Consider the following 55,602-nt stretch of genomic DNA (forward strand, 5'->3'; position numbering starts at 1 on the left):
TTAACGCCAACCGAAAATAGGGCCACTTCTGCCAACTGAAAACAGGGCCACTCTCGTGTGGTTCTAGTGTGCCGTAGTCGCGGTGGGTTGGTGTTGCTTGAGCCGGTAGCTGTTGCCTTTGAGGCTGATCACGTCGGCGTGGTGAACGATGCGGTCGATCATCGCGGAGGCGATGGTGAGGTCGCCGAACACGTCGCCCCAGCGGGCGAAGGGCAGGTTGCTCGTCATGATCAGTGAGGCGTGTTCGTAGCGAGATGACACGAGTTGGAAGAACAGGTTCGCGGCGTCCTGGTCGAAGGGGATGTAGCCGACCTCATCGACGATCAGCAGGCTGTAACGGCGCAGCCTGATGAGTTCGGCGGCGAGTTTGCCTCGTGAGTGGGCTTCTTGGAGTCGAGTCACCCAGCCCGTCGCGGTGTCGAAGAGGACCCGGTGGCCGGCTTTGGCGGCCTTGATTCCAATGCCGACGGCGAGGTGTGTTTTCCCGGTTCCGGGAGGCCCGAGGAGGACGACGTTCTTCGCTTCGGTGAGGAACACGCTCGTGCCCAGGTGCGCGATCAGGTTCCGGTCTGCGGAGGGCTGGTGGTCGAAGTTGAAGTCCTCGAGGGTTTTGTGACCCGGGAACCGGGCGGCCTTGATGCGGAGCGCTGCCCCGGAGGCTTCGCGTTCGGAGACCTCTTTGGAGAGCACTGCGGCGAGGTATTCCTCGTGGGACCAGCCCGCGTCGCGGGCCTGGTCGCCCAGGCGCCGGAAGGCTTCGCTGATCCGTGGGGCCCGCAGCGCGCGGGCGTAGTACTCGATCTGCGAGGCCGCTTCCGACCCGGTCATGACGCGACCGCCAACACGGTCGGGGTGGTGTCTAGGTCAACGCTGAAGAGTTCGTCGTAGCGGGCCAGTGAGGCCATCTCGACGACGGCAGTGACCGCGGGCCGGCGGGCGCGTTGGGCTTGGAACTGCGCGCGCAGCTCGGCCGCGCGGAGGACGTGCGCCGGATCGGTCACGGTCAGTTGCCGAGCCCATTTCCGGCGGTGCGCGGCGATGAGGACCCCGTCGTGGTGGACGGTGACGCGTTCCAGGCCCGCTGTCACGTCCACGACCCGGCCGATCATGGTCGGGTCGACGGAGTAGTCGTTGCTGAAAGCGCGAACGTAGTAATCCCGTGGGAGCCGGACGCTATTTCGGAACATCACTTCCGGCGCCAGCGGCGGCAGCCCGCGCATCGCCGCCCGGTCGATGCTGATCAGGTCCTGCGGGCGGCCTCTGCGTGACCGGGAGAGACGGTTGTTCGCGATGGGCAGCCACCCGGCCAACTGCTCATTGAAGTCGTCGGGCGAGGTGAACGCCCGGCCCGACATGAAGCGGCTGCGGAAGAACCGATTCATCCGCTCGACCATGCCCTTGGACTCGGGGTCACGGGCCTTGAGTAGCTTGATCTGGGTGCCGAGCGTACCGGCGAACGCGGCGGCGGGCTCGGTGAGTTTCCCGCGCCCGATGCCGGTCTCGTTGTCCCAGGTCAGCCGGGCGGGAACGGCCTCGGCCTCCTGCAGCAACGACCACATCCCGCCGAGCAGATCCGGCGTCGTCCGAGACGGCAACATGCGGGCCTGGATGAATCCGGAGAACGTCGAAGTCATCACCAGCACCGGCGGCGCAGCAGCCTGGTCATGGCCCAGCGGCAGGTCTTCGTGCGGGAACCAGAGATCACACTGGACCTGGAACCCGGGCGGGTGCACCAGCCGGTCCGCGGGGTCCGGCACCGCGTACTCCGGGCGCAGCTCGGCGATTTTGGCCCGGAACAGCGACGGAGACCCCGACCAGCCCACCCGTTCGGCCGCGGTCGCGGCCGGCATCGTCGGCGTTGCCGCAAGCAACACCCGCACCTGCGACGCAAACGCGTCGAAACTCGACCCGGTCGGCTCGCGCTTATACGTAGGCGACCTATCCACAGCCAACGCCCGATCCACCGTTCCCCGGGACACCCCGGCCAGCCGGGCTATCTCCCGTTTCGAATGCTTGCCCGTCGAATGCAGGTGGCGAATCTCTGCCCAATCATCCAATTTGATCACCTTCCATAATGGTTGGTGGCCCTATTTTCAGTTGGCGTTTCTGGCCCTGTTTTCGGTCGGCGTTAACACCACTGATCAGGGCTGGCCGGATAGCGGCGTGCGGGACTATGGCTGCGGTGATGGTTCCTGAAATCCGAGGCGTGGGGCGAGAACGTCGAACGCTTTCGTGAGTCCTCTGAGGAGCGCTCCGACGCTGTGGCCTTCGCCGGGAACTTCGTAGTATCTGGTCACCATGCCGGCATCCAAGGCCGCGGCACTCAACGCCTTCTGGGGTGGACCGATCACGGAGTCATCCGCCCCCACGGTGAACACGGCCTCGGTATCGGGGTAGTGCGTGGACGACATCACGGTCGCTGGTTTTGTCGCGTCGTAGGCGGCTTGGTCTCCGCCGAAGACGTCGGCGAGAACCGTGGGCTCAGATTCCGTGCCTGCGAAGGTCGTCCCGGACGCGCTGATCACGTTTCCCCAGACGTCCGGGAACTTGGTAGCAAGGGAAATGGCGCATTGGCCACCGTTTGAGAACCCCGCAATTGTCCAATCGACGCGATCAGTTTCAATGTGCAGGTTCGCGCGCGCCCAGTTGACGACATCCTGCTCAATGTAGGTCTGCACATTCCCGTGCGCCGGAGTGTCCAGGCAGAGTGAATCGACACTCGGATCGCCGAGTTGGTCCGCAACGACAACGATCGGCGCCTGACCGTCATGGGTGAGGGCGAACGTGTCGAGGACTGAAGCGATGTAGGACGCGTCCGGGTTCCCGGGTTGGCCCATCATCATCAGCACGAAGGGGAGTGCCGGAACGTCGACGGCCACGGCGGCCGGAGGAAGGTATACCTCGGCATCCCTGGCGGTGAAATTGGATGCGGTAGCCGGAATATGCACCGTCTCAATAGTGCCCGTGATGGCGAGGGCCGACGCCGGCCGGGGCGTGTCCGATGGGGACTGAGAGGTCTGACTGGCAGCGGAAGCCGGGTGGACGACAAGGAACCCGCCTGCGGCTCCCAGGACGAGGAGAGTGACACCCGCGATGAGGGTCTTGCTGCGCCCTGAATTCATTCTCACAGGTTGTGTCTCGGTTCTATCAGTTGACTACGGAACGCCCAGGCATCGACCGCTGGTCGATTCCAGTCGGAGGGCGATCGAGTCGGGGCCGAACGAGAATGCAGGGCTTCCGATGCGGGCGCTGCATCCGTAGAACGCGGAAGGGCAAGTTATTGTGAACCGGCAGCGCGACGGCAGAGAAGTGGCCGGCGCGCTGCCGGGCCGGTGCTATTTGAGTGCGGAGCGGATGGTCTTGGCGTCGGTCCGTGCCTGTTTGAGTGCTGCGCGCGCGGTGGTCGCAGATGCCTTGAAGGGTCTCATCACGTCGTGGTTACCATCGTACTGTTCGGGTGTGGCGGCGAGTGAACCGGCGGCCAGTCCGGCCACAGCGCTGCCGGCGTTACCGATCTGGGCAGTCATGGCTGTCAGGCTGGCCTGCAACGCCGCGGTGGACTTAGAGGAGTCCTTTCCTGATAGCAGGCCCGAGAGCCGGGTCTGTTCGGCGGTGAGCTTCGCTGCCGTCTTCGAGGTGACAGTGTCTGCAAATGCCGTATACGCGGCTTGGGGAAGCGAGACCGAGTAGACACGGTAGCTAGTGAAGATCGTGGCGTAGTCTATTTTGGCCTGTGCCAGGTCGGTGTCAGCAGCGATTTTCGTCGCAAGGGTGTTCATGCCGGCGAGGTCGTTATTGAGGTTCTCTAGGAGAGCAGTCTTGTCGGAGGTGGTGAGGACGGCGTTGGCGGTGACTTTTGTGATCGCGGTGTTCAAGGAGGTGATTCGTTTCGCGGTCGCGGTCGCGGCTGATTCCTGCACGTTGGTGAGCGTGCGTGGCGTTTTCGTGGGACCGGCCGTGGAGGTGGGCGCCGGTGCGGGTGTCGCGTCAGCAAATGCAGGTGCGCTGCCAAGGGCAGCGAATGCGGTGATGGCAACGACACCAAGGATGCTGGATCGCGTAATAGTTCGATTCACGGAAAGGACTCCCAATTCGGTCACGGATGTCGAAGAGAATCCGACGTGGTCCACACTGCCCGCGTCCTGTTCGAGAAGTGTGAGATCAATGTTCGGGTTCGGTAAGGCCGGCACATCGGGTCAGCCAGATCGGGCTCGGGAAGATCGACACCACCCTCGTCGCACACGTAGCGGAACAGGTCATGGCCAACCTCGAGACTGCCACCAAATAGGTCCAAAACCGGTCTCGCGACAGCCACGCCGGCATGGCACTGGCCAGAGGTGTGTCGTCGTCATTGGAATGATTTTCCGGCTTGTCCCCGCTTCAAGCGATAGGACTCTGTTTCAACCGGAGGTTTTGGTCGCGCAACGGCTATGTGTGTACTTCTGTGTGTACCTAGGAGATTTCGGGATTCTTATATCCCGATCAAAAGCATTTTTGTGCCTAAAGTAATGTCGCTTTCGATTGTGTCCTAAGGAAACGGTTGGGGGTTCGAATCCCTCCAGGGGCACATTTTTTCGGGTCGAAACGGGCTTAATCGGCGTTTTGGTTACCTAGACGGTCGATATTGACCGTTTCCCGTCGTGCCTATGTGTGTACCCATGTGTGTACCAAATAGGGAATGGTTTGCGCCTCCCCGATTCTTCGTACTACTGCGGCGGAGCGAGGCTCAGCCATCGTTCTTCGATGACGTATCCGAGGTGTTCGTTCATGCGGATGCTGCCGGCGTTGGACTGAGCGCCGCCTGTGCCGAAGATCCTGATTCCGTCGGCGGCCAGTGCATTGATCGACGCGGCGTTGACGGCAACGGCGAGCCCTATCCGTCTGAAGGAAGGGTCGTCGGACGGGAATTCCGTTTCCGCGCGCACCAGGGTCGCGCCGATGAGGCTGACGGCTACAAGCTGCCCGGCCTTGCTGGCACCAAAGAATCGGTGGCCGGACTTCCAGAGTTCGAGCATGTCGGATTCGTCCCGGTCCGGCACTGCTGTCGCTGGTGTGTCGGGGTAGTCGGCCTGGTTCAGGGCCTCGAGTGCCGTGACCTTTGGCGCCCAGCTGGCGTCGAGCTCCTGGATGATGAACGCTCGTTCCCGTGCCGCGACGATTGCCCCAGTGAATGCAGAGAGGTCGGGTGGGTCTCTCAGACACAGGCGGGCGCCCCACGATTAGCCGACTACTAAGTAGCCCGCCTGCATGAGCTGCTGCACCCGCGGATCTTTGAATTCGAGTATCAGGATGTCCCCGGCCATGAGGGCAGTGTGTCAGTCCGCCTCTGCGGCCTCGGGTAGGGAGTAGCTGAGGGGCAACAGGTCGCGTACGGTTCGCGCTGCCAATTCGCCATCCTTGAGGGGAACGATGACGGCCACGTCGGGATGAAGGTCCAGCAGGATTTGTCGGCAACGTCCGCAGGGGGAGATGACGCCGCGGTCACGGTCACCGACTGCGACGATCGTGACCAGTGGGCCGGCCAGTGCTTGCGCGGCGGCTGCGATCGTGACGACCTCCGCACAAGGGCCACCGGTGAAGTGGAAGACGTTCACACCCGTGTGTACGTTGCCCCGATTGTCCATGGCGGCGGCGGCCACCGTGTGCGTGTCACCGTGTGGCAGGGATCGCACGATTTCCTCGGCGATGGATACGAGGCGACGTTCCTTGTTTTCCAGCACTTGCTCAGTGTGGCCTCGACTCCCGCCCACCCGGTCCGTCGTGCATGGAATAGGGGGACGTGGACGCGCGTGGTGGCCGACTATCCAACGATCCAAAGCTGGAAGGGACAGCACCTGCAGCGACTGCCGTGTGCCGGATATCCGTGGCTGGGATAAATTGAGGCCGTGCCGTTGGGACGGCCCACGGGGGAGCCGCATGAAGGAAATCACCATCAGTGCAGCCAGTTTCGTTGCAGCCGAGCTAGTTCTCACCGTCCACCTCGGCAGCACCCGTTCAGGCCAGCGCGAAGCTGGATCGTCGGAAATTCGACAGCGTACTATTGAAGGCCGTATTAGGCATCTTGAAAAGGAGATTGCTACTTTCAGCCGCCAAATCCGACAACTCCTTGGAGAAGAATGGCAAAGCCGACCATCGTAAAATTAGACGAACTTGAGCGTGTCTTCACGCGCGTACTCGAAGTTCTTCGGCAATCCGGATTCGCTGAGGTTGAGCTCTCGAATGACTATTTCTGGTCGATCCCCGACGATCAGATATATCACGTGGAGTCGCCGCCTCACGACCTCACAATCGGTCAAGTAAGTGAGTCATTGCAGTGGCTGACTAACACGATGCTTGAAGACGGTGATGCAATTCCCTATTCGCTTCTTTGGATTTCCGATGTTCTCAAGGCGCTGGCTCTGCAACTGAGCGAGTAGCACGACGATCTCTGATCGCGTCGTCTCGAAAGATGGATAATGCGTATGCGCCTAACTCGGCCTAGGTTGGCGGCTTCCGGTCTTTCGGCCGCGACGTCAGCCCTGCTCGACTGGGCCGGTGCGGAGTTTCTGGATTTTTGTTGTGTGGTTTAGTCAGCCTCGATAGGAATGGTGTTCTTCTGATCCGTTTGGCCTTGGATCGAGGTGATGATCGGTAATGTGACGCATGCGAGGTCAGGTGAGGTGGAGAAGGAGGCGCTTGATGAGTGCGCAAGCGCGGATCTCCCTGTTTTCGTCGGATGCCGGTGGGATCGTCTCATCTCTCCCATCGGGGACGAGATCGTTGGTCCTCAAGTTTCCTCTGGCCAAAGAAGGTGGAGGTGAAGCACAAGTGGGCGCCACGATCGAATCAGAATCTGGCGAGGCGTTGCACCCGGGGGTTCCGCCAGTGAAAGTGCGCATAACGCCTTGGGCGCCTGAGGTTAACGCTCTTTTTGCCTCTGGCGTGCGATTCACGATTTGGTACGGTCGAGACGTCGGCTGGGGGGTGATCGACTGACAGCGCGAATGAGCTGCTCCGTCGGGACGAGGTGCGGGAGCCTCGCCGTGCCGAGCGCAATAATCATTCGGGTCGATCCGCACTACGGTGAATCGGGCGTCGTTTCAGAGGCTGCCGTCGTCGCTGCAGGTGATGTGCCTGGAGTTTCATTGAGGAGGGCTGGTCTGCGATGAGCGGGAAACGTAAATCTAGATATTTAGTCGCGTATGACTACGGCACGGGTGGACTCTGGGGATACTTGTGGGCGCGATCACGTGAGGAGATTGTCGAACGCTACCCGGAACTTATGATCGTTCAGACGACTCCGCCGTGGATGACCGCCAACAGAAGCGAACGGCTTGAAGAGCGGTCAACATACGATATCGACCAACCCCCGAGGGGATGATGCTTGCCGTAGTCGACGATCGGTCTCATTCGTAGTTCTGTCAAGGCATTGGGTAGTCTCTACCCCGGCGCCTCGCTTGAAGACGGTCGCCGTCAGAATTCCGATGAACTACAGCTGCGATCTGAGAGAGCAGCTTGTTCACCAGACCTAGCCGGGGCATGACCACGCGCTTGAAGAAGAGCTGCGGCCAATTCACTCTTCGGATATAGGAGCATGGCCATGGCGTTTCGAAAGATGTCACCCACTTCTGTCCGAGACGATTCAGGTTCATCTCTGGAGTTGCTCGGTCGAACCGGGTTGCAGGTGGCTGTTTATGATCAGATCTACACGATCGACTCGGAGATGCTCGTGTCGCCGATGACTATCGGGGTGTATCGGAACTCGATATCACCGGCATCCGACGCATCAGCCGGGGTCTTTGGGATTGCGTGTGCTGCGCTGCAGTGGTTCGGGTTCGCTGTCGAGACGATCTAAGTGCCCTTCCGCAGTATGCTATGACGCTCGCCTCAAGTTGCGACACGATGGAATCCATATTCGGCCGGGACTGACGGCGGTTGGTTGACTTGACATACCCCATAGCTTGGTCACCATCAGCGGTCAGCGGTCAGCGGTCAGCGGTCAGCGGTCAGCGGACCAAGCCGACGCCGATCCTCGGGCAGGTCGAGCCGCTCCTAAATCTTGGAGTGGTTGCTGCGGTCAGTGGGGTTGTCATGGGGCATCCACCGGATTGTCCGGCCATCCACTCAAGCGGACAGATGTGACCGCAGTCTTTGATCGAGTAACCGCTATGTGTGTACTTCTGTGTGCACCTGGACGAATTCGGGATTCTTATATCCTGATCAAATGACTATTTCTGTCGAAAGTCAAGCTACTTTCGGTTGTGTCCTAAGGAAACGGTTGGGGGTTCGAATCCCTCCAGGGGCACACTATTCCTCACCAGAACACGCCTAATCGGCATTTTCGGTCAGTTCTGTAGCCGATATCCGCCATTTCTTCTGCTGCCCATGTGTACACCGCTGTGTATACCAAAAAGCCCCGCGCCACGTAGCCCTGGCGAGTCCTCTGCCCGTTGATGCTTATTGCACAACGGATCGTGCGCAAACGCTACCTGCGTTCACTGCGCTGAACTGCCGGCCTTCCAGCGATATGCGCGGTGACGGCGATGGTTTCAACTAATGTCGGTGTGAAATCGCGGATACCCTCTCAGGGTGCCTTTTGACACGTTCGCTTGGCCAACGAGTGGATTCGCCGCGGGCCTGTAGCGCTGACCCATCGTTGAAGGGCTCGGGCGTCTTCGGCGCGGTGATCGATGTCAGCCTCGATGAAATCCGCTAGCGCCGTCATCTGATGCCTCAGCTCGGGTTTGGAAGCCTGATGCACGCGCTCCCAAGGGTTGGGACGCTGGTTGATGTGCATTGTGCCACCGTTGGTAGTCCGCCGTTGGCTCCTTCAGTAGTCGGGGCAGACATTCTGAAATTCCTGATCGTGACCATATCGGGTGGCGCTTAGACATTCAAGTCGGCATATCCGCCGACTTGCTGGCGCGGCGGTTGTGCGGTTCCATTGAACAGAAGTGATTCACGTTTTGGGGTGACGCGTGCTCGCGTCAGGTAGGCGTGGACACATGTAGATGGGGGAACCAGAGATGAAATTCAAGAACATTCTCGCCAGCGCTGTTATCGGCGCAGTCATTGTCGGGGGATCTCGGCGGCACCCGCGTCAGCGGCCCCGAACTCAGATGCCGTGACCGACGCCCTGAATAGTCTCGGACTACTGTCAAATACCCTCGGCTCGGGTGCTGCGCGTGCCACGGTAGCGGACCCCGGTACAACCGTTCTGACTGCCGAGCGTCTCCAGGTGCGATCGAAGACGGGCACGGTTGAAATCGCCCCGGTTTCGACCTTGTCAGGTGCACTATCCGCGGACTCGAAGGTAACAATTCTCGCTGGGCCTGATTCTTCGTATGCCCTTACGAGTCAGTCAGGAGGAGCACAAGCCAATGCTGGCTACATCGTCCTCCACAACAAGAACGCCCCAACGGACTACCGATTCCAGATCACTGCGAACGACAAGCCAGCAGTACTCTCCGAAATCGACGGCCGGATTCTGGTTTCGGATCAAAACGGAATTGCTGTGAACGTGATCGGCTCGGCATGGGCGAAGGACGCTCAAGGCAGCCCCGTCGAAACGTCGTACACGATCGATGGAAACACGCTCATCCAATCTGTCGCGCCATCCAGTTCCACGGCTTTTCCTGTCGTCGCTGATCCGAGAGTGCAGTGTGACTTCGTTTGGTGCACGCTTGAATTCACTAAGACCGAAACGCAAACGGCCAGTGAGACCGCCGTCGGGGCGGGCGCCGTGCTGTGCGGTGGCGCCGCCCTTCTCAACCCCATTATCGGCTTCGCATGCGGTGTGTATAGCGCTGCTTTCTGGGTCGCCGCAGTACAGGCCAAGAACACGGGACAGTGCGTGGGATTCCGGATGCTAGCCATTGGTGGCTCCGCCCATCCCGTGATCATCAACTGCTATGCATAGGAGGCAATAGTGAAAGACAGTGAAACACTGGGACGCCAAGCGCGGCGAGTCATCAGGACACCCGTGTACGCGGCAATTGGCATCGTCATCGGGGTCCTATCCGTAGTCGCACTTGTTCTCTACTGGATCGCACCCAGCCCGGCTCTGATGCCGATCGTCTCGACGGTGGTCCCCGTGGCTGTGATTGCCTACCTCGCCGTTGTCTTCACCATCGCGGCGAGAACGAAGGAAGAGCACTAATCGGCTTTGTCGTATGTGCTTGGACCGTCGGGGCTACTGCTGCGCGCGAGGCGTGCGTTGTCGATCAGTCTGTATGTGTACACCGCTGTGTACACCAGGACCACATCGCTACTTATTATCCCTGATCAAAACTGTAATCTTGGCGAAAAAGATAGCATTTTCGGTTGTGTCCTAAGGAAACGGTTGGGGGTTCGAATCCCTCCAGGGGCACACTTTTTCACGCCGAACCGGGCCTTATCGGCGTTTCCGGTGACTTGGACCGTTGGTATCCGCCGTTTCTGTCCAGGTCGATGCGTGTACCTACGTGTGTACCCAAAAGGAAATGGTTTGGGCCGGGTCGACAGCCTTGCACCGCAGTGAGTCTGCGCACTTCTGGGCAATGCCCGCGGGGGCTGCAATGATCAAACCCATGGGGAAGACGAAGAGCGCGATGCAACGATCCCTCTCTAACTCGGCCGTACTGAATTCTGGGCGTGTTGCGTGGCCGCGTGTCGAGATGAGTTCGAATAACAAAGTCAACGAGTTGGCAGCCGGCAGGACGCTTGACCACGGAATCGACGACGCCCGGTCAGTTCGCGAAATCTAATGCCGATATCGTCCAGAATGGATCGCGGTCACCCCCAGCGTTTGCTCCTGTGCTTCGTTGTAACGTTCGCAGGATTGGTGCTTTCCGGGTGCACCGCATTCGATGAGCCCACGATGTCCTTGCCCCCTGACGGATCGGCAAGAGAGCTTCGTCAGCAGGTGATCGCGGCCATTGACGCCGGGGACCAGCAGGCGCTCGAGGATCTCTTCGCGTCTGCACCGTCGGCATACACTGCCGAGAGTGCGGGTGTCGTTTTCGAACAGTGTTCCAAGATCTCTCCGGTTGGACGAGAAATGAGCAGTGACTCCGATATCTCCCCGAAGCTGATGACAGTTGATTTGGTGGGCAAGGCGAAGCAGGGCTCGACGCTGGGGCAGTCGTGCTCATTCAACTTGTTCTGGTCGGGTGCGGGCCCGTGGGAGCTCGGAATTGGCAGCCCTCCTTCAAACGCGTGACGTACGCCGCTCTAGATGCCGGGCAGTCGGCGTCACGCATGAGTGTCATGCTTGCATGGAATGGGAGTTCGCGTGCTAGCGTCTGGCCTGTGCTGCCGCCCGAGGAACACCGACCAAGGTCCCGTTGGCCGTTGTGGACGACCGTCCTCGGGCTTGTAGTTCTTTTCGCAGCCGGAATCGTCATCGCCCTTGATGGTGTAGTCCGTCTGCCCGGCCCGATTGTCGAGGTCGCGCTGCTCGTCGCATTGGTTGCCGCAGTGATGGTGGCCGGCGCCACTTGGGCAGAATCGAGACGTCGCGGTATCGGGTGGGTGCGCAGTCTTGGCCGATCTCTGCGGGCGCTTGGCCGCTTCGTTTTCGACTTCTTCTAGAAGCCGTTCGCATCTGCCGCAGCAGGACCGTGGCTACGCAGATTCTCTACGCTGATTGACCCCTGGCACGTTGACGTCGCGAATCCTCCGGGGCAGGTATCCGCATTGACCTCGACACGGGCGCGATCGTGATCCACCCTGAGAAAGAAGACGTCTACGTTGAGATCGCCGAGCTCAGGGGATTCCACGACGAAGCGTGGACGGTCTGGCGCCCCGGCGAGGACAGCTTCAAGGACTTGGCCTGACCGCAACAGCTCCGGGAAGGGGCCCCAAGAGACTCGCCACCTCGGAATGTAATCAAACTAGATTTGAAGGGTGAACTGGATAATCGTTGCAGGTGTCATCACCGTGATCACTGTTGTAGCCATTGTCGGGCAGCGCAAGGGGTGGGTCGACTTCTCCTGGAATCAGAGGCGTCGAGGCGGATCGATGACGATCGCCGATGAGGCATTCAATCCGACACGTTACGAAGCGCAGGTAGAGATGGACCGCCAGTCGATCTTGCCCGCGCCGGCCCCCTTGCCCGGCGACGATGACAAGGGCGCTTACCGGGGAACTATTCGCATCAAAATTTGGCTCTCCTGACGTTACCGTGGGTGGTTTCCGAGCGCCTTAACGAGTGCACGCCGCTCTCCGTCTAGGTTTCTAACTGACAAAGGCAAGAAACACAGGGACGAGAAAACGGCGTGCAAAACTCAACACTATGGCGGACTCTGCTCGGAGTCGACAAAACCATCGTCGAAGCGGTCGATCTCGACGCGGATACGGGCATGCTGGTCGCGTCGGTGCGCCCAACGGCATCGATGCGGAACCGGTGCGGGGCCTGCCGGAAGCGCTGCCCGCGCTACGACGCCGGTGACGGGCGGCGCCGCTGGCGATCCCTGGACGCCGGCTCGGTGCAAATCCACTTAGAAGCTGCGGCGCCGCGGGTGAGCTGCCGGGTGCATGGCGTGACGGTCGCCGCCGTGCCGTGGGCCCGGCATCAGAGCGGGCACACTTTGTTCTTCGATGACCAGGTCGCGTGGCTGGCCACGCAAACATCCAAGTCCGCCATCACCGTGCTGATGCGCATCGCGTGGCGCACCGTGGGCGCGATCATCACCCGGGTTTGGGCAGATACGGAGAAGCAGTTCGACCAGTTCGCGGGCCTCACCCGGATCGGGATTGACGAGATCAGTTACAAGCGCGGCCACAAGTACTTGACCTGCGTCGTGGACCACGATTCTGGCCGTCTCGTCTGGGCGGCACCAGGCCAGGACAAGGCCACCCTCGAGACGTTTTTTGATGCGTTGGGGCCGGAGCGTTCGGCACTGATCACGCATGTTTCCGCGGACGGTGCGGCCTGGATCGCCAGTGTTGTCGCGGAACGAGCGCCGAACGCTGTTCGCTGCGCTGATCCGTTCCACGTCGTGAAATGGGCCACCGAGGCCCTCGATGAAGTCCGCCGGGGCGCGTGGAACGAGGCCCGCAAAGCCGCCCGGCACAACGATGCCCGACGCACTCGCGGCCGGCCCCCAGCCGACGCCCCGGCACGCCCAGACAGCGCCCGGGCGACGGGCATCAAGAACTGCCGATACGCGCTTTGGAAGAACCCGGAAAACCTGACCGAGAAGCAACAAACGAAGCTCGCCTGGATCGTGCAGACCGACCCCCGGCTGGCTCGGGCGTACTACCTGAAGGAAGGCCTCCGTGTGATCTTCAAACTGCCTCTCGAGGAAGCGACCGAAGCTCTCGACAAATGGGTTGGTTGGGCTCGCCGCTGCCGCATCCCGTCCTTCGTGAAACTGCAGAAGAGCATCGTGAAACACCGCACCGCGATCCTGGCCTCCATCGAGCACAGCCTCTCCAACGGCCGCGTCGAATCCATGAACACCAAGATCCGCCTCATGACCCGCATCGCGTTCGGCTTCAAATCACCCGAGGCCCTCATCGCCCTCGCAATGCTCAGCCTCGGCGGGCACAAACCCGTGCTTCCCGGCCGGGACTAACCCACGGAAGAGTCAGGAGAGCCCAAAATTTGACGATTTCACGATCTCGGCGCCGCACTTTCACAACTGCTACTGTCTGCAGAATGCTGCAACCGTTCTCGAGCTTGGCGAGTCGGCTCAGGAGGGACACGTGACCCTCGACGAGATCCGGCAGGCCATTGACACCGATCCCTCGAACGCTGCCTGGGCGAAGCGAGGCGTGGGGGCCCTGTTCGTCGCGGACCCTGCCGCTCGGATTGTGATCATCGGTCAGGCGCCCGGACAGAAGGCGGAAGCCTCCGGAATCCCCTGGGACGACGCGAGCGGCGCGAAGCTGATGCTGTGGCTGGGTGTGACGGAGGATCAATTCCGAGATCCCGCGCTGTTCGCGATCCTCCCGATGGACTTCTACTACCCGGGCAAAGGAACCAGCGGCGACTTGCCGCCACGAAAAGACTTTGCACCGCGGTGGCATCCGCTCATCGTCGGCCAGCTGTCTGGGATTCGTTTGACATTGCTCGTCGGCAAGTACGCGCAGGACCAGTATCTCGTCGGCCGTGGCAAGCGCAACCTCACCGAGACTGTCCGAGCGTTCCGAGAGTACCTGCCCGATGTGTTTCCCGTGGTGCACCCGTCACCGCTCAACTTCCGGTGGCAAGCGCGCAATCCCTGGTTCGAGACTGACCTAGTGCCCGCGCTGAGGACCTCCGTCGCTGACGCGATCGAGTAAGCGCCCAGCGTGTCATCGACAGAGTCCCCGCTGTTCGGGGTCTGCATCGGGAGTATCAACGTCAGGCTTGGTGCCAGATTCCGACTATCTGCCGGGTGTATCGGTGGCGAGTCAGCTCGGTGACGAGGAAACCGCTGATGCTGAGGTAGCGGGTCAGGTCGACTTGGGTTCATCAAGACGTGCCGACGGACTCCGTGCTGCGCCAGCCATCTCCACGATCGACTCCGCAGCAGGGTCGGTCCGAACGCGCGAACCGCAACCGTGCCATCATGGACGCGACCGGGTCAGTAACCGTCGCGTCAAACGTGGGACTAATGCCCTCTCGGCACTTCTCCTGCGGTAGCGGCGTGAGGCTTGCGGCGTGAGGAGAGGCATGGATACCCAGCAGGGTGCCCTTCGCGGGCGCGTGGCGGTCGTCACGGGTTCCACTCGCGGCCTTGGTTTCCCTGTGGCCCGGTTGCTGGGCCAACAGGGTGCAACCGTCGGACGCTGCCGAGTTTCGCAGCCTGACGAAGGTGGCCCTGGTGACCCGCGGCGTTCATAGCGTACTGACCGGACGACTACGCCGCCGCAATCGCATGCCCCTGGACGTCCGCGTCCTGGATGCGAACGGCCAAGAACGAACGATCGGGCCCGATGCAATCACGCGATGAGTCTGCGGTCAACCGCATCGCATCCTGACGGAAGGGTAGACGGTCCTGGCGTAAACATGGCTGCTCGGCCCCGCATTGGGGCAAGCGGCTGCTCGTCGCATGCGGGTAGCGTCAGGCCTCGGGGGTACGGGTGCCAATGTCTGACGATGTGGGTGGGCGCGTTGACTTTGCGGGCATTCAGGCGCTGTCCTCGCGCGGAGCTGGCTATTCGGTGGCGGCGAAATGCCTGCAGGTCCAGGCTGACGCTGAGGCTCTCGATCCTTCCCTGCGGTCCTCCGACGGAGTGACGCTTCACGCGGATGCCCGGTCCTGGTACGTGGGCGCTCTCGGCGAGATCGAGGTCGGCTTGCTTCTTGCTGCGCTAGGTCCGAAGTGGTTTGTGCGGCATGCGGTGCCGATCGGTGCCGGCACCAAGGATGTGGATCACCTCGTCATCGGGCCAGGGGGAGTGTTCGCGATCAACACGAAACACCACGCCGGCGCATCCATTTGGGTGGGCGACTTCGTGCTTCGAGTCAACAACGTCAACACCCGCCATGTGAAGCAGGCGCAGAGTGACGCGATGGATGTGGGCCGACGGTTGACGACAAAAGTCGGGTTCCCCGTGCCGGTCATTTCCGTCTTGGCCATTCTCGGTGCGAGGTCGATCAATGACAAGCGCACCCCCGCCGCGGGCCTGGTCGCTGTTGTGGATGCGAAGAACCTTGTCTCCTGGCTCGTGGCCCGGCCTCAGCAATTGAGCGACAGCGAATTGGCCTTGATCGAGTTCGCAGCCGAAGAGCCGGAAACCTGGCACGTGGACCCGCGCGCGGCCGACACCCTGCGGGTGATGCCACGATTCGAGCGACTCGTTCTTCAGGTCGGGACGCTCAGCGTTGCCGCTCAGGTCCCCTCCCAAGCCAAGACCGCGGCGACTCGAACAACCACTCGACCCACGACCGGTGCTCCCAACCGCGCTCTGAATCGCACTCCCGCCCGCAGTCGCGCGACTCCGCCCTGCTCCCCGGCACGACGTAAGCGTCGAGAGCGTGTGACACTGGGTGACCTCGTCAAGCTGTGGCTCGCCTGCGGACTCATCATCACAGCGATGTCGGTGCTCCAAGGCATCGCGAACCAGCCGTGCACTTCACCGGCCGGTTGCGTGCTGCCGTCGCTGCTCATGGCGTTCGCGCCGCTCCTGAATCTTGGAGTGGTGGCCGCGCTCGGTGCGGCTCTGGTCGGCACAGTTCTCTGGGCAATCCGCCGGCTCACGCAATAGATGAACGCGATGAGTGCCACCCGGCCACAACGGCTGGATTGATGTAACGCTGCGCCTACCCGGAGCGTCTATTGAGTCTGGAGTCCAACGGAATGCATAACCGCTCGCCCAAGGACGACGTCCTCGTCGGAGGGTTGGACGACTGGGCATACGCGGCGTGGGTCTATGGCAGCACGCGGTTGAGCGGTCTGGAGGATCCTGGTCTGAGACGCACGCTGACGGTGCCGCTTCTGGCGAAAGCCCAAGCGCGGATGCTGGCCGAAGGCGTCACGGATGCTGCTCTGCCCGCTGCCGAGCTACCCGATGATCTCCGTCCCCATCTCCCCTTCAACGACGCACAAATCCGCGACGCGCTGCCCGATTCGGACGGCTTCGGCTGGCGCGATCTGCGACTGGGTGGCTCTCTTCAATGACGCCCCGGACAAATGCAGCTGACCTACGCGGCTTCGGTCGAGAATGCTCTCGACGCAGCGAACGAGGTGACGCATGACCAGTCCGGAACGTGGTGAATGGCCGGCGAGCGACCGTGGGTACCGGCGCTCCGAAGTGTCGGCGCTCGTGGGGCATGGTGACGCCATCTGGGAGCGCGCCACCAGGGACGTCCTCCGGTGGCGGGTGAAAACAGCGAGCGGGTTTGCGGTCGACTCGACCGGACCGGTGTCACAGGGGGACCATGTCATCGTCACCGCACGTGTGCTCACTGTGACCGTTGTCGAGCCCGTGGAGGTCGTTGAGGTCGTCAAGGAGTCCGACCGGGTCGGCTTTGCATACCGAACCCTGCCTGGGCACCCGGTCAGTGGTGAAGAGGCGTTCATCGTGCACCGACGTGGCGACGAGGTGCGTCTCACCGTGCGCTCGCTCACGCGACCTGCGCCACAGCAGCCTTGGCGAGCCCTCTACCCACTATTGCTCATCGCCCAGCGGATCGCGCGTAGACGCTACCTGCGGTCACTTCGCTGAGCTACTGGCGCGGGCTGGTTCTGAGCATGAGCCGGGTTTCCTCTCTGGCCGGAGTCGTCCTTTGAGGCGCTTCACTGCGCTCGGAACGTCCTGCACGTCGCAGAATCCGCGTGTACGAAATTAAAATGATAGTTTTGATTTAAATACCTAAATGTTTGGAGTCAACATGCTCTCTGCCCAGTCTCTGCCCCTGATCGAAGCGACGTTGCCCCTCGTAGGCGAGCGCATGCCCGAAATCGCCAGGAATTTCTACGGCCGCATGCTCACCGCCCACCCCGAGCTCTTCGACGGCCTGTTCAGCCGCTCGAATCAGAAGAACGGCTCCCAGCAGCAGGCACTCGCCGGCAGCATCGCAGTGTTCGCGACGCACCTGGTTCAGAATCCCGAGACCACTCCCGAGGCCATGCTCTCCCGCATCGCGCACAAGCACGTCTCCCTCGACATCCGGCCCGAGCAGTACGACATTGTCTACAAATACCTCTTCGAAGCCATCGCCGACGAGCTCAGCGACGTCATCACAACGGAGATCGCCGGTGCCTGGACCGAGGTCTACTGGCTGATGGCCCACGCCCTGATCAAGATGGAGAGCGGACTTTACTCCGGCCTCGCAAGCGACAAGCCCCTCGCGCCCTGGGTCGTCGTGAAGAAGGAAACGGCCGGTACCGACGCCGTCACGTTCACCCTCGAACCGGCCGATGACACCCCGGTCTCGCCCGCATTGCCCGGCCAGTACGTGAGCGTCACCGTGCGGATGCCCGACGGCATCCATCAGGTGCGGCAATACTCCTTGTCAGCCGGCACGGCCACGACCCGCGTCTTCACCACCAAGCTAGATGCGAACGGCGAGGTCTCCCCAGCCCTGCACCGCGACGTGCAGGTCGGCGACACGCTGATCCTCTCTGTGCCCTGCGGGGACATCACCCTGGACCGCGGCGACGGCCCGCTCGTCCTGGCCTCGGCTGGTATCGGCTGCACGCCAAGCGCGTCCATCCTGCGCTCGCTGGTGGACGGTGCCTCGAAGCGCGAAGTGCTCGTCCTGCACGCCGAAAGCAACCTGGAACGCTGGGCGCTGCGCGACCAGATGAGCGAGGACATCGCCCTGCTCGAGGCCGCCGAGCTGGAGCTGTGGCTGGAAATCCCGAGCGCCGGTCACCACGAGGGTTTCATGTCTCTCGAGAATGTGACCATTCCCGACAACGCCTCGGTCTACCTGTGCGGGCCGCTCCCGTTTATGCGCAGCCTGCGCTCGCAGGCGCTGGCTGCAGGGGTCCCTGCCAATCGCATCCACTACGAGATCTTCGGACCCGACCTCTGGCTCGCGGGCGTCTGAGCGCTACCGGGCAAAACCGATGCGAGGATGATCGCATGACCAAGGACTTCGTATCGCGTCGACCAGACGTTGTAGCGGTCGAGCTTGTCGGCGGATCTGAGAAGCGCGAGCTGGAACTCGTTGCCTATGACGACAGCTGGCCCGTTATCTTCCTTGCCCACCAGAATCGTCTGCGGAAGGCGCTCGGAACGACGGAAGTCGAGGTTGAACACATCGGATCGACCTCGGTACCCGGGCTGGCGGCCAAGCCGATTATCGACATCCTGGTCACGGTCGGCGATATCACGGTGGAGGAGGACTATCTCGGACCTCTCTTATCCGTGGGATACGAGTTGCGCGTTCGTGAGCCCGGCCATCGCCTGGTGCGAACCTCGGCACGCGATGTGCACATCCACATCCTGCAAAGAGGCGATTCGGCTATCGATAGGTACCTCCTCTTCCGCAACCGTCTTCGTGCGGATGCTGACGACCGGTCCCTATATGAAGCGACCAAGAGCGCGTTGTTGGGTGAGGGTTTCGACGACATGAATGCATACGCCGAAGCCAAGACCGACGTCATCGCGGCGATCATTGCGCGTGCACTTGCGTCCGGAACCTAGCCTCACCAGAATGTCGCAGGGAAGCTGCCGTCCTGTGGATCCGACGGCCCGTTGTCATACGGGACCGCAGGGAGGGACTTCTAGCGTGCGCGCATGCTGTTGTTGCGGGGGTCGTGGGTGAGTTCGGCGAGTCCGAGCGCTTCGAGCAACGGCGGAAGATACATGCCGAATCGCCCGCGGTATCCGTTCCGGAGCCCGTACCAGCCGCCGAGCGGGTTGGACTCGGACCGGCCCCACGCCTCGACACTCCCCTCAGCCGGGACTTTCTTCTCGTCCGCGGCACCCAGCGGTACCCAATCACCATGCTCCGTGAGCCAGGTGTGCAGGTCCTCAACGGCTCGGGCGTCGTAGCTGAGCTTTGTTGATCCGACCTGGCAGACCAGGCTCGGTGGTGTGCTCGACTCGTCGCGGTACATCGTGTACTGGCTCGTACCCGGCGGGGTGGACAGAATCCACGGTTCGTCTTTGCTTCCAGTGGTCATGAGCTACGTATATCACGCACCCCGCAGCTTGGGAATGCCGGGGGTCAGGTCGTGGACGCCGTGTAGATCCGCTCGATGGAGGTGGCCAGCATTGCGTTGAAGGCTGCGTCCGATTGCTGGACGGTAAGGCCCTCGAGCAGCGCCCGGCTGAAACTGGCGCTCAAACCGTGGTTCTCGGCCAGCAATCGGCAGGCCTCACTTTGGCTGTAGCCACCGGAGAGTGCTACCACCCGCAATACCAGCGGATGCTCGATCAGGTCGGTGTAGAAGTCGGGTACCGTCGGGATCGACAGCTTGACGATCACAGGCTGGTCGGTGGGGAGCCGGTCGAGGGCCGCCAACACGTCGGCTTTGAGCAGGTTTTCGGCTTCGGCCTTGTCAGGGGCATGTATGTCGACTTCGGGTTCCAAGATCGGCACCAGGCCATGGGAAAGAACCTGCGCGGCGACGGCAAACTGTTGGTCGACGATCGCCTGGATTCCGGCGGGGTTGGCTGACTTGATCACGGAACGCATCTTCGTGCCGAACATCGTGCGTTCAACGGCACGGGTGAGGAGGGGTTCCAGCTTGGTGAGGGGCCTCATCAACTGGACGCCGTCCTCCTCAGCGGCCAGGCCCTGATCGACCTTGACGATTGGCACGATACCTCGGGCGGTGAGGTACTCACCCGTCAACTGGCCGTCAATGGTGCGGTCCATGGTCTGCTCGAAGAGGATCGTCGCGAGGATGCGGTCGGAGGTGAAGCTTGCGGCCGTCATTACACGGGCACGCATCTGATGCATCAGGTCGAACATCTGCTCATCGCTGCCGTACGAGGCCGGGTCGATGCCATAGAGCTTCAGAGCGCCACTCGTGCTGCCGCCGCTTTGGTCAAGTGCTGCGACGAAGCCGACTCCGGTGTTCATCCTTGCTGCTTGTTCGGTATTCAAAGTCCCTCCAAAAAGGTCGTGGACTCGAGTCCAGTTTAGCGAGCGGTGATCGTCGCCCGAGCGGTTCACCGCGCCGATTTCCGGCTGTCGGCCCAGGCCTCGTGCCGGCACCGGGTGATTCTCGAAGCTGAGCCAGCGTCATCGGATGGACTGACTCGATTGGTGCCCGGGGACGTTACCTGCGTGGTGCCTTGGGCTATGCCACCGGCGCCCGCACCAGCTTCGCCAAGGCGGCCGGTCTGGTGCAGAACTCACGAACCCGGCCGCACCCACTTCCGTCGCACCGGAACCCCACGTGGCGGCTGCGGCTCCCCGAATGCCCGGCGTCGCAGCGTCAGGAACTCGCGCACGGAATTGTCGGCAGACGGCCTTTAGCTGCCGTTGTACTCGTCATCGGTGATGTGCTCAAGCCAGGTGGTGGTTTTGGCCGGGTCGTCGCCCGACTGAACCATGGCGATGTGCTCCATGAAGACGCCGGGGGCTGCCGCGTGCCAGTGCTGTTCGCCTGGCGGGGTGTAGAGCGTCTGGCCGGGGTGGACCTCGATGATCGAGCCGTCTCGCGCTCCGAAACGGGCGACGCCCTGCGTGACGCGGACGTACTGGCCCAGTTCGTGGGAGTGCCAGGCGGTGCGGGCTCCTGGAGCGAACCGCACCGTCACGACGACCATGCGCTGGTCGGCCTCGTGGGGCAGTGCGATCGGGTCGAGCCAGACTTCACCGGCGAACTGGGCGGCCGGGTTGAGCGTGGTCGGTACTGCAGGTTCGATGATCATGATGTTCCTTACTCGTCCTTGGAGAAATACTGCTTGGCGACGCCCATTGCGGCCATGCCCCGGGGCCAGCCGGCGTAGAGCGTGACGTGCGTGATGGCTTCGATGAGTTCGATCTGGGTTACGCCGTTCTTGACGGCGTGATCGAGGTGGAAGGTCAACTGGTCGGTGTTCCCGCCGGCCGTGAGTACGGCCACGGTGATCAGGCTGCGGTCGCGGGCGGAGAGTTCGGGGCGGTTCCAGACGTCGGCGAAGAGGACGTCGTCGGTGAGTTCGGCGAGTTTCGGAGCGAAGTCGCCGAACAGGTTCCGGCCTCCTCCGACCTGCGTGCGTTGGCTGGTCATGGTGTTCCTTTCAGGGGTGGTCGATGGTGCGGGGAGCGGCAGGAGTGTGTCGTTCAGAAGGCGATCATGACCTTGAGGGCTTCGCGGTCGTCCATGGCACGGTACGCCTCGGGGACGGCGTCGAGGGTGACGGTACGGTCGAAGACCCTTCCGGGGTTGACGGTGCCGTCGAGGATCGCCGGCATCAGCCGTTCGATGTAGGCCCGCACAGGAGCCGGGCCGCCGGTCAGGGTGATATTGGCGCCGAAGAGGCTGCCGAACCCGATCGGTGCGTCCTCATACTGGGGAACGCCGACGCGGCTGATGACTCCGCCGGGCCGGACGATGCGGTAGGCCTGTTCGTAGGCGGGCAGATGCCCGACCGCTTCGAGCACCTTCCGGACGCCGTGACCGCCGGTGAGTTCGCGGACCTTGTTGATGCCTTCGTCGCCGCGTTCTGCGACGACGTCGGTTGCGCCGAATTCCCGCCCGAGGTCGGTGCGCGCCTGGTGGCGCCCCATCAGGATGATGCGCTCGGCGCCGAGCTGCTTGGCTGAGAGGACCGCCATCAGGCCGACCGCTCCGTCACCGATGACCGCGACAGTGTCTCCGGCGGTGACACCGGCGCGGCTGGCTGCGTGCCACCCGGTGCCGTAGACGTCGGACAGGGTCAGCAGCGAGGTGAGCAGCGGGGACTTCTCGTCGATGCCGGGGACTTTCACGAGGGTCCCATCGGCGAAGGGGACCCGGATGCCTTCGGCCTGGGCGCCGCCTATGCCGGGCATGTCCCAGAATCCGCCGTGGATGCAGGAGGTGTAGAGGCCTTCGCGGCAGAATTCGCACGTTCCGTCGGAGAAGGCGAACGGAGAGATGACAAGGTCGCCGGGCGCGAGGGTGCGGACGTCGGATCCGACTTCCTCGACGACGCCGATGAATTCGTGCCCCATGGACACCCCACCCGGGGTGCTCGGCATGCTGTGGAACGGGTGCAGGTCGGAACCGCACACGCAGGCCCGAACGATTCGGACGACGGCGTCGGTGGTGTCGTGCACGACGGGGTCGGGGGCGTCGACGAGACGAACGTCGCCAGCACCGAACATGTATATCGCTTTCATTGCTATCTCCAGATGTGTTGCTGTCGATTGGTCGAATGGTTGAGAAATTGTGGGAAATGGTTGCTAGAGGCGGACGGGGAAAGCGGTGCGACGTCCGTAGACGGTGAGCAGGAGCGCGGTGAGGCCGAACACGATCATCACGACGGTGAGGACGAGGCCGTCGAAGACTGTCAGTAGGGCGGCGCCGAGAATGCCGGCGGTGAAGATGGCGAGGTTGAACGCCACCGGCAGGAACGAGTTGGCGATATCCGAGTCGTTGCCTCCCGTTGTGGTGAGAGCGGCTTGGACCTGGGCGGATACCCCGCCGAACGCGATTCCCCACAGAACAGTCGCGACGACGATCGCCGCGGTCGAGGTGTGCCCGATGAGGAGGACAACACCGGCCATGATGAACAGCGCCGCGCTGCCGTGCAGCAGCGGTCTCGGATAGCGGTCCAGCAGCGCCCCGGTGATGACGATGCCGCCGATCGAGGCGACTCCGAAGATGAAAAGCTGAACGTCGACGGTGAGGCTGCTGCTGGTCGCCCTGAGGTACGGGGAGAGATAGGTGTAGATCGTGTTGTGCGCCAACATCCAGGTGAAGATGACGGACAGAATGATGGCGATGCCGGGGATTCGGAACACCCGGACCAAGGGCAGTCGTGAGCTTCCCGGCTGTCCGTGGACGTCGGGGGCGATCGCGGCGATGAGCGCACCGGCGATGATGGCCACTGCGGTGAGGCCGCCAAATGCCCACCTCCAGTCGAATGTCGTTCCAAGCCAGGATCCGAGGGGTGTACCGAGGGCGAATCCGACCGGTGCCCCGCCGGAGACGATCGCCAGGGACAGCCCTGCGCGGGACGGCGGGCTGATCTTTCGACCGTAGGCCGCGAGCATCCCCCAGATGATTCCCGAGAATGCCCCCGCAGCGAACCGTGACAGCAGGGACAGAGCCACGTCGCTGGAGAGTGCGGTGACGCTGTTCGCGAGGATGAGACCGAGGATCGTTCCGAGGAGCAGGGGCTTTCGGCGCATTCCCCGGGTCAGGGTGATGGCCGGGATCGTGATGATGACCGTGCCGAGGGCGTATGCGCTCACAAACAGCCCGACGGTGCCTTCGCTGGTCCCCATGCCGGCGGCGATGACCGGAAGCAGGCCGGCCGGCATGGTCTCCATCGCCACGAGAACGAAGCCGATGACCGCCAAGGCAACCAGGGTTGCCAGAGGCAAACGCTTCATCGTCTCGACAGCGGCCGGTGGTGGCACCGTGATGGTCGTGTTCAAGATTCTCCTCACCGCCGACTGTTGCATGCGTTACTGCCCACGGGTGCGCAACGGTCCAAACCGGGCCCGCCGTGAACAGCCGGTTGTTGCATATGCCTCAGTCAACGCGCTGTGCACCCCGGGAGGGAGTCTCTGTCGAGGGGTGTACCAGCAGGGCACCCCGCGCCCAGTGCCGGAGACGTAGTCTCGTCGACATGGACAATCACTCCGAGGTACGCGAATTCCTCATGTCCCGCCGCGCGAAAATTGCTCCGGAACAGGTGGGCCTTCCCGCCGGAGCAAACCGGCGGGTGGCGGGGCTCCGTCGCACCGAGGTGGCAACGCTCGCCGGCGTCAGTGTCGAGTACTACGCCAAGCTCGAACGTGGCGCGATCGGAGGGGCGTCCTCCTCCGTTCTCGACGCCCTTGCCCGCGCACTCAACCTCGACGACACGGAACGGACCCACCTCTTCGACCTCGCCCGCGCAGCAGACGGCGTCCCATTGTCCGGACGTCCGCGCAGGCGCGCCACAAAGAACGCCGTGAGCAGGCCCAGTCTTCACTGGGTACTCAGCACGATCACCGACGGCGTGGCATTCGTGCGCGACCAGCACCAGGATCTTCTCGCCACAAACGAACTCGGACGTGCCTTCTACTCGCCACTGATCGGCGACGGTGGGCGCACACCGAACCTGGCCCGGTTCCAATTCCTCGACCCCGCATCACGCGACTTCTATCCGGACTGGGATCTCTTCGCCGGAATGTGCGTCGCAATCATGCGTGCCGAAGCAGGGCGCGACCCCAACGACAAAGGCCTCCAGGACCTCGTCGGCGAACTATCCACCCGCAGCGACACATTCCGCCAGCTCTGGGGGGCCCACGACGTCCGCACCCACGGCTCCGGCACAAAACGCTTCAATCACCCCGTCGTCGGCGAGCTCACTCTTGCCTATGAAGAGCTCATCATCACCGCCGACCCAGGATTCGTTCTTATGATCTACACCGCGGAACCCGGCTCACCCAGCGCAGAGCGTCTGCGACTCCTGGCCAGCTGGGCAGCCCCGCGAATCGAAGCGGCCGAACCCCGGTAAGGGCTTCGCTTCAGTGAGGCGATGTTGCCTGCTGTTCATTCACCGATCAGGTGCCGACGAACGAAGGGACTACTGGGCGGGACGCCTCGACCCGTAGAAGCCGGACTTGATATCGTCGACAAGGCCGGGGTGCGTCGGTGTCCAGCCGAGCAGGTCCTGCGTCCTGGCGCTCGAGGTGGGAACGTCCAGGCCGAAGAACATGCCGATCCAGCCGAAGTGCGCGGCGGCATCTTCCGGGGGAATCGACACCAGTGGGATGCCTCGAGCGTCGCCGATTGCGGCGGCAATCTCGAGCGACGAGATGCCCTCTTCGCCGACGGCGTGCACGCGGGATCCGGCAGGCGCCTTCGCGAGTGCGAGTGCCACCATCCTCGCTGCATCCAGACGATTCACGGCAGGCCAGCGGCTGGAACCGTCACCGACATAGCCGGAGACACCCTTTTCGCCGGCGATCCCTGAGATCACCTGCATGAATCCGTGGTCGCCCTCACCGTGGACTGTCGGGGAGAAACGGAGGGCGACGGAGCGGATTCCGCGGTCGGCATAGGAAAGCGCGAGCGCCTCTGCGCCCCCGCGCGGCGCCTCAGGCCCGCTGAACGGAACCGCGTCGTCCTCGCTTGCGAGCCTGCCAGGCGCGAGCCCCGCAACACCAGACGCGAACAGGAACGGGCGATCCGAGCCGGCGAGGGTGTCCCCGAACATCTCGATGGTGGCTCGCTCGGTCGCGCCGGCACCCGCCATGTCGGAAAAGTCGTGCTTGTATGCCAGATGGATGACGCCATCCGCTGCTGCCGCCGCCTCGCGCATGCTGTCGAGATCGTCGAGATTCCCGCGATGGGGAGTGACGCCGGCGGCCTGCAGTTTCGCGAACGACTCGTCGTTTCGCGCCAGGCCGACGACCTCGTGTCCGGCAGCGATGATTTCCTGGGATACGGCAGAGCCGATCCAGCCGGAAGCGCCGGTGATGAAAATACGCATGAGTGACTTCTCCTTCGAGACGCGCGCCCGGTCGGTTGCCAGGCATCGGCTACTGATGTCAGTTGCTGACGTCAGAGTAGCACGTAATGTCAGCGACCGACATCAACTCGAAAGATCGTAGACTGCCTCTCATGGGACGCTGGCTACCGGATGCGCACGGCTCGGCTCGCGCGCGCCGCACTGGAGCTCTACTCGGAGCGCGGCTTCGAGCAGACGACGGCCCTTGAGATCGCGGAACGAGCGGGTGTTACCGAGCGCACGTTCTTCCGTTACTTCGCCGACAAACGGGAGGTGCTCTTCCAGGGATCCCAGGAACTCCAGCGCATCATCCTCGCGACCATTGCCGAGACGCCCGAAGATGTGCGACCGGTCGACGTGGTCATTGCGGCCATGAACAAGGTCGGCGGACTGGTCTTCGACCGTGCACACTCCATTCGGCGGGCCGCGATCATCTCGGCCAATCCCGCACTCCAGGAGCGCGAACTGCTGAAATTTTCGACCCTGAGCGCATCCGTCGCGGGGCGCTGCGCGAGCGCGGGGTTGCGGAGCCGTCGGCGACCCTTGCCGCCGAGACGGGTGTGACCGTGTTCAAGATCGGCTTCGAGAGATGGATCACGGGTACGCCTTCCGAGGACTGGGCTGAGTGCATCCGTGACACCGTCTGCCAGCTTCGTGAGGTCACACCCAGCATCATCGTTGGCTAGACCTGAACGCGGAGTAGCTTGAGAGCATGACCGAACAACAGCCCTATGCGGTCGTGGGCAATAACGATGGTTTCGAGTTGCGTCGCTACCCGGAGCATCTCGTCGCCGAGGTCATCACGACAGGGCCATTCGAAGATGCCGGCAATCGTGCATTCCGATACCTGTTCGCCTATATCAGCGGCGAGAATTCCGTTCGTCAGAAGGTCGCGATGACCGCGCCTGTCGTGCAGGCCGAGGCGTCGACGAAGATCGCGATGACCGCTCCTGTCGTTCAGGAGGCCGTCGGCGGAAAGCCAGGTGATCCTGGCGAGAAGGGGGCGTTCCGCGTTGCCTTCGTGCTCCCCACGGGCCTCACGATCGAGACGGCTCCACAACCGACCAGCCCGCAGGTGCGGCTGAGGAGCATTCCGGGGAGTCTCACCGCTGCGGTGAGGTATCGCGGCCGGTGGGACGAGGCCGGGTATGCGCGCCATCTGGAGTTGCTCCGGGGTGCGATAGCCGCCTCTGGATTCACGGCGTGGGGAGAGCCCCGTTTCGCCCGTTTCGATCCACCGTTCATGCCCTCGTTCCTGCGTCGTAACGAGGTCCTGCTCGATATCGTGCCCACCGAGGCAGAGACTCGGCCGTAACCTCGTCAGCCAGGTCGAGGGCGCCCTGGCCGACTTGACGCACAGGCGCTGATGGGAATCGAAGAGCCGCAGCCGGAACGCCGGCCCATCCCTGCTAACCCCTGACGGGATCTCTGCCAACCCCTTAGCCGACAACCGCTTCCGGTGCTTTACTGACATGAGTATTTCTCAGAGGAGGCGCATGATGGAAGCTCCAACGTACCTGGGTACCGATATCGCAGGGCTGATGCACGCCGCGCGCGCGGAAGCGCGACGCATTGTGGAAGCCAACAAGGGCGACATGATCAGTGATCACAAAGCCATCCTGGATCGGCTGGAAGCCGCAGAGCTGATCACCGATGACGAGGTGCAGACGCTCCTTGGGCTCTACAAGCTCGGGTTCGAGGCCGGAGAGGGGAAGGCGGACCCCCAACGCGCCTTCTTCGAGTCGCGGGAGATCTACGGCAAGCTGGCGGCTGGCGGCAAGGCCAGCCCCGTCGCGCTGGTGGTGGCGTCGGCCGCCGTCGGGTCGTTCGAGATCTCAGTGAGTCCCGAAGGATCGACGACGGTCTCGATCGCCCGGGTGAGCTACGGCTCGAGCCTCGCGGGGATTGGAGCCGGCATCAGATCACTCCTCGGGGGTCCTGCCGGAGGGGTGCTCGGTGGCGCGATCGGCGGCCTGCTGGGCGGAATAGTGGACGACAAGAAGGGCAAGAAATAATTCGTGCCTCCGGGCGGGCCAGTGCATGATGCATGCACCGGCCCCACCAATGGCTACTCGGTCACGAGTACGGCTTCCCGCTTGTCGGGCTGGGAATCGGGGCGCTCGTCGAGTGCATGGCCTTCCATGTCAAGATTCGGGAGGAGGCGATCGAGCCACTTCGGCAGCCACCACGCGGCCTTGCCGAGCAGGGACATCAGTGCGGGCATCAGGATGAGGCGCACGATGAAGGCGTCAGCCATCACTCCGACCACGAGCCCGAAGGCGATGGATGCGGCGATCGGGAAGGTGCTCGTCGCAAAGCCCGCGAAGACGACGGTCATGATGGTTGCCGCAGCCACCAGGACCGGGCCCGAACGGGAGAAGCCTTCGATGATCGCCTGCTTCGGCGACATTCCCGTGTTGTGCATCTCCTGGATCCGGGACACCAGGAAGACCTGGTAATCCATGGCGAGCCCGAAGAGCACGCCGACGAGCAGGATCGGCAGGATGCTCATCATCGGGTCGCCCTGGGGCGCCGGGATCAGGGGATCGAGCCAGCCCCACTGGAAGACGGCGACGCTCGCGCCGAAGGAGGCGCCGACGGAGAGCAGGTAGCCGAGGGTGGCGATGAGCGGGATGAGCAGCGACCGGAACATGACGATCAAGAGCACCAGGGAGATGACGACGATGACAATGAGATACCGGATCAGCGCGTCCTGGAGGGCCTGGTCCTGGTCGATGCCGATCGCGGTCTCTCCGGTCACCTCGAGGTGGACTCCGGGCACAGAGTCGGCGTCAGTGCGGATCTGCTGGACGAGGTCCTTCGTCTGCTGATCGATGGGGCCTTTTGCGGGGATCACGGTCAGGAGTGCGACGTGTCCGTCGGCGCTGATCGGGCCGGGAACGGCCATCTGGACACCGGGAAGGCTGGCGAGTGCGTCCTGGACGGATGCGGTCTGGGCGGTGATATCGCCGTCGGCTTCGGCGAGCACGACGAGCGGGCTTTGCACCCCGCCGAATTCGTCGATGATGAGGTTGTACGCGGTCCGCTGCGTCGAGGTCGGGTCGGCGCCGCCGGGGATGCTGAATGCGGTCTTCATGCTGAGGATGGGGGCGGCGACAATGACAAGCACGACAACGCCGGCGAGCAGCGACCGGACCGGATGGGCGACGACGAACGTCCCCCAGCGCCGGAGGAACCCCTTCCGAGTGGGGGACTGCGCGTCCGTCGAACCATCGGATGGCGTCCCGAAGGCGTTCGAGCGGCGGGTGCGTTCCTTCTTCGGCAGAACCCGGCGTCCGAGGGTGCGCATCAGGACCGGGAGGAGGGTCAAGGCCATCAGCACGGAGACGAGGATGGCGAAGGCGGCGGCGATGCCCATCTCCGTGATGAACCTGATGTTCGCGACGAGGAGGCCGACCAGGGCGATGATGACGGTGAGGCCGGCGAACACCACAGAGCCTCCGGCGGTTCCCGTTGCCCGGGCGACGGAGTCTTCGACGTTCCTGCCGCTACGGAGCTCGGCGCGGAACCGGGTCAGGATGAACAGGCTGTAGTCGATCCCGACGGCGAGGCCGAGCATGGGCGCGAGGATGATGGTCGTGTCGCCGATCGGGGTCAGCGCCCCATAGGCGAGAACGCCCACGAGGCCGACGCCGACGCCGAAGACGGCGATCAGGAGGTTCACCCCGGCCGCGAGGAGCGACCCGAAGGTGAGGATCAGGACGAGGAAGGCGACGATCACTCCGACGCCCTCACCGATGCCCGCGGGCGGGGCGCCGAGCGGGACCAGGTTTCCGCCGACCTCGACCCGGAGGCCGTCAGGGGCATCCGCTTGCACGCTGAGGGCTGCCTCGTAGGAGGCTTTCTGCTGGTCGGCGGATAGGTCGCCGAAGCTGAGCGTCGCAACGGCGGTGCTCCCGTCCTGGGAGATGTACGGCTTCTGCGCGTCGAAAGGGTCGCTGACGGACGCGATGTCCGGGATGGTCGCGGCATCGGCCAGGACGCCGGCGATCTGAGCGGTGGCGGCGGCACCCGTGACGGCGGCCCCCGTGTCGGACTGGAAGACGAGCTGCAATGAGGAGGGCGTGCTGGTGCCCAGGTCGGGGAATTCCTGGCTCATCCGCTCCAGCGCCTGGGAGGACTGCGTGCTCGGAATCGACGTGGAGGCCGTTCCGGGGGAGCCCTGGCCGCTCGCAACGACCAGGGTGCCGATGAGGCCGACGAAGATCAGCAGCCAGGCGCCGACCACCACCAGTTCTGTGCCGGGCGCTGAAGCGCCCGATGAGGGAAAGAAACGTGGCCATGATGCTCCTAGGACTCGCGAAGAGAGGCGTCCGGGCATTCGCGGTCGGCCGGTTGGGCCAGGCGGATGCTGCCGTGCGGCAGGGACATTTCCTATCGTTCCCGCGGGGCGGCTCGGCCACCTCGTCCAGGCGAATCGGCCGGTCTACTGCGTGCGCAGTAGACCGGGTGTGGGAGTGAGCCGGCTACGCGGAGAGCCCGGCGCGGTAGGCGAAGGTGACGAGCTGGGCGCGGTCACGGGCGCCGAGCTTCATCATCGCCCGGTTGGCGTGGGTCTTGACCGTGTATGGCGAGACGAACATGTCGGATGCGATCTGGGCGTTGTCGCGCCCCGTTGCGATGGCGATGACGACGTCTCGTTCGCGGGGTGTGAGCACGGAGAAGCGATCGACCATGGCCGCGTCGACAGCCGGGCGGTGTTCCTCGGCGACGTGGTGGATGAGCGCCGCGGTCGCGGCGGCGGACAAAGCGCCGCCACCGGAGGCGACGTCGACGATCCCGGCCACAAGTTCGGTCGGTCCGATGCCCTTGCTGAGAAAGCCGTTCGCGCCGGCCCGGAGTGCTGCGAAGACGTTCTCGTCGTTTTCGAACGTGGTCAGGATGATGATGCGCAGTTCTTCGGGCGGAAAGTCGAGGCGCAGGCGCCGGGTGGCTTCGACGCCATCGATTCCGGGCATGCGGATGTCCATCAGAACCACGTCGACGGACAGCCCGACGATCTGCTGGAGCGCTTCGAAACCGTCGGCGGCATCCGCCACGACGTCGATGTCCGGCTCCGGGGCGAGGATGGCGCGCAGCCCGACCCGGATCATCTCCTGGTCGTCCACGATCATGACCCGGATCATCGGATCCTGCCTCCGTCGACCCGGAGGGTCGCGGTGACGTGGAAGAGGTCATCACGGTCCTCGACCACGAGTTTGCCGCCGGCCGATGCGGCGCGTTCCCGCATTCCGACGAGACCGTAACCGCGGCGCGGGGCCAGGTCTGCCCCCGTCCGTGTCCGCGCAGGGGAGGCGATCTTCGCGGTGCGCACGGTCTTCGGATTGGAGACCGTGATCGTGAGGACGGCGCCGGACAGGGTCGTACTCAGCGTGACCGGTCCCGAACCGTGGCGCTGGGAATTCGTCAAGGCCTCCTGCACAATCCGGAATGCAGCGGTGCTCACTTCGGGATCGAGCGCGGCGGGTGCCTGGGTGAGGTCGGCCCGGACATCGACCCCGGCGTTCCGGCAGGATTCGATGAGATCGGGTATCCCGGAGAAGTCCGGCGCCGGCCGCAAGCCGACGCCGGAGTCGCGGCCCTCGGTGGTGTCGGAGCGCAGCACGTGCAGAATGCGCTGGGTCTCGAGCAGGACGGATTGGACACTCGTGCGCGCCGAGTGCAGGGATTCGCGGGCGACGGCGGCGTCGCTCGGCAGGTTCACTTCGGCGACGCCCAGGTGAATTCCGAGGACGGCCACCTCGTGCCCGATCACGTCGTGCAGGTCGCGGGCGATCCGGAGGCGTTCCTCGGTGACGCGGCCATTCGCCTCGGTGTCCCGCGCGGCGAGAGCGTCGAGCGTGCGCTGTTCCAGCTCGTTTCGATAGCGGTCGTGGCTGCGCACCGCGCTTCCCGCGGCGGCGGCCATGAAGCCGAACGCGAATGCGGTGAAGGCGGTCGGGCTGCCGAAACCGATTCCGTTGTACATCACGGCGGCGAAATACAGGGTCGGTCCCACGAGCAGGCCGACCCATACGCCCGGAAGTGCGCGCAGGGTGACGGAGAAGGCGGTGAACACGGCAATGTTCCAGGTGATCAGCGGATCCCAGGCGACCGTGGCCGCGAGCAGCGGCGTGAGGGTGACGATCACGATGCCGGTCCAGGGATACCGTCGGGAGACGAGGACGCCGAGGAGAGAGACGGTCAGGGGCAGATATCCGAAGAGGCTCGTGCCGTTGGCCAGGGGGACACTGAATTCGGTCGCCGCGGCAACGAGTGTGACCGCGACCGCGGCCAGGTCGAGTGTTCGCGGATTGCGGTACCAGCGGGGTCGATAGGCGGCGAGTTCTCTGGGGGAGGCCGACATCGTCACCTGTCGATCCTCCCACTCGAGGACGCGCGACGGCCGGTGTGGATCTACTGCGTTCGCAGTAGATCCACACCGGCCGCATGACACACCGGGATTCTGGCTGTCCCGGGCTACTTGACCGAACCGCGGGTGACCCCGCTCACGACCCACTTCTGGGCGATCACGTACACGACCAGGAGCGGTGCGAGGGCCATCAGATACGAGGCGAAGGCCACGGGGTAGTTCGTGTTGAACTGGCCCTGGAAGATGAACTGCGCGAGCGGGAGTGTCTGCGCCGAGGGGTCGGACAGCACCACCAGCGGCAACAGAAAGTCGTTCCACGCCCAGACGCAGGTGAGGATGCCCACGGTCGCGTTCATGGGGGAGAGCAACGGGAAGATCACCTTCCAGAACACCGTCCAGGTGCTCGCCCCGTCGAGGCGGGCGGCTTCCTCCAGCTCGACCGGAATGGAGCTGATGTACGCGACGAAGATGAAGATGTTGAACGACAGCCCGTAGACCGTGTACAGCAGGATCAGGCCAACGGGAGTGTCGATGCCGAGCACCGCTGTCTCCTTGACCACCGGCAGCATGATGATCGGGAACGGCACGAAGATCGCGGCGAGGAAGTAGAAGTACAGCCCCTTGAAGAACTTCTTGTGCATGTTGCGTGCGATCGCGTAGGCCACGAGCGAATTGGTGAGCAGGGTGAGGAAGACCGCACCGACCGTGATCAGGGCCGTGTTGAGCAGGGCGCGCGGGAAGTTCGTGAGTTCGTAGGCATCCGCGAAGTTCTCCCAACGGATGCTCGTAGGCAGTTCGAACCCGGTGCCGCCCAGTTGGTCCGGCGTCTTGAGGGCGGTGACGACGGTGAAGTACAGCGGGATGAGTACGGTGAGCGAGCACACTGCGATGAGTGCGGTCAGCCACCAGTTGGTGCCGCCGTTGCCGCCGTCGATGCGTCGGCGGGTGCGCGGTTTCGCGATGCCGGCATCCTGCAGGTTCGGCGTCGGCGACGCGGTCGGGGTGGTCAGGGTATCGGTCATGAGAAGCTCGCCTCCCGGCGCTGCAGGAAGCGCAGCTGGACGAATGAAACAATGATGATGACGAAGAGGTAGATGACGGCGTTGGCCATCTGGTACCCGTACTCTCCGCCCTGGAAGCCGCCTCGGAAGATGACCAGGGCGATGGATTCGGTGGACGTGCCCGGACCGCCCGCGGTGAGCGCGACGATCTGGTCGAAGACCTGCAGGAACGACTTGAACGACAGCACCATGTTGATGGTGAAGTATGCGCCGATGAGCGGGAACGTAATCGATCGGAACCGGCGCCACCCGGATGCGCCGTCGATGGACGCAGCCTCGTACAGGTCTGCGGAGATGGTCTGCAGGCCGGCCAGATACAGGATGACGTTGAACGCCGCTGCCTGCCACACCGTTGTGATCACGATGCCGACCCAGGCGAAGTCCGGGCTGGCCAGCAGGTTCGTGGCCAGGCCTGGCATCCCCATGGCCGTGAAGATCGCCGGGAAGGAGTTCGCGAAGAGGTAGTTGAAGACGTATCCGATGATCAGGATGGCCAGCACGTATGGGATGAAGAAGACCCCGCGGAAGGCCGCCTGGAATTTGATCTTCGAGTTCAGTCCGAGGGCGATGGCCAGGGCGATCACGTTGACCAAAATCGTGGAGACGATCGCGAATCCGAAGGTGAACCCGTAGGAATTGAGCACGCGGTCGTCCTGGAACAGGTTGACGTAGTTGGACAGCCCGACGAAGTCCCAGGTGCCGTAGCCGGCGTAGTTGGTCAGGCTGAAGAACATTCCAGAGAGCACCGGGACGGTGTGCAGGCCGAAGAAGATCACAACGGCCGGCACCACCATCCAGTAGAAGGTGCGCGGGGTGCGGGCGAACGACGACCGGGCGGATGCCGGTGCCGATACTGCAGGTTCCGGCCGGTGTTTCTTGATCCGGACTGATGTTGTCGACGTCATCGTCATTTCCCCTGTCTCTGAGTAGTCGTGCGGGCCGCGACCTTGCTCCACTCGGAGTCCAGGTCGCTCAGGAAGGTTCCGGAATCGCCGCTGATCACGAGCGATTGCAGGAGGTTCACGAGCGGCACCGCGGCGGGAATCTGATGATCGATGAAGCCGACGATCTTCCCGGCGGTGAAATAGGGCTCGAGTCCGGCCAGGGCCGTGTCCGTGTTGGGGGTGGCGTTCGCCAACGGCGAGAACGTGCTCTGAGCCTCGGAATATCCGGTGACGACCGCGGGAGACATGAGGTAATCGACGAACTTCTGCGCTTCGGCAGGATGCGCGGTGTCCCGGCCGATGGCGATCCCGACATCGACACCGGAGACTACGACGCGGGCGTCGGCGTCATCGGTGACCGGGTAGGGGAACGACCCGATGCTCGCCTGGGGATTGTTGGCACGAATGGCAGGAATTGCGTACGAGCCCTGAAGGTACATCGCGGATTCGCCATCCGCGAAGGCCTTGTTGCCTGCGTTGTAGTCGCGGCTCGCGAAGTTGTCCTGGCAATAGCTGAACAGGGTGACTTCCTTCTGGGCCGCGGTGGCGAAGTCCTTCTGGAACGAGACTGTGCCCGAGGAAACGTTGGAGCCTTCGGCACGGAGGGCGTCGAAGAATCCGTTCGGCATCAGCGTTCCGCCGAGGTTGACGAACGCGGGGGCGGCGGTCCACGCGTCTTTCAGGGTGCAGAAGAAGGGCGAGACGCCGTTGGCTTTGAACTTCTCGGCTGCCGCAACAAGCTCTGTCCACGTGGTGGGTACGGTGACGCCGTTCTCGGCGAAGATGGTCGGGTTGTACAGGATGCCGGAGGCGTTGCTGGCGAAGGGGAGTGCGTTCACTTCCTTCCCGCCGTCGGCGGCGCAGGTTCCGAGCGCCTGGACGATGTTCTGTACGGCGGGGTTGACCGTCGCTGCCACGGGGGTGGCGGCCAGGTCGGCGAAGATGCACGCCCGGGCGAGTTCGCCGTAGTTGCCGTTGGCATTGAGGGTCAACACGTCGGGCACCTTGTCCTTCACGAGCAGGGTGCGGATGGCGGTGTCCGGGTCTGGCACGGAGTTCTGGATGACCCGGATTCCCGGGTTCTCCGCCTCGAAGTCGTCAATGATCGACGCGAACTCCGTGACGGCTTCCGGCTTGAACTGGAAGAAGTTCAGCGTGACGATGCCGGTATCGGGTGCGGAGCATCCGGAGAGTCCGACGAGAGTCGCGGCTGCGACGACCACGGCGGTTGCCGTGAACCGTCTGCGATGCCGGAGCCCGGTGCGGTTGGTGTTTCTCATTGCGCCTCCTTGCGCTTGGTTCCGCCTCAGGCGGAAGTGATCTCGATGATGACGAGGTGTTCAGGAAAGAGGACCGGTCCTTGCACGCCGATGGTGCGCAGGGCCCGTCCCGTGAGGGTCAGCGGCTGGTGGGACCAGGACAGGGGCGACTGGCCGGCGTCCGGGCCGGTGGATGATTCGACGAGCATTCGGACCTGATAGCGGGACTCGTCGTCGAGACCGGCGAACCGGAGCGGACCGACCGGGTAGAAGGAGCTCGCGCGCACCTGGGTGAAGACGAACAGTGCGGTGCGCTGATCGGAGGACACCACTCCCCGGAGGTCGACGGCCGGATCCGGGTGGTCGACGTGGACGGCGGTGCCGGTGTGGAACAGGTGGCGACGAGACTTGTACAAGTCGATCCAGACGGCCAGCTCAGCGGACTCCGATTCGGTGAGGGTGGTGATGTCCCACTCGATGCCCAGGTGGCCGAGGACGGCCACGCCGGCCCGGAGCGAGAGATCGTGCCGGCGCCCCGTGGAGTGTGACACCGGGCCGCCGATGTGGGCGCCCATCAGTTCATAGGGCACCAGGAGGCCCGTGTACTTCTGGATCGTCAGTCGTTCGATCGGATCGATGCAGTCACTCGTCCAGATGCGATCGGTATGGTCGAGAATGCCGAGATCGACGCGGGCTCCGCCTGAGGCGCAGCTCTCGATCTCCAACCCGGGATGACGCGCCTTCAGTTCGTCGAGCAGGTCGTAGAGGGCGACGACGTTCTCGTGCACCGCGGCCCGGCCGGTGCGGGTGCTTCCCGCGTCGACGAGGTCCCGGTTGTGATCCCACTTCAGGTACCGAATCGGGTATTCGGACAGGAGGGCATCGAGCCGCTCGAGAATGTAGCCGTACGCATCCGGGTGCGACAGATCGAGGACCTGTTGTTGACGCCCCTCAACCGGGAAACGGCCCCCGGGCTGCAGGATCCATTCCGGGTGGGCTCGCGCGAGTTCGGAATCGGGATTGACCATCTCCGGCTCCACCCACAGCCCGAACTGCATGCCGAGTCCTGTCACTCGTTCGATGAGCGGGGAGAGTCCATCGGGCCAGACGTCGTCGTCGACGTACCAGTCACCCAGTCCGCTCGTGTCGTCGCGACGACCGCGGAACCAGCCATCGTCGAGCACGTACCGTTCCACGCCGACCCGGGCGGCGGCATCCGCGAGCCCGAGCAGGCGATCGAGGTCATGGTCGAAGTAGACGGCCTCCCAGGTATTGAGGGTGACCGGACGTGGTATGGCTGGATGCGTAGGGCGGGCGCGGAGCCGCGAGTGGATGCGCCCACTCAGTTCGTTGAGGCCGTGGCCCCAGGAGGCGATGACCGTGGGAGTGGTGTAGCTCTGTCCTGGACCCAGCTGAATTTCACCGGGCGCGAGGAGCTCGCCGGCCTGGAGGAAGACCGACCCGGTGACGAGTTTTTCGGCGGCAAGCCGGTGGTTGCCGCTCCATGCGAGATGGACCGCGTGCACCAACCCGGCTTCAAACCCGAAGCCGGGGGCTCCTGCGCACAGCAGCAGAGTGGCATCGGCACCCGGCCTCCCCTTTCGGCTTTCACGTTCGTGCCGTCCGATGGTGAACGAGTGCCGTTGCGGAGTGCGTTCCCGCAGGTGCCGGCCGCTCGTATCGAGGATTTCCGCGGCCGTGCCCGGCAGAGGCACGGTGAGGCAGAGGTCTTCGAGCTGGTAGTCGTCGAGGCCGGCGTTGGTCAGCGTGAGCACCTGGCTCAGTACACCCGCTGAGTCGATGTCCAACCCGAGACGAAGTGTCAGACCGGCATCGGCGTCGATCGCGAGCAGGACGAGCTCGGACGGGCCGCTCTCCATCCCCGTCACGCAGAAATTCGGAGAGAACGAGCGTCCATGCCGGCTACCGCGAAGACCAGGAGTGCCCTGCCAGCCCTCAGACTCCTGAGGCAGCACCGTCAGGCGCGCGGGCTCATCGAGGCCACCGGAGACCCGTTGCGGAAGGGAAGCCACGACGATCGCCTGGGCCTCGTCGGCGGAGAGGTCACCCTGGTCTTCGCCCCAGTGCACAACGGCAGGGAATCCGCCACCGTCGAAATCGAGGATGACGCTGGTACCGCCATTGCGGAGGTGAAGGACAGTGCTGTCGTGGTGCATGTGTTATTTCTATAGTGGAAATAACGTAGTGTCAAGATCGAGTTTCCGGCACAGTGGTTGGAGTCATTCGACATCAGGTCTCTGATTGGGGCCATTTGGGAGTGAAAATGCCGGTCATTATGATTCATAATGGAAATAACGAGCCGGTTGAGACGGCTGCATATTCTGAGCGGAGGGCGCGGTGACGACTGCGCATCGGAGTGACGCCCTCACTGGGCCCGCGCGGGACCTGGCACGGGAAGTACTCATTCATGGCCCCATCACGCGGAGTGAACTGGGCCGCAGGCTCGGGCTTTCGCCGGCCACGCTCACGCGCCTGAGTAAGCCTCTGTTGGATGAGGGGCTCCTGGTCGATGCTCCCGAAACGATCGAACGGTCGATCGGTCGTCCCGTACGGCCTCTCGATGTGAGTGTCGATTCCCAGCGTTTCATCGGCGTCAAGCTCACCGCCGGAGAGGTCTTCGCCGTGGCCACCGATCTCCGGGCAAACCTCGGAGCCGAATGCGTCATCGAGCTCAGCGGCCATGAGCCGTCCCAGGTCGTTGCGGACATCGTGCGGGCCACGGTGGAGGTCGGTGGAATGGACGGTGTGACGGCGATTGGCGTGACGGTCGGAGGCCAGGTGGGCCGGTCGCGCTGGGTGGAGCGGGCACCGTTCCTCGGTTGGAAGGGTGTCGATCTGGGTGGACTGCTCCACGACGCACTGGGCGTCCCGGTGGTCGTGGAAAACGACGTCGTTGCGCTCACGGCGGCCGAGCACTGGTTCGGGATCGCCAAGGGAATAGAAGACTTCGCAGTGCTGACCATCGGTGCGGGGGTCGGCTATGGGCTTGTCATTCACGACCGACCGGTTGTCAACAGTGACACCGGACTGGGCCTGGGCGGGCATTTTCCCCTCGATCCCACGGGCCCACTCTGTGCAGAGGGGCATCGCGGGTGTTCGACCGCCATGCTGTCGATTCCGAGCATGACGGCCAGCGCCCGTGTCGGGCTGGCACGCGATGTCGGCTACACCGAGCTCCTCGATCTGGCGGATGCGGGGGACCCGGTTGCCGCGCAGGTCGTCGGGTCAGCGGCCCGGTCGCTCGGTCGCCTGATTGCGGCGACTGCCAATCTCGCCATGGTTCAAACCATCGTGTTGTCCGGCGAGGGCGTCGGCCTCGCCGATCGGCAGCTGCCGCGCATCCTTGAGGCGTCGCGCGCCGATCGCGACCCGGACGCCGTACCGGTGCGCATCCTCGTCGACCGCTCCGGATTCACGGCCTGGGCGCGGGGAGCGGCGGCCGTCGCTATCCAGGCATCCTTCGCCTGAATCGGACCGGTTGATGCGGGGCTCGCGCTCTCGCGTCACCGCACACGCGCGAGCCCCTCGCCCGTCCCGAGAAGCGGGCGGTACGAAGGGCTCGCAACCCCGGAGTGTGGCCCAGGGCTAAAGGCGGGTCCGCTTGCCGGAACCCTCATTCGTGTCGACGACCCGGATCAACCCGGTGCGTACCGAGAGGACCGGCTCCGCCGTCGGGTTGGCGCCCACGGAGAGCGACTCGTCGAGCATCTCCTTGTTGAGCGACTGTTCGCCTTCCGCCTCGTCGATGTGGGTGGCGAGCGGTTTCTCGACGACGAACATCAGCAGCACCGCGGCGACCAGAACGAGCGGCACCATGAACAGGAAGATCGGGGCGAGTGCGTCGTCGTAGGCGTTGACGATGACCGTGCGGGCTGCTTCGGGCAGAGCAGCGACGAGCGCCGGAGTAAGCGAGTTGGTTCCGGTGCTGCCCGTGCCGCCGGCCGGCAGGTTCGCCGAAAGGATGTCGGTCAACCGAGAGACGAACAGGCTGCCGACGATCGCCGCGCCCAGGGACGAGCCGATCTGGCGGAAGAAGTTGTTCGAGCTCGTCGCGGTTCCGACGATGGACCGCGGGAACGAGTTCTGCACGACCAGGGTCAGGATCTGCATCGAGAGGCCGAGTCCGAAGCCCATCACGGCGAGGAAGGCGCACATGATCCAGATATAGGTGGTCGCTGTGAGGGTGGAGAGCAGGAACAGGCCGAGGGCGGTGACGAACATGCCGATGATCGGGATGACCTTGTACTTGCCGGTACGGGACACGATCTGGCCGGAACCGATCGACGAGATGAGCAGGGCACCCATCATCGGGATCATGAGCAGGCCGGCATCCGTGGCACCGACGCCGGTGACCATCTGCAGGTAGGTCGGCATGTAGGCCAGCGCCCCGAACATGGCGACACCGGTGATGAGGCCGGCCGAGGTGGTGAGGTTGAAGTTGCGGTTCTTGAACAGCTTCAGCGGGATGACGGGTTCTGCTGCCCGGTTCTCGATGAACACGAAGAGACCGGCGAGCACAACCGTCGCCACGATCAGGCCGATGATGACGGGCGAATCCCAGTCATAGGTATTGCCGCCCCAGGTCGTGAAGAGCACCAGGCTGGTCGCGGCGAGGGCGAGGACGATCATGCCCGCGTAGTCGATGCGGGGCTTGCTGTACTCGCGCTGGGGCAGCTTCAGGAAGAAGACGGCGGAGGCAATCGCGATGAGTCCGAGGGGAGGTTCATCCAGAACGCCCAGCGCCAGCCGGGACCGTCGGTGAAGTAGCCGCCGAGCAACGGGCCCGCGACGCTTGAGACGGCGAAGACGGCGCCCATGATGCCGGAGTACTTGCCACGCTGGCGGGCGGGAACGACGTCGGCGATGATGGCGAGCGCGAGGATCATCAGCCCGCCGCCACCGAGGCCCTGAACGGCGCGGCCGGCGATGAGGGTGCCCATGGAGTCGGCGAGTCCGCCCATGACGCTGCCCACCAGGAAGATCGAGATCGCCCCGACGAACAGCCACTTGCGGCCGACGAGGTCACCGAGCTTGCCGTAGACGGGCATCACGATGGTCGAGGCGAGGATGTATGCGGTGGTGACCCAGAGCATGTGTTCGACGCCGTTGAGCTCGCCGACGATGGTCGGCAGCGCGGTGCTGAAAATGGTCTGGTCGAGCGACGACAGGAGCATCGCCACCATCAGGCCGGCGAAGACGAGCAGCACGCTGCGGGTCGACGGAACACCTGCCTCTTCTGCTTGCTTGGGTCGGGTGAGGACGGTCGTCATGTGAGTTTCTCCAGTACAGTTCTGAGCGTCGCGATGGCGCGCTCGTAGGTTTCTCGGGGGGCAGCGGATGCCGGTGGCCCGGTGGTCGGATCCGGATCGCTCGCCCATTTCTTCATGGTGATTCGCACGGTGGCGAGGGAGACGCCGAGGATGATGCGCGCCGCTTCGAGGTGCTCGGCCTCGCTCTGTTCTGCGAAGCGTGCGTCCTTCGCCAGCCAACCGGCGATGATCGCGCTGAGGCGGTCTTCGAGCTCGGCGACGCGCACCATCTGGCGGGTCATCAGCTGCGGGTATTTGCGGATGACGTCGCGCTTGAGGTCGGACTTGATTCCGCCGCCTGTGGCTTCGAACAGCGCGGTGATCAGATCGAACAGGGCGAGGAAGACATCCTCGTCGCATCCGCGCACTCTGTCGAGCTCGGCCGACACGGCGACCTCGTCAATGCCCAGGACGGCATCTTCCTTGGTCGGGAAGTAGTTGAAGAACGTGCGGGTGGACACGCCGGCCCGGTCGCTGATCATTTCGATGGTCGCGGCGTCGAGCCCGCGTTCGAGCGCGAGCTCTGCCGCCGCGATGTGGATGACCTCGGAAGTCCGCGCACGCTTGCGCTCGCGGAGCCCGAGGCCGGAAGAATTGTTCATGAATGCATTATTGCACGATGCGCAACACTGCGCGGTTGCATTATTGCGTGCAACGCAAAAAGTCACAGGAGTCTCGCAGGGTGTCGCACGCGGCGGAGACTGCCCACTGCGCCGGCACGTGTCGGTTCTACGCTGGAGGCATGCCTGAACTACTCTCGGCCGTCGCAGTGATCGGCGGGATCGCTGCCGTACTCGCGAGTCTGATCGCGCTCGCCGCCCGTGCGCGGCGACGCGGTGCTACGGGTGCGGGTGTTGCGGGAGCGATGGCCGCCTACGATGAGGCGTTCCACGGCACCGCGCACGACACCTACGTCGAGGTGCAGGCGCAGGCGGACCGTACGGTGCCGATTCCGGCGCCGGACGATCACTGACCTGCGGGCGCGCAGCATCCTTAGCCCCGGGGCAGACCTCGTAGTCTGGACAGTGACAAGGTGCCGAGCGAGAGGACGGGTATGCCCAGGATCACTGCTCCGACCGTTGCCGAGCACCGCGTTCGGCAGCGTGCTGCTCTCCTCCACGCAGCGAGGGAACTCCTGATCAACGGAGGAGTCAGTGCCGTCACTCCTGCAGCCGTTGGTGCCGCGGCCGGATTGTCTCGTCCCAGCGTCTACGAGTACTTCTCCTCCGGTGCGGACGTCCTGGTCGCCGTGATCGAGGATGCCTTCCCGCGGGCCAATGCGGAACTCCAATCGGCTTTGGACTCGGTCACGTCTGCGTCGGAACGGCTCGACGTCTACGTCCGGGTGACGTTGCGGTTGGCGGCGGAGGGCGTGCATCGGCCGGTGGCGGCGCTCGCCGCAGCCCAGCTGCCTGCAGAATGCCTGGCGCGCCTATCGGCGTTGCACCGCGAACAGGCGGCACCCTTCATCGAGGCACTGCGCGAGCTCGAGGTGCCTGAGCTCAACATCACGGCCCGTCTGCTCGGGGGCGTGCTCCAGGCGGCCATGGCCGCGATCGAATCGGGCGCCTCGCTGCCCGTGGTCACTGAGCGAACCCTGGTGTTCGTCCGGTCCGCGGTGGCGCCAGCTCTCTAGCCGCAGCAGGCTGCAGCTGAATCAGAGCTTCTGCGGGTAGATCGTCTCCCCGCGTTCGAGCATGGCGACGAACTTGGCGATGTTTGCAGCGCGGGTCGCGGGTCGCTTCACACCACTGATGCGGAAGAGAATGGCAAAGCGGTTCTGCGATGAGAGCCTCGAGAACAGGTCCGCGGCCAATGGGCTGGCGTCGAGGGCGGACTTGAGGTCATCGGGGACCGGACTGTCCTTCTGGCGGTAGGCGGCTTCCCATCGTCCGTCGGCCTGGGCGCGCTCGATTTCCGCGAACCCGGCCGGTCGCATTCGCCCGGCTTCGATCAGTTGTGCGACGAGGTCCCGGTTGCGCTGGGACCACATGCTCCGGGGTCTGCGCGGGGTGAAGGCGCGAAGAAAATAGTCATCGTCGTGGGTGCCGGCCTGTCCATCGATCCAGCCGAAGCACAGCGCCACAGTGAGTGCGTCGTCGTAGCCGATGCCCGGTTTGGAGGAGTTCTTCTTCACGAGCTGCAAGCGGATGCCGTCGTGGTCGACGTTCTCCTCGAGCCAGGCTTCCCAGTCCCGCACGGTGGCGAACAACAGGATGGGCTTGCCCGAGTTTTCCGCCATGGCTCCCATCGTAGAGATCACCCGGATCTCGCTGAATAGGATCGAGGGGTGATCGGACACATTGATGAGGTCGTCATCGACTGCAGGGACCCCAAGGCGCTCGCGACGTTCTGGGCGTAGCGTGCTCGGCGGCGAACCACGCGGGCGGGACGCAGCCTGGTGGTACATCCTGCCTCCTGGCTGGACGCAACTGTCGTTCCAGAAAGTACCCGAGGCCAAGACCGTGAAGAACCGGCTGCATCTGGACGTGCGTGTCGACGATATTGCGGCGGCGACGGACCAGGCCGAACAGCTCGGAGCGCGCCGGATCGGTGAGGAGCATCACGATATCGCCGGATCGTTCCAGGTGCTGCAGGACCCCGAGGGCAACGAGTGGTGCGTGGTCAGACCGGCCGCCGCGCATGACTGAGTGGGAGCTCGACGGGGACGGCCCACTGTGTCCCGTGTGTGGCATCGAGATGCTCGCCGACGGCGTGGACACGGCTGAGGGTCTCGAGTCGTGCCATCGGTGTCCGCGGTGCAAGCTCGTCGTTGTCATTTAGCCGGAACGACGGGCCAGTGCCGTCGCGAGCGAGAACGAAATCGGTTCGCGGGGGGCTGATACGTTGACGACATGAACGAATTTTCCGTCGGCGACGAGATCGCGGCATTCGTTGCCGAGCGCGACTGGGCGCAGTTCCATACGCCGGAGAACCTCGCGAAGAGCATCTCCATCGAGGCGGCCGAGTTGCTGGAGTGCTTTCAGTGGGATGCCGAGGCGAGCCCCGAGCGCGTACGGGAGGAATTGGCCGATGTGCTGACCTATTGCCTCCTTCTTGCCGAGCGGATCGGCGCTGATCCGAACCAGATCATTCTCGACAAGCTCGCACTGACGCGGGAGAAGTATCCGGTGGACAAGTCGCGGGGGCTAAGCACGAAGTATGACGCCCTGTGAGACTAGACGCCTAGCTCTTTAGAACGGGGTGGAGTCGTCGGGGTCTTCGGGTGTGGGATCCAGGTTCCAGACATCCACGAACGGGACCGGTGGTTTCGGTTCGGGTTTCGGTTTCCGTGGTGGTCTCATATCGGCGGAGGGTTCGACGATGTAGCTGTACCCGGCGGGGGAGGTCCATTCGATGCGACCGTCGCCGAGGTGTTTCGGCGACCACCGGGTGTAGCTCTTCACCGCGTGGTGATACGGGCAGAGGTGGGCGAGGTTCATCGCGTCGGTCTCCCCGCCGTGCTGCCACTCCACACTGTGGTCCAGATCCGACCGTTTCGCGGAGCGCCGGCACCCGGGGAAGGTGCAGGTTTCATCCCGTACCTCGAGCCACTTTTTCAAATCGGCCGGTGGCTTGTAGGTGTCCCTGCCCATGGAGAGCACGACGCCGGTTTCGGGGTGGGTGAGCAGCCGGGTGAAGCTCGGCGCACCCGCCGCGAGACGCCGGGCGGTGTCGGGGTCGATCGGTCCGTACCCGGCGAGGTACCCGGGTTCCTCGCTCTTCCCCAGCAGGGTCAGCACGGGAACGGTCACGTTGACTTGCGCGGCCACCCCGGCACCGAGTCCGTCCGGGGTGACCCCACCGATCAGGACATCGGTGAGCACATCCGCCGCGATCTGCGTCAGGGTGCGTGACTCCTCCGGGCCCTGCAGGGTCAGCGCGACGTCGAGGGTGCGGTGGTAGGCAGCCTGCACCTTCTCCGCATCCCCGGTCAGATACAGCGACGCCATGCCGTCGTTGAGGGCCTGGAACACCACGTGCCGGTCCTCGACGCTTTTCTGGTGCCTCGCGGTGATGGTCTCCGGGTGGGTGCGTTCCCGCACCCTTCGGGCCCGGTCGGCGAGCTTCGCCACGGTCAGCACTTCCGCATCCGGGACAAGGACCTCCTCGAACACCGCACGCGCCCGGGCGGCCGCTTCCGGGTCATCGACCCGGATGCCCCAGGCCTGCTCCATGATCACCTGCGCGTGCCGGTAACTGATCACCCCGGAGGCCAGGGCCTCCCGGGTCACGGGGAGGTCCTCCGCGAGGGTGCGGCTGGCTTCAATCAGGGTCTCCGCCGTCCGGCGCGGGAGCCGCAGCAGAGCGCCGACCTCGCACGTGAACTCCTCTTTCGTGGCTTCTTCCGGAGACCACGGCAAGCGCGGCCCACCGGCGCGTTCTGCGGCCTCCGCACGGGCCCGCCCGACGTCGGCGAGCACCCGTTGGGCGGTGTAGATCGCGGCGGCCCGGCGAGCGGTGGCCTGATTGATTTCCCGGTCCGCGTCCCGGATCGCGTCATAGAAATCGGCGAGGGGCGGCTCCACAAGGCTCAGATGCCGGGGGTTCAGGTACGGGTCGGGAGGGGTCCCGGGCGGGGGTTCCGCCGTGCTGTCCAAGAGAACTGTTGAGGATTCTTCAGCTGTCATACCGGTCACTCTACGGAGGACCACCGACATTCCACCGGCATCCGCACGCCCACAAATCACCTGTGGATAACCCGGTCAGAAGCACTTTGTTGAGGAGGGGGCACCACAATCCGCCGCTACGGGTCGGCCTGGTCTGTGGCGAGCTCAGCGGATTCCAACGACATGAAACACAGGAGTCCGCGTTGTTCCCGTAGCGTGGGGCCATGGTGAACACGCGTCCCGACAAGCATGATCCACTGTCCTTGAAAGACTCGACACTGGCCGTGCATGCGGGCAATACGGTCGATGCGGGGTCGGGTGCGATCCGCACCCCGATCGTGATGGCGAACTCCTATGCATTGCCGGAGGACCCGTCGTCGGTGAGCTGGTCGGGCACGGACGTGCCGCTCTACACCCGGAACTCGGGAGTCAACCAACTGGGACTGCAGGCCAAGCTCGCTGCCCTGGACGGTGGCGAGGACGCCGTCGTGCTGGCGTCGGGTGTTGCGGCGCTTCACGCGGTGTTCTTCACGTATCTGCGCTCCGGGGATCACGTCGTGGTCGCCGATGTCAGCTACGAGGCGACGTGGCGGTTGTTCACGGAGCTGCTTCCCGACAAGTACGGAATCGAGGCCACGTTCGTCGATATCAGCGATCTGGCCGCGGTCGCTGCGGCGATTCGACCGAATACGCGACTCGTGCACACGGAGGCGATCGCCAATCCGACGACCCGGGTTGCCGACATCGAGGCCCTGGCGGCGATCGCCCATCGGGCGGGCGCGCTGCTCGTTGTGGACTCCACCTTCACTCCGCCTCCGTTCTATCGACCTCTCGCGGACGGCGCCGACCTGGTCGTCCATTCCCTGACGAAGTACATCAATGGGCACGGCGACGCGATGGGCGGCGCGGTGATCGGCTCCCGCGAGCTGATCCAGCGCATCAAAGCGGATGCGATGGTCGACGTGGGCGGAGTGATCTCGCCGTTCAACGCGTGGTTGATCACTCGCGGGTCGGTGACGCTGCCGCTTCGTCTCCGGCAGCATTTCGAGTCGGCCCAGTTGGTCGCCGAGTTCCTCGACTCCGACCCGCGGATCGCGTTCGTCGCTTTCCCCGGGCTCGCGAGCCACCCGCAGCATGAGCTCGCCGCGCGACAGTTCGCCGGTCGGGGCTATGGCGCGATGCTCGCGTTCGCCGTCGCGGGCGATCCGGAAACCCAGAACCGCTTCGTCTCCCAGCTCCGGGTGATCACCTCGGCCGTCTCGCTCGGTCATGACGAGTCGCTGATCGTTCATGTCGGCACGAGCGGACCGCGGGTCGCTGCGTACCCGGCGCCGTTCCGCGAGTTCGGGCATCTTCGATTCTCGGTCGGGCTCGAGGATCCTCTCGACCTGATCGCCGACCTGCGCGCGGCTCTCGACGCCACGTTCGCGTAGGCGTCACAGCCACGGCCACAGCCACGGTCGCAGCCGCAGCGAACGTCAGGCCCGGTTGCGCAACCGCGCGCGGCGGGCCTGACCGTCCTCCTGCAACTCCGCAATGGAACGCTGGGCCTTCAGGAAGTCCGTGAACGACTTGAAGCCGATCTTCTTCTCATCGAACCCGGGGTCGAGGCGCTTCATCTGCTGCTTGAGAGCGGATGCTGCCATCCAGCCGTCGACGTCGTCATTCGCCCGCCCGCGCAGGGCGCGCATGAGGAGTTTGCGGGCCTCCTTCGCGAGGTCCGGCGCCGGCGGCTCGACGGCCACTGTCGGAGTGGAGTGCGGAATGTCCTCGACGAGGTCCTCCCCGAGGTCCTCCCCGAGGTCTTCAACGAGGTCGTGGTAATACGAGAACTCGTCGCAGGCGTTCTTGAACGCCGCACTGGTCGAACCCTGCACACCGATCCCGATGACCGTGCGGCCCAGGCGCCGTGCGCTCTGGGCGAGCGGGATGTAGTCGGAGTCACCGGCGACGATCACAACGTGCGAGATGTCCTGCAGCCGGAAGAGGTCTTCAACAACATCGATCGCGAGGCGGATGTCCGCGCCGTTCTTGGTTCCCGAGGTGTTGAAAAGCTGCACGAGGTCGACCGCGCGGTCGACGAGCTGCTTCTGGTACCGGGTGTTCGCGGGTGCGGCCCAGTCCGCATAGGCGCGGCTGATTGCGACGGCTCCGAACGATGAAGCGAAGTCGAGTACTGCGCCGATGTTGACCGTGGCTTCCTGGAGCCGATCCGCGGTCTTGCCGGTGGCGGTGCGGGCCTTCTCTTTGATGAAGGCTCCACGACCATGCACATTGTCGTATTGGGAAATGATGATGTTGTCGAAATCGATGTAGACGGCGACACGTGTCTCGGACAGTTCAGCCATGCTTCAACGCTACCGCGCGGCGTCTTCACCGGTGGGAGCGTCTTCGCCGGTGAGGGCATCCCGGCAGGCGACGAGCTGAGCGAGAAGTCCAGCATGCTCCGCAGGGGACAGGGGGGACAGCATCCGTTTCTCGACACGGGCGACCGCCGCACTCGCGCCCCCAGCACCGCGTGGCCGGCCGGGGTGAGGCGCGTCGGCCGCGCCCGGCCGTGTTCGGCGACATCGGCGCGCGCGACCAGACCGCGCTCCTGAAGACCGCGCAGTACCTCGTTCATCGATTGGCGCGTGACGAACGCCCCGCGGGCCAGATCGGCGTTCGATTGCTCCGGCTCGTGGCCGAGTAGCTCAAGCACCGAATACTGCGACACAGTCAGGCCCTGCGGGCGCAGAACCGCGTCCATCGAGGCGTGCAGGGCCGTCGCTGCCTGCTTGAGCAGATAACCCACCGACTCGGCCAGATCGCCGACCTTCTCCTCTTGACTCATGTCAGCATCCTGACACACAATAGTCATGTAAGGATCCTGACATGCGGGATTCGACGAGGAGAAGAAACCATGACTGTCACTGGACCCGATTTTCTCGCCCTGCAGGTGAGCGACCTCGAGCGGTCGGCGAACTTCTACGAGACGCTGCTCGGGCTGCGGCGCGCGCCCGTGAGCCCGCCCCACGCTGTTGTCTTCGCCACCGAGCCGATCGCCTTCGCTGTGCGGGAACCGATGCCGGGGTTCGACCTCGATGCCGTGCGCCCGTGGGCCGGTGCGGGAGTTGCGCTCTGGTTGCACGCCCATGACTCCCAGGCTGTGCACGACGTCCTGGTCGAAGCGGGAGTCCGGATCGTCAGCGCCCCTGCCCCCGGCCCGTTCGGTCTCACCTTCTCATTCAGTGACCCGGATGGCTACGTCGTCACCATTCACGACCAGGTCTGATGAGGAAGACGCCGGCCGGGGTCGCCAGACCTGTGCGACTGTATTGACCGGTACCCATTCGGAGTCGTCAGGCGGCGAAGGGGCCTCCGGGTCCGAAGGCGAGCCCGGCGAAGCGCTCGCCGATGCGGTGGTGCGTCGCGGCATCCGGGTGGAGGTGGTCGGGCAACGGATGCTCGGCGAAGTCCGCGGCGCCGTAGAGGTCGAGGCCGTCGAGGTAGTGCAGGTTCGGATCTGTGGCCGCCCGCTGCTGCGCGATACGCGCGAGCTCCGCCCGGATCGCCGTGAGCGTCAGCTTTCCGGCGGACGCTTCGGCCGGGTCCCCGGTGGCCACGAACTGCAGGCGACCGGAGGCCAGGGCGGCGAGGTCGAAGGCGCCGGGCCCGGGTGTGTCCTCGTGGATGGGGCAGAGGAGGGGCGAGACCAGCAGCAGCGGTGTTGTGGGGTGACCGTCGCGGATGGTGTCGAGGAAGCCGTTCACGGCTGGGGCGAAGGCGCGCAGGCGCATCAGGTCGAGATTGACCAGATTGATGCCGATCTTGACGCTGATCAGGTCGGCGGGGGTGTCGCGCATGGTGCGGGCGATGAAGGGGTCGAGCAGCGCGCTGCCGCCGAAGCCGAGGTTCACCAGATCGACATGGCCACTCGAAGCTGCAAGCGCCGGCCAGGTCTCGGTGGGATGGGCGGCGTTGGAGCCGTGGCTGATCGAGCTGCCGTGGTGCAGCCAGACCCGGTTGCCTGTCGCAGGCGCGGGTTCGATGGGCCGGTTGGAGCGGAGGGCGACGAGCTCGGTTCGTTCGTTGTGTGGGAGCCAGATCTCGATGTTCTTCAGGTGATCCGGCAGGCCGGTGAAGCGGAGGGTGCTGACGGGGCCGAGGTGGTTCGTGGTGGCGCCGGTGGCCATGTCCACGGTGACGGTGATGCCGGTCAGTCGCCGATGGCCTGACCGGCGAGCTTCCCGTCCACGAGGAGTTCGTACACGCCGATCGGGCGCGGCGGGGCGCCGAGGTAGACCAGCTTGGTGGGCAGTACGTCGAGTTCGAGGTCGGTTGCTCGGGTACTGAAGGCCAGCCGGACCCCGGAGGGCTGGGCTTCCATGGCGGCCAGCTGCGGGTCGGCGTATGCGCGAGCCCACGCGGGCAGGCGGTGCGGGAGCACGCCGTGGACGGTCTGTTCCAGATCGAGCGCGCCGCGGAGGAGGCCGGGGGTGATGGGCGTGGTGATCCAGTCGTGCTGGGAGGACATCTGTGAACTTTCTGATCGGGGATTTCCGAGGTGCGGGTGCGGGTGCCGGACGCGTGGCGTTCTGGCGTTATTCGGGCGCCGGCCAGGCGCGTAACAGGGCGTCGAGGGCGTCCAGGGTGCGAGTCCAGGACTCCTGGGAGTCGGGGGAACTGTTGCTGAAACCGCCCTCCAGCTCGAGGGTCGCAAAGCCATGGAAGACGCTGCCGAGCAGTCGGACGGCATGCGTCTGGTCCGGTTCCGTCAGGTCGTATCCGCGCAGGATTGCGCGGGTCATCGCGGAGTGGCGGACGCCGGCGCTGGCGATCGCGGTCTCCCGGTCGAGCCGGAAGTGCATGGCGGCGTAACGACCGGGATGTTCGCGGGCGTAGTCGCGGTAGACGTTGCCGAGCGCGACCAGGGCATCCTTGCCTGCCCGGCCGGCCACGGCATCCGCTGCCCGGTCAGCGAGTTCCTGCAGCGCGAGCAGGGCGATCCTGGTTTTGAGATCGTGCGAGTTGGTGACGTGGGAGTACAGGCTCGCGACCTTGACGTCGAAATGCCTGGCCAGTGCCGAGAGCGTGACCTGGTCGAATCCGACCTCGTCGGCGAGTTCAGCGCCCGCCTGGGTCAGGCGTTCCGCGGTCAGTCCTGCGCGTGCCATGAGAAGCTTTCCATTTTGCTAATGCTACATCAGTTTTGCCTAATGCATTTAGGTAGATTCGCGATGAGCGCCGCTGGGATAATTTCCCCATGAGCGACACGCGCAGAATCCGGTCGACGGGCGGGGCGACAGCCGGTCGAGCCGACATGGCCCTCTTCTGGGCCGGCCGCGTCGTGGCGACGCTCGGCGTGATCGTCACCGCCTGGGCGGCACTGTCGACCGGGTCGATGCTTGTGCACGGACATCCGGCCTACCTGGTCCTCCTCGTCCTCACCGTTGCCGTCAGCCTGACGGTTGCGCTGCGCTCCTGGCTCACGCGTACGGTCCGGCATCGCGGGCGCACGGGTGTCCGGGGTGTCCTCGTTGCGCTGTCGCTCGGAGTGATCGCGCTGGCCTGGTGGCTCGTGCCGTCATCGGCCGTTGAGCCGGCCCTGTCCGCCATGGACTCCGACACGAGCGTGACCGTGACCGAGACGGCCGACCAGATCGTGCTGCAGCCCACGGGGGCCGTGAGCGAGGTCGGGGTGTTCTTCCAGCCCGGCGCGCGGGTCGACGCTCGCGCATACGCGGCCGTGCTGCGCCCGCTCGCCGCGGCCGGGCACGTGGTCGTCATCCCCAAGCAGCCGTTCGGGATCGCGTTCCTCTCGACGGGAGCATTCGGGTCGGCGCGCGCCGCGCATCCGCCGGTCGAACGTTGGGTGGTCGGCGGCCACTCTCTCGGCGGGACGGTCGCGGCGATGGATGCCCAGTCTTTCGCCGGTGCGCCGACAGACCCGGTTGTCGGGTTGTTGTTCTTCGCCTCATATCCCGCGAACGACCTGAGCGGGCTGGGCGCCGGCGTGCTGTCGATCTCCGGTACGAACGACGGTCTGGCAACTCCGGACAAGATCAGCGCGTCGAAAGCGTCGCTGCCTGCGGATGCGCGATACCTCGTGATCGAGGGCGGCGTGCACGCGTTCTTCGGCGACTACGGGCCGCAGTCCGGGGACGGAGAGCCCTCCATCTCCCAGGATGCCGCGCGCGCCGAAATCTCGGCGGCGAGCGTCACGTTCGTGAACGCCTTCGACCACTAGGACGACGAAGGCCCGCCCGCACGTTTCTCGATGTTCGAGACGCGTGCGGGCGGGCCGGTGCGGAGCTGGCAGCGACTGTGCCGGCTAACCCACTGTGCCTGTTAACCCACGGTGTCAGCGGGCTCGTGGGTTTTCTTCGGCGCGCTGTCCTCGTTCTCGAGCAGGGCGGGCGGCAGCGCCTCCCCACGTCGTTCGTCGCTGTAGACCATGAGGGTCGAGCCGACGAGCGCCAGGACAATCGCGATCGTTCCGAAAATGGTCGGCAGCGTCTGGTAGACGACGAGCGACACCACGATAGTGAGAACGGGGGCGAGGGCGTTCGTCGTGGGCGCAACGATGGATGCCTTGCCTCGGCTCAGGGCCATGACGAGGAACAACGCGCCGACCGCATTGAGGAGCTGGGTGGCGGCGGTCAATGCGGGCGCCTGCCAGGGGACGTTGAGCGGGAGGCCGCCCATCGCCATGATCGCAAAGGGAGTGAGGATCAGGCCGCTGATGGCCATCCAGGCGAAGGTCGTCGCGTCGTTCACTCCGATGGTCGCCGCCTTCCGCATGAAGAAGGCCTGCACGCCCCACGCAATGCAGACGAAGATGGCGATAACCAGCCAAGGACCGGATGTGGCGTCCCCTGAGCCTCCGGCGACGCTGAAGAGAACGATGGCGGCCAGTGCCGCGACCAAGCCGATGACGGCGACCTTGGGCAGGCGCTCCCGGAGGAACGCCACGGCCATGAGAACGGTGATGGCCGGCGAAATGGAGATGATCGGGAAGATCAGGTATGCGGGACCGGACGACAGGGCGTTGAACAGGAGCAGCTGGCCGCCGGCCCCGGTCAGGCCGATGAGGAGACCGTACATGGCGGCCTTCGGGCGGCGGTCGAACTTCTGGCCGCGCAGCGCGAAGACTGCCGGGATGATCATCACGACGGCCCAGATCACGTAGACCATTTCATCCGGGTACCCGTAGAGGGTGATGGGGAGGGACGAGAATGCGCCCCAGACTCCCCAGAACAGCACCAATAGTGCTGCGTAAAATATCCAACTCTGCGTTTTCTTCACAATGATCTCCTCGTTGACATCTGTTACTTGCTTGGACTTACTCAGGGGGACGTGCTTGGTGGTGCGTGGTGCGTGGTGCGTGGTGCGTAGTGCGTAGTGCGTAGTGCGTAGTGCGTAGTGCGTAGTGCGTGGTGCGGGTGAGGTCAGTGGGACCGGAGTTGCGCCAGCGCGGCTTCGGACAGCGGGGTGCCCGCCTTCTTCGCGGCGTAGAGCGCTGCGCCGACGGCGGGGCCGAACAGCGGAGTGCGTAACTCGTATTTCGGCGGCAGTGCCGAAAGCGCCTCTTCGAATCCGCTGCGGACGGCGGCGGCCGTGAACATGCCTCCCGAATAGGACACGGGGACCGTGTCGTCGTCGCCGAAACCGAGCTCCGTGCGCGTCGTGTCGACGATCCTGGCCAGCTCGGCGCAGGCATCCGTGAGGATCTGCGCGGCGATGAGGTCGCCCTGGGCGGCGGCTTCGACGACGGTCTTGGAGAGGTCGGCGATCGCCCCTCGCTGTCCCTTCCACTGATTCACGACGACGTCGATCAGGTCGAGATCGCTGTTCACGTCGGCACGGGCCTTGACGACGTCGTAGAGGGGGCCGCGGGGGAGTCGGCCGTCGCTCATCCGGGTGAAGGCGTTGAGACCGCGGATCGCGATCCAGTATGCGGAGCCTTCGTCGCCGAAGAGCTCGCTCCAGCCGCCGACCCGGTGGCCATGGCCTGCACGTTCTCCGTAGGTCATCGAGCCGGTTCCGCTGATCACGTTGATCCCGTCGACGGCACCGAGGGATCCGGCCCAGCCGCACACCATGTCGTTGTCGCACGTGTAGCGGTCGTGCCCGAGCACCGCGCGGGGCACGGCGTTCAGTCGTTCGATATCAGAGCTGACCTCGCCGTATCCCGGGAGCCCGAAGAAGGCCTGGTCGATGTCCTTCGTCTCGATTCCGGCCTGGGCGGTGATCGTGTCGATGCCCTGGGTGAGGATTCGGCCGACGAGCTCGATGCCCTCGCTGAAGTAATAGCAACTCGGTGTCTGTGTTTCCGCGACGATGTGTCCGGAGTCGTTGAGGAGGACGAAGGCGGTTTTTGAGCCGCCGCCGTCAACCCCGAGGAAGAATGACATGGCTCTCAGCTCGCGTTCGTGAGGGTGCCCGCGGACGCGGACAGCGGGTGGATGTGCACGCCCTTGACGACGCGGTTGACGGTTCCGCCCGGGAACGGGTTGTCGGGGGTGGCGCCGAGCGTGAGGGAGAACGAGAGCCCCAGAAGCTGCGCGATGACGATGTAGCCGACGGCCAGGAACGCGTCATCCAGGCCCGCGAGGTCCGAGAGGATCCACGAATGGCCGTCGGCTGCCGGCAGTGGCAGGGAGGAGATCGCGACGACGCGTTCGGGGCTGAGCGCTGTGCGCAGTTCGGCGATGATGTCGAGGTCATACTCGCGGGTATAGGGGTCGGAAGACACGTAGACCAGGGCGAGCGTGGTCTCATCGAGGACGGCCTTGGGGCCGTGGCGGAAGCCGAGGGACGAGTCGTAGTAGGTGACAATCGCACCGGCCGTCAGTTCGAGGACCTTGAGGGCTGATTCGCGGGCGAGGCCGGTCAGTGGCCCGCTGCCGATGTAGACGATGCGTTCGTAGCCGGCCTCTGCCAGTGCGCGGATCTCGGGCTGGCGGCAGTCGATGATCTGCGTTGCGGCCGTGGAAAGGGCGGCAACGGCGTCGTCGTTCGCGCCGCCGAGGATCAGGAGACTTGACAGGAGCATCGACGTGAAGCTCGACGTCATTGCGAAGCCTTCGTCGTTGGAGCGACGCGGCATCAGCACGACCTTCGAGTGTGCGCGTCCCTGATGGTCCGTGAAGAGGTTCCCGTCTTCGTTGCAGGTCAGAATCAGGTGGCTGACGTCGGTGAGCACCTGGTCGGCGAGGACCGTTGCGGCGCTGCTCTCCGGGCTGTTGCCCGAGCGGGCGAAGGAGACGAGCAGGGTGGGAACGTCTTCGGCGAAGCTCTCCCGGGGATTCGAGACGATGTCCGTCGTGGCCACGGCGTCAACGCGGCGGCCGAGGAGTCGCGACAGTGCCGGTGCCGCGATGTCGCCGACGAAGGCGGATGTCCCTGCTCCCGTGAGAACGATGCGCAAGTCGGATTGGGAGAGGAGGGGTGCGAGGAAGGCATCGATGTCGGTGCGCTGGGCGGCGATGTTCGCCGAGGCCTCGCGCCAGACATCCGGTTGCTGGGCGATCTCGCGGACGGTGGCTTCAGACCCGGGGCCTGCGGCGTGGCCGATGGTCGCCGATGCGGCCGGGGTGGATGTGGCGGTGGGGTTAGACAAGGAGTGCTCCCTGGATGGTGGTGGTTGTTGTGGAACGGTCGCGGACCGTCGGGAAACAGGCGAAGGCGTATGGGCGCAGGGCGTCGCGGATCTTGTCCACGACGAGCGCGCGCGGTTCGGGAGCAAGGCTCCCGGCCCGTACCCTGGCGTATTGCTCGGGAAGGAACTGGCTGATGAGGGGAAGCGGAATCTGCAGGGCGGAGAGGTTGTCGTAGAGGCGGTTCTCGGCGGCTTCGATCTCCGGGTCCGGCCAGTAGTAACGCAGCCGGTCGCTGTAGCTGAACCGGCGGGCAAGGCGCTGCTGCTGGGCCGTGCCCTCGTAGTACCCCGCCCAATAGTCCGGACGGGCGAGCATCCGCCGTTCGATGACCTCGACGAGTGCGGAGCGATCCGCGACCGGCACGAGCTCGTCTTCGATCTTCGCGA

Annotated in this window: 58 protein-coding genes and 1 pseudogene (1 of these 59 only partly in view); 25 read left to right on the forward strand and 34 right to left on the reverse strand. The window is 64.3% G+C overall.

The window, feature by feature from the left end; all coding sequences use genetic code 11:
* Window positions 1–63: 63 nt before the first annotated feature.
* The 6 genes from istB to RGU41_RS00590 all read right to left on the reverse strand — a co-directional run bounded on the left by istB (window position 64) and on the right by RGU41_RS00590 (window position 5,720).
* On the reverse strand, window positions 64–828 hold the full coding sequence (gene istB, locus RGU41_RS00565; protein ID WP_322135186.1) for an IS21-like element helper ATPase IstB: 765 nt from the start codon (window positions 826–828) through the stop codon (window positions 64–66).
* Window positions 825–2,066, reverse strand: a complete 1,242-nt coding sequence (locus RGU41_RS00570) for a Mu transposase domain-containing protein (RefSeq protein ID WP_322135187.1) — start codon at window positions 2,064–2,066, stop codon at window positions 825–827. The genes istB and RGU41_RS00570 overlap by 4 nt, the downstream gene beginning before the upstream one ends.
* A gap of 105 nt (window positions 2,067–2,171) precedes the next feature.
* Window positions 2,172–3,122 carry an alpha/beta hydrolase gene (locus tag RGU41_RS00575; RefSeq protein ID WP_322137270.1) on the reverse strand — a complete coding sequence of 317 codons (951 nt, stop codon included), beginning with the start codon at window positions 3,120–3,122 and terminating at the stop codon, window positions 2,172–2,174.
* 213 nt (window positions 3,123–3,335) lie between these two features.
* Window positions 3,336–4,100 carry a hypothetical protein gene (locus RGU41_RS00580; RefSeq protein WP_322135188.1) on the reverse strand — a complete coding sequence of 255 codons (765 nt, stop codon included), beginning with the start codon at window positions 4,098–4,100 and terminating at the stop codon, window positions 3,336–3,338.
* 606 nt (window positions 4,101–4,706) lie between these two features.
* On the reverse strand, window positions 4,707–5,015 hold the full coding sequence (locus RGU41_RS00585; protein ID WP_322135189.1) for a hypothetical protein: 309 nt from the start codon (window positions 5,013–5,015) through the stop codon (window positions 4,707–4,709).
* 300 nt (window positions 5,016–5,315) lie between these two features.
* The gene (locus RGU41_RS00590) at window positions 5,316–5,720 is read right to left on the reverse strand and encodes a cytidine deaminase (protein ID WP_322135190.1); all 405 of its coding nucleotides are present in this window, start codon (window positions 5,718–5,720) and stop codon (window positions 5,316–5,318) included.
* A gap of 196 nt (window positions 5,721–5,916) precedes the next feature.
* Here RGU41_RS00590 and RGU41_RS00595 point away from each other — a divergent pair, with 196 nt between their 5' ends.
* From RGU41_RS00595 to RGU41_RS00655, 13 genes are all read left to right on the forward strand, one after another.
* A complete protein-coding gene (locus tag RGU41_RS00595; protein WP_322135191.1) occupies window positions 5,917–6,138 on the forward strand; it encodes a hypothetical protein in 222 nt (73 codons plus the stop codon).
* Window positions 6,117–6,416 (forward strand): hypothetical protein, encoded by a 300-nt coding sequence (locus tag RGU41_RS00600; protein ID WP_322135192.1) that lies wholly within the window; start codon window positions 6,117–6,119, stop codon window positions 6,414–6,416. Before RGU41_RS00595 ends, RGU41_RS00600 begins: the two co-directional genes overlap by 22 nt.
* 2,687 nt (window positions 6,417–9,103) lie before the next feature.
* On the forward strand, window positions 9,104–9,898 hold the full coding sequence (locus RGU41_RS00605; protein ID WP_322135193.1) for a hypothetical protein: 795 nt from the start codon (window positions 9,104–9,106) through the stop codon (window positions 9,896–9,898).
* Between the two features lie 9 nt (window positions 9,899–9,907).
* Window positions 9,908–10,138, forward strand: a complete 231-nt coding sequence (locus RGU41_RS00610; protein ID WP_322135194.1) for a hypothetical protein — start codon at window positions 9,908–9,910, stop codon at window positions 10,136–10,138.
* 699 nt (window positions 10,139–10,837) lie between these two features.
* The gene (locus RGU41_RS00615; protein WP_322135195.1) at window positions 10,838–11,179 is read left to right on the forward strand and encodes a hypothetical protein; all 342 of its coding nucleotides are present in this window, start codon (window positions 10,838–10,840) and stop codon (window positions 11,177–11,179) included.
* Window positions 11,180–11,865: 686 nt separating this feature from the next.
* Entirely contained in the window at window positions 11,866–12,135 is a 270-nt protein-coding gene (locus tag RGU41_RS00620; RefSeq protein ID WP_322135196.1) for a hypothetical protein, read from the forward strand.
* Window positions 12,136–12,236: 101 nt separating this feature from the next.
* A complete protein-coding gene (locus tag RGU41_RS00625; protein WP_322135197.1) occupies window positions 12,237–13,538 on the forward strand; it encodes an ISL3 family transposase in 1,302 nt (433 codons plus the stop codon).
* A 130-nt stretch (window positions 13,539–13,668) separates the two neighbouring features.
* Window positions 13,669–14,247 carry a uracil-DNA glycosylase family protein gene (locus RGU41_RS00630; protein ID WP_322135198.1) on the forward strand — a complete coding sequence of 193 codons (579 nt, stop codon included), beginning with the start codon at window positions 13,669–13,671 and terminating at the stop codon, window positions 14,245–14,247.
* A 969-nt stretch (window positions 14,248–15,216) separates the two neighbouring features.
* Complete coding sequence (locus tag RGU41_RS00635) at window positions 15,217–16,158, forward strand: nuclease-related domain-containing protein (protein ID WP_322135199.1); 942 nt, start codon at window positions 15,217–15,219, stop codon at window positions 16,156–16,158.
* A gap of 71 nt (window positions 16,159–16,229) precedes the next feature.
* Window positions 16,230–16,571, forward strand: coding sequence for a hypothetical protein (locus tag RGU41_RS00640; protein WP_134564464.1), 342 nt, complete (start codon window positions 16,230–16,232; stop codon window positions 16,569–16,571).
* Window positions 16,572–16,644: 73 nt separating this feature from the next.
* Window positions 16,645–17,118: a DUF1990 family protein gene (locus tag RGU41_RS00645; RefSeq protein WP_134561588.1), complete on the forward strand. Its 474-nt coding sequence runs from the start codon at window positions 16,645–16,647 to the stop codon at window positions 17,116–17,118.
* Between the two features lie 166 nt (window positions 17,119–17,284).
* On the forward strand, window positions 17,285–18,448 hold the full coding sequence (locus RGU41_RS00650; RefSeq protein WP_134445781.1) for a globin domain-containing protein: 1,164 nt from the start codon (window positions 17,285–17,287) through the stop codon (window positions 18,446–18,448).
* Between the two features lie 35 nt (window positions 18,449–18,483).
* Window positions 18,484–19,047, forward strand: a complete 564-nt coding sequence (locus RGU41_RS00655) for a GrpB family protein (RefSeq protein ID WP_322135200.1) — start codon at window positions 18,484–18,486, stop codon at window positions 19,045–19,047.
* 80 nt (window positions 19,048–19,127) lie between these two features.
* Here RGU41_RS00655 and RGU41_RS00660 read toward each other — a convergent pair whose 3' ends face one another.
* The 6 genes from RGU41_RS00660 to RGU41_RS00685 form a co-directional block, all read right to left on the reverse strand.
* Window positions 19,128–19,529, reverse strand: a complete 402-nt coding sequence (locus RGU41_RS00660) for a DUF6855 family protein (protein ID WP_134445779.1) — start codon at window positions 19,527–19,529, stop codon at window positions 19,128–19,130.
* 44 nt (window positions 19,530–19,573) lie between these two features.
* On the reverse strand, window positions 19,574–20,458 hold the full coding sequence (locus RGU41_RS00665) for a fructose bisphosphate aldolase (RefSeq protein ID WP_369125150.1): 885 nt from the start codon (window positions 20,456–20,458) through the stop codon (window positions 19,574–19,576).
* Between the two features lie 371 nt (window positions 20,459–20,829).
* On the reverse strand, window positions 20,830–21,231 hold the full coding sequence (locus RGU41_RS00670; protein WP_134445778.1) for a cupin domain-containing protein: 402 nt from the start codon (window positions 21,229–21,231) through the stop codon (window positions 20,830–20,832).
* An 8-nt stretch (window positions 21,232–21,239) separates the two neighbouring features.
* Entirely contained in the window at window positions 21,240–21,572 is a 333-nt protein-coding gene (locus RGU41_RS00675; protein WP_322135202.1) for a carboxymuconolactone decarboxylase family protein, read from the reverse strand.
* A gap of 53 nt (window positions 21,573–21,625) precedes the next feature.
* Window positions 21,626–22,666, reverse strand: coding sequence for a zinc-binding dehydrogenase (locus RGU41_RS00680; protein ID WP_134558825.1), 1,041 nt, complete (start codon window positions 22,664–22,666; stop codon window positions 21,626–21,628).
* Window positions 22,667–22,729: 63 nt separating this feature from the next.
* Window positions 22,730–23,929: an MFS transporter gene (locus RGU41_RS00685; RefSeq protein WP_322135203.1), complete on the reverse strand. Its 1,200-nt coding sequence runs from the start codon at window positions 23,927–23,929 to the stop codon at window positions 22,730–22,732.
* 194 nt (window positions 23,930–24,123) lie between these two features.
* Between RGU41_RS00685 and RGU41_RS00690 the strand changes: the two genes are divergently transcribed.
* Window positions 24,124–24,999 carry a helix-turn-helix transcriptional regulator gene (locus tag RGU41_RS00690; protein WP_322135204.1) on the forward strand — a complete coding sequence of 292 codons (876 nt, stop codon included), beginning with the start codon at window positions 24,124–24,126 and terminating at the stop codon, window positions 24,997–24,999.
* Window positions 25,000–25,068: 69 nt separating this feature from the next.
* Here RGU41_RS00690 and RGU41_RS00695 read toward each other — a convergent pair whose 3' ends face one another.
* The gene (locus RGU41_RS00695) at window positions 25,069–25,977 is read right to left on the reverse strand and encodes an SDR family oxidoreductase (protein WP_322135205.1); all 909 of its coding nucleotides are present in this window, start codon (window positions 25,975–25,977) and stop codon (window positions 25,069–25,071) included.
* A 150-nt stretch (window positions 25,978–26,127) separates the two neighbouring features.
* On the opposite strand from RGU41_RS00695, the gene RGU41_RS00700 reads away from it, so the two are divergent.
* The 3 genes from RGU41_RS00700 (at window position 26,128) to RGU41_RS00710 (ending at window position 28,010) form a co-directional block, all read left to right on the forward strand.
* On the forward strand, window positions 26,128–26,559 hold the full coding sequence (locus RGU41_RS00700; RefSeq protein ID WP_322135206.1) for a TetR family transcriptional regulator: 432 nt from the start codon (window positions 26,128–26,130) through the stop codon (window positions 26,557–26,559).
* A 148-nt stretch (window positions 26,560–26,707) separates the two neighbouring features.
* Window positions 26,708–27,310, forward strand: a complete 603-nt coding sequence (locus RGU41_RS00705; protein ID WP_134445772.1) for an SOUL family heme-binding protein — start codon at window positions 26,708–26,710, stop codon at window positions 27,308–27,310.
* Between the two features lie 181 nt (window positions 27,311–27,491).
* Entirely contained in the window at window positions 27,492–28,010 is a 519-nt protein-coding gene (locus RGU41_RS00710) for a hypothetical protein (protein WP_322135207.1), read from the forward strand.
* A 53-nt stretch (window positions 28,011–28,063) separates the two neighbouring features.
* Here RGU41_RS00710 and RGU41_RS00715 read toward each other — a convergent pair whose 3' ends face one another.
* The 7 genes from RGU41_RS00715 to RGU41_RS00745 form a co-directional block, all read right to left on the reverse strand.
* On the reverse strand, window positions 28,064–30,244 hold the full coding sequence (locus RGU41_RS00715; RefSeq protein WP_322135208.1) for an MMPL family transporter: 2,181 nt from the start codon (window positions 30,242–30,244) through the stop codon (window positions 28,064–28,066).
* A 238-nt stretch (window positions 30,245–30,482) separates the two neighbouring features.
* Window positions 30,483–31,142: a response regulator transcription factor gene (locus RGU41_RS00720; protein WP_134445770.1), complete on the reverse strand. Its 660-nt coding sequence runs from the start codon at window positions 31,140–31,142 to the stop codon at window positions 30,483–30,485.
* Window positions 31,139–32,362, reverse strand: a complete 1,224-nt coding sequence (locus RGU41_RS00725; RefSeq protein ID WP_134445787.1) for a sensor histidine kinase — start codon at window positions 32,360–32,362, stop codon at window positions 31,139–31,141. The genes RGU41_RS00720 and RGU41_RS00725 overlap by 4 nt, the downstream gene beginning before the upstream one ends.
* Before the next feature lie 113 nt (window positions 32,363–32,475).
* A complete protein-coding gene (locus RGU41_RS00730) occupies window positions 32,476–33,390 on the reverse strand; it encodes a carbohydrate ABC transporter permease (RefSeq protein WP_322135209.1) in 915 nt (304 codons plus the stop codon).
* Entirely contained in the window at window positions 33,387–34,340 is a 954-nt protein-coding gene (locus tag RGU41_RS00735; RefSeq protein ID WP_416172955.1) for a carbohydrate ABC transporter permease, read from the reverse strand. The genes RGU41_RS00730 and RGU41_RS00735 overlap by 4 nt, the downstream gene beginning before the upstream one ends.
* Window positions 34,337–35,653 (reverse strand): ABC transporter substrate-binding protein, encoded by a 1,317-nt coding sequence (locus RGU41_RS00740; RefSeq protein ID WP_322135211.1) that lies wholly within the window; start codon window positions 35,651–35,653, stop codon window positions 34,337–34,339. Before RGU41_RS00740 ends, RGU41_RS00735 begins: the two co-directional genes overlap by 4 nt.
* 26 nt (window positions 35,654–35,679) lie before the next feature.
* Window positions 35,680–37,809, reverse strand: a complete 2,130-nt coding sequence (locus RGU41_RS00745; protein WP_322135212.1) for an alpha-galactosidase — start codon at window positions 37,807–37,809, stop codon at window positions 35,680–35,682.
* A 406-nt stretch (window positions 37,810–38,215) separates the two neighbouring features.
* On the opposite strand from RGU41_RS00745, the gene RGU41_RS00750 reads away from it, so the two are divergent.
* Window positions 38,216–39,121: an ROK family protein gene (locus RGU41_RS00750; protein ID WP_241975320.1), complete on the forward strand. Its 906-nt coding sequence runs from the start codon at window positions 38,216–38,218 to the stop codon at window positions 39,119–39,121.
* A 117-nt stretch (window positions 39,122–39,238) separates the two neighbouring features.
* Here the strand turns inward: RGU41_RS00750 and RGU41_RS00755 are convergent, their stop codons facing one another.
* Genes RGU41_RS00755 through RGU41_RS00765 form a run of 3 tightly spaced genes read right to left on the reverse strand, consistent with a single transcriptional unit; the run spans window position 39,239 to window position 41,564 of the window.
* Window positions 39,239–40,282, reverse strand: coding sequence for an MFS transporter (locus RGU41_RS00755; protein ID WP_322135213.1), 1,044 nt, complete (start codon window positions 40,280–40,282; stop codon window positions 39,239–39,241).
* Window positions 40,283–40,329: 47 nt separating this feature from the next.
* On the reverse strand, window positions 40,330–40,923 hold the full coding sequence (locus tag RGU41_RS00760; RefSeq protein WP_322135214.1) for an MFS transporter: 594 nt from the start codon (window positions 40,921–40,923) through the stop codon (window positions 40,330–40,332).
* On the reverse strand, window positions 40,920–41,564 hold the full coding sequence (locus tag RGU41_RS00765) for a TetR/AcrR family transcriptional regulator (protein WP_322135215.1): 645 nt from the start codon (window positions 41,562–41,564) through the stop codon (window positions 40,920–40,922). The genes RGU41_RS00760 and RGU41_RS00765 overlap by 4 nt, the downstream gene beginning before the upstream one ends.
* Before the next feature lie 140 nt (window positions 41,565–41,704).
* On the opposite strand from RGU41_RS00765, the gene RGU41_RS00770 reads away from it, so the two are divergent.
* Both RGU41_RS00770 and RGU41_RS00775 read left to right on the forward strand, forming a co-directional pair.
* Window positions 41,705–41,935: a hypothetical protein gene (locus tag RGU41_RS00770; RefSeq protein WP_322135216.1), complete on the forward strand. Its 231-nt coding sequence runs from the start codon at window positions 41,705–41,707 to the stop codon at window positions 41,933–41,935.
* A gap of 81 nt (window positions 41,936–42,016) precedes the next feature.
* A complete protein-coding gene (locus RGU41_RS00775; protein ID WP_322135217.1) occupies window positions 42,017–42,598 on the forward strand; it encodes a helix-turn-helix domain-containing protein in 582 nt (193 codons plus the stop codon).
* A 21-nt stretch (window positions 42,599–42,619) separates the two neighbouring features.
* On the opposite strand, the gene RGU41_RS00780 is transcribed toward RGU41_RS00775, so the two are convergent.
* Window positions 42,620–43,204: a YdeI/OmpD-associated family protein gene (locus tag RGU41_RS00780; RefSeq protein WP_322135218.1), complete on the reverse strand. Its 585-nt coding sequence runs from the start codon at window positions 43,202–43,204 to the stop codon at window positions 42,620–42,622.
* A gap of 121 nt (window positions 43,205–43,325) precedes the next feature.
* On the opposite strand from RGU41_RS00780, the gene RGU41_RS00785 reads away from it, so the two are divergent.
* Window positions 43,326–43,613 (forward strand): VOC family protein, encoded by a 288-nt coding sequence (locus tag RGU41_RS00785; protein ID WP_322135219.1) that lies wholly within the window; start codon window positions 43,326–43,328, stop codon window positions 43,611–43,613.
* A gap of 204 nt (window positions 43,614–43,817) precedes the next feature.
* Window positions 43,818–44,138: a nucleotide pyrophosphohydrolase gene (locus tag RGU41_RS00790; RefSeq protein WP_322135220.1), complete on the forward strand. Its 321-nt coding sequence runs from the start codon at window positions 43,818–43,820 to the stop codon at window positions 44,136–44,138.
* A gap of 18 nt (window positions 44,139–44,156) precedes the next feature.
* On the opposite strand, the gene RGU41_RS00795 is transcribed toward RGU41_RS00790, so the two are convergent.
* Complete coding sequence (locus RGU41_RS00795; protein WP_322135221.1) at window positions 44,157–45,593, reverse strand: HNH endonuclease signature motif containing protein; 1,437 nt, start codon at window positions 45,591–45,593, stop codon at window positions 44,157–44,159.
* Between the two features lie 203 nt (window positions 45,594–45,796).
* Between RGU41_RS00795 and RGU41_RS00800 the strand changes: the two genes are divergently transcribed.
* Window positions 45,797–47,005 (forward strand): aminotransferase class I/II-fold pyridoxal phosphate-dependent enzyme, encoded by a 1,209-nt coding sequence (locus tag RGU41_RS00800; RefSeq protein ID WP_322135222.1) that lies wholly within the window; start codon window positions 45,797–45,799, stop codon window positions 47,003–47,005.
* Window positions 47,006–47,050: 45 nt separating this feature from the next.
* Here the strand turns inward: RGU41_RS00800 and RGU41_RS00805 are convergent, their stop codons facing one another.
* Both RGU41_RS00805 and RGU41_RS00810 read right to left on the reverse strand, forming a co-directional pair.
* Window positions 47,051–47,920, reverse strand: coding sequence for an NYN domain-containing protein (locus RGU41_RS00805; protein ID WP_134445757.1), 870 nt, complete (start codon window positions 47,918–47,920; stop codon window positions 47,051–47,053).
* Window positions 47,921–48,180: 260 nt separating this feature from the next.
* A pseudogene (locus RGU41_RS00810) lies at window positions 48,181–48,432 on the reverse strand (MarR family winged helix-turn-helix transcriptional regulator); the annotation flags it as partial.
* Window positions 48,433–48,474: 42 nt separating this feature from the next.
* On the opposite strand from RGU41_RS00810, the gene RGU41_RS00815 reads away from it, so the two are divergent.
* Complete coding sequence (locus RGU41_RS00815; RefSeq protein ID WP_322135223.1) at window positions 48,475–48,846, forward strand: VOC family protein; 372 nt, start codon at window positions 48,475–48,477, stop codon at window positions 48,844–48,846.
* Between the two features lie 67 nt (window positions 48,847–48,913).
* Here the strand turns inward: RGU41_RS00815 and RGU41_RS00820 are convergent, their stop codons facing one another.
* The 3 genes from RGU41_RS00820 to RGU41_RS00830 all read right to left on the reverse strand — a co-directional run bounded on the left by RGU41_RS00820 (window position 48,914) and on the right by RGU41_RS00830 (window position 50,728).
* Window positions 48,914–49,747: a GDSL-type esterase/lipase family protein gene (locus RGU41_RS00820; RefSeq protein ID WP_322135224.1), complete on the reverse strand. Its 834-nt coding sequence runs from the start codon at window positions 49,745–49,747 to the stop codon at window positions 48,914–48,916.
* Between the two features lie 23 nt (window positions 49,748–49,770).
* On the reverse strand, window positions 49,771–50,088 hold the full coding sequence (locus tag RGU41_RS00825; protein WP_322135225.1) for a hypothetical protein: 318 nt from the start codon (window positions 50,086–50,088) through the stop codon (window positions 49,771–49,773).
* 67 nt (window positions 50,089–50,155) lie between these two features.
* On the reverse strand, window positions 50,156–50,728 hold the full coding sequence (locus RGU41_RS00830; RefSeq protein WP_134445753.1) for a TetR/AcrR family transcriptional regulator: 573 nt from the start codon (window positions 50,726–50,728) through the stop codon (window positions 50,156–50,158).
* Window positions 50,729–50,817: 89 nt separating this feature from the next.
* On the opposite strand from RGU41_RS00830, the gene RGU41_RS00835 reads away from it, so the two are divergent.
* The gene (locus RGU41_RS00835; RefSeq protein ID WP_322135226.1) at window positions 50,818–51,801 is read left to right on the forward strand and encodes an alpha/beta hydrolase; all 984 of its coding nucleotides are present in this window, start codon (window positions 50,818–50,820) and stop codon (window positions 51,799–51,801) included.
* A gap of 101 nt (window positions 51,802–51,902) precedes the next feature.
* On the opposite strand, the gene RGU41_RS00840 is transcribed toward RGU41_RS00835, so the two are convergent.
* From RGU41_RS00840 to RGU41_RS00855, 4 genes are all read right to left on the reverse strand, one after another.
* A complete protein-coding gene (locus tag RGU41_RS00840; RefSeq protein WP_322135227.1) occupies window positions 51,903–52,859 on the reverse strand; it encodes a DMT family transporter in 957 nt (318 codons plus the stop codon).
* Window positions 52,860–53,002: 143 nt separating this feature from the next.
* A complete protein-coding gene (locus RGU41_RS00845) occupies window positions 53,003–53,968 on the reverse strand; it encodes an N-acetylglucosamine kinase (RefSeq protein ID WP_134561567.1) in 966 nt (321 codons plus the stop codon).
* A gap of 5 nt (window positions 53,969–53,973) precedes the next feature.
* Window positions 53,974–55,176 carry an SIS domain-containing protein gene (locus RGU41_RS00850; RefSeq protein WP_198413447.1) on the reverse strand — a complete coding sequence of 401 codons (1,203 nt, stop codon included), beginning with the start codon at window positions 55,174–55,176 and terminating at the stop codon, window positions 53,974–53,976.
* Window positions 55,169–55,602 carry the final stretch of a D-tagatose-bisphosphate aldolase, class II, non-catalytic subunit gene (locus tag RGU41_RS00855; protein WP_322135228.1) on the reverse strand. 901 nt of this gene lie beyond the right edge of the window, so 434 of the gene's 1,335 nt are visible here — the last part of the coding sequence; its start codon lies off the right edge, out of view; the stop codon is at window positions 55,169–55,171. The genes RGU41_RS00850 and RGU41_RS00855 overlap by 8 nt, the downstream gene beginning before the upstream one ends.

Origin of the sequence: Cryobacterium sp. 10C3, assembly GCF_034314285.1 — a bacterium.
Lineage (GTDB): Bacteria > Actinomycetota > Actinomycetes > Actinomycetales > Microbacteriaceae > Cryobacterium > Cryobacterium glucosi.

What these genes read in the sequence shown, in the direction of transcription:
- istB (WP_322135186.1), bottom strand. Translation starts at nt 828, where the DNA reads ATGACCGGGTCGGAAGCGGCCTCGCAGATCGAGTACTACGCCCGCGCG.
- RGU41_RS00575 (WP_322137270.1), bottom strand. Translation starts at nt 3,122, where the DNA reads ATGAATTCAGGGCGCAGCAAGACCCTCATCGCGGGTGTCACTCTCCTC.
- RGU41_RS00585 (WP_322135189.1), bottom strand. Translation starts at nt 5,015, where the DNA reads ATGCTCGAACTCTGGAAGTCCGGCCACCGATTCTTTGGTGCCAGCAAG.
- RGU41_RS00595 (WP_322135191.1), top strand. Translation starts at nt 5,917, where the DNA reads ATGAAGGAAATCACCATCAGTGCAGCCAGTTTCGTTGCAGCCGAGCTA.
- RGU41_RS00600 (WP_322135192.1), top strand. Translation starts at nt 6,117, where the DNA reads ATGGCAAAGCCGACCATCGTAAAATTAGACGAACTTGAGCGTGTCTTC.
- RGU41_RS00615 (WP_322135195.1), top strand. Translation starts at nt 10,838, where the DNA reads ATGTCCTTGCCCCCTGACGGATCGGCAAGAGAGCTTCGTCAGCAGGTG.
- RGU41_RS00645 (WP_134561588.1), top strand. Translation starts at nt 16,645, where the DNA reads ATGACCAGTCCGGAACGTGGTGAATGGCCGGCGAGCGACCGTGGGTAC.
- RGU41_RS00650 (WP_134445781.1), top strand. Translation starts at nt 17,285, where the DNA reads ATGCTCTCTGCCCAGTCTCTGCCCCTGATCGAAGCGACGTTGCCCCTC.
- RGU41_RS00655 (WP_322135200.1), top strand. Translation starts at nt 18,484, where the DNA reads ATGACCAAGGACTTCGTATCGCGTCGACCAGACGTTGTAGCGGTCGAG.
- RGU41_RS00660 (WP_134445779.1), bottom strand. Translation starts at nt 19,529, where the DNA reads ATGACCACTGGAAGCAAAGACGAACCGTGGATTCTGTCCACCCCGCCG.
- RGU41_RS00670 (WP_134445778.1), bottom strand. Translation starts at nt 21,231, where the DNA reads ATGATCATCGAACCTGCAGTACCGACCACGCTCAACCCGGCCGCCCAG.
- RGU41_RS00675 (WP_322135202.1), bottom strand. Translation starts at nt 21,572, where the DNA reads ATGACCAGCCAACGCACGCAGGTCGGAGGAGGCCGGAACCTGTTCGGC.
- RGU41_RS00680 (WP_134558825.1), bottom strand. Translation starts at nt 22,666, where the DNA reads ATGAAAGCGATATACATGTTCGGTGCTGGCGACGTTCGTCTCGTCGAC.
- RGU41_RS00690 (WP_322135204.1), top strand. Translation starts at nt 24,124, where the DNA reads ATGGACAATCACTCCGAGGTACGCGAATTCCTCATGTCCCGCCGCGCG.
- RGU41_RS00695 (WP_322135205.1), bottom strand. Translation starts at nt 25,977, where the DNA reads ATGCGTATTTTCATCACCGGCGCTTCCGGCTGGATCGGCTCTGCCGTA.
- RGU41_RS00700 (WP_322135206.1), top strand. Translation starts at nt 26,128, where the DNA reads ATGCGCACGGCTCGGCTCGCGCGCGCCGCACTGGAGCTCTACTCGGAG.
- RGU41_RS00705 (WP_134445772.1), top strand. Translation starts at nt 26,708, where the DNA reads ATGACCGAACAACAGCCCTATGCGGTCGTGGGCAATAACGATGGTTTC.
- RGU41_RS00710 (WP_322135207.1), top strand. Translation starts at nt 27,492, where the DNA reads ATGATGGAAGCTCCAACGTACCTGGGTACCGATATCGCAGGGCTGATG.
- RGU41_RS00720 (WP_134445770.1), bottom strand. Translation starts at nt 31,142, where the DNA reads ATGATCCGGGTCATGATCGTGGACGACCAGGAGATGATCCGGGTCGGG.
- RGU41_RS00725 (WP_134445787.1), bottom strand. Translation starts at nt 32,362, where the DNA reads ATGTCGGCCTCCCCCAGAGAACTCGCCGCCTATCGACCCCGCTGGTAC.
- RGU41_RS00730 (WP_322135209.1), bottom strand. Translation starts at nt 33,390, where the DNA reads ATGACCGATACCCTGACCACCCCGACCGCGTCGCCGACGCCGAACCTG.
- RGU41_RS00735 (WP_416172955.1), bottom strand. Translation starts at nt 34,340, where the DNA reads ATGACGATGACGTCGACAACATCAGTCCGGATCAAGAAACACCGGCCG.
- RGU41_RS00740 (WP_322135211.1), bottom strand. Translation starts at nt 35,653, where the DNA reads ATGAGAAACACCAACCGCACCGGGCTCCGGCATCGCAGACGGTTCACG.
- RGU41_RS00745 (WP_322135212.1), bottom strand. Translation starts at nt 37,809, where the DNA reads ATGCACCACGACAGCACTGTCCTTCACCTCCGCAATGGCGGTACCAGC.
- RGU41_RS00755 (WP_322135213.1), bottom strand. Translation starts at nt 40,282, where the DNA reads ATGATCGTCCTCGCCCTCGCCGCGACCAGCCTGGTGCTCTTCACGACC.
- RGU41_RS00760 (WP_322135214.1), bottom strand. Translation starts at nt 40,923, where the DNA reads ATGACGACCGTCCTCACCCGACCCAAGCAAGCAGAAGAGGCAGGTGTT.
- RGU41_RS00765 (WP_322135215.1), bottom strand. Translation starts at nt 41,564, where the DNA reads ATGAACAATTCTTCCGGCCTCGGGCTCCGCGAGCGCAAGCGTGCGCGG.
- RGU41_RS00770 (WP_322135216.1), top strand. Translation starts at nt 41,705, where the DNA reads ATGCCTGAACTACTCTCGGCCGTCGCAGTGATCGGCGGGATCGCTGCC.
- RGU41_RS00775 (WP_322135217.1), top strand. Translation starts at nt 42,017, where the DNA reads ATGCCCAGGATCACTGCTCCGACCGTTGCCGAGCACCGCGTTCGGCAG.
- RGU41_RS00780 (WP_322135218.1), bottom strand. Translation starts at nt 43,204, where the DNA reads ATGGCGGAAAACTCGGGCAAGCCCATCCTGTTGTTCGCCACCGTGCGG.
- RGU41_RS00790 (WP_322135220.1), top strand. Translation starts at nt 43,818, where the DNA reads ATGAACGAATTTTCCGTCGGCGACGAGATCGCGGCATTCGTTGCCGAG.
- RGU41_RS00795 (WP_322135221.1), bottom strand. Translation starts at nt 45,593, where the DNA reads ATGACAGCTGAAGAATCCTCAACAGTTCTCTTGGACAGCACGGCGGAA.
- RGU41_RS00800 (WP_322135222.1), top strand. Translation starts at nt 45,797, where the DNA reads ATGGTGAACACGCGTCCCGACAAGCATGATCCACTGTCCTTGAAAGAC.
- RGU41_RS00805 (WP_134445757.1), bottom strand. Translation starts at nt 47,920, where the DNA reads ATGGCTGAACTGTCCGAGACACGTGTCGCCGTCTACATCGATTTCGAC.
- RGU41_RS00815 (WP_322135223.1), top strand. Translation starts at nt 48,475, where the DNA reads ATGACTGTCACTGGACCCGATTTTCTCGCCCTGCAGGTGAGCGACCTC.
- RGU41_RS00820 (WP_322135224.1), bottom strand. Translation starts at nt 49,747, where the DNA reads ATGGCCACCGGCGCCACCACGAACCACCTCGGCCCCGTCAGCACCCTC.
- RGU41_RS00825 (WP_322135225.1), bottom strand. Translation starts at nt 50,088, where the DNA reads ATGTCCTCCCAGCACGACTGGATCACCACGCCCATCACCCCCGGCCTC.
- RGU41_RS00830 (WP_134445753.1), bottom strand. Translation starts at nt 50,728, where the DNA reads ATGGCACGCGCAGGACTGACCGCGGAACGCCTGACCCAGGCGGGCGCT.
- RGU41_RS00835 (WP_322135226.1), top strand. Translation starts at nt 50,818, where the DNA reads ATGAGCGACACGCGCAGAATCCGGTCGACGGGCGGGGCGACAGCCGGT.
- RGU41_RS00845 (WP_134561567.1), bottom strand. Translation starts at nt 53,968, where the DNA reads ATGTCATTCTTCCTCGGGGTTGACGGCGGCGGCTCAAAAACCGCCTTC.